This window comes from Pseudoflavonifractor sp. HCP28S3_F10 (genome assembly GCF_052065415.1).
Classification (GTDB): Bacteria; Bacillota; Clostridia; order Oscillospirales; family Oscillospiraceae; genus Pseudoflavonifractor_A.
In genome coordinates, this window is the sequence record NZ_JBQHUB010000022.1 from 1 (window position 1) to 46,654 (window position 46,654).

The window sequence follows — 46,654 nt, forward strand, 5'->3', positions numbered from 1 at the left end:
ACACATCCCGGACTGACCCAGCGGGGGGTCGTTTTTTAACAGAAACCCCCTATTGAACCCGAGCGGGGCGGGGGGGGGGGGCGGGGCCCCCCGCCCTACGGCAATTTACCGATGACACCCATATCACCGCAGCCGCGCCGTGCACCTCTTGGGGCTTTTTCTTTCCCCCATTTCTTTTGGCAAAAGAAATGGGGCCCCCGCCGGGCAGGCGGCCCGTCCGGCGAGGACAGCCCCCGTCCCCGCCCCGCGGGCGGGCAAAGATAATTCAGCAAATGATTTTCTTTGCTACTATGAGTATTTTTGTCCCGCCCGCAGGCGGGAAAACCATTACTCGATATTGGTGTACCGGCAGATATCATCCCGCATGGCGATGACGGCGTTGCGGGCGGCCTCCTGATAGTCCTCGCCGTCCTTGCCCGTCTTTTTCCAGGCGCAGATGATGCCCCGGGAGGAGTTGACGATGGCGCCCCGGCCGCCCTTGTGGAAGGCGTGCTGCACATCCTCGGCGGTGCCGCCCTGGGCGCCGTAGCCGGGCACCAGCAGGAAGGTGTTGGGCATCATGGCCCGGATCTCCTGGAGCTGGCGGGGATGGGTGGCGCCGGTGACGGCGCCGGCCATGGTGTAGCCGTACTTGCCCCGGGTGCCCGTGCCCCACGTCTCGATGAGGTTGGCCATCACGCCGTAGACCGTTCTGCCGCCCTCCACTGCAACGTCCTGAAGCTCGCCGGAGCCGGGATTGGAGGTTTTGACCAGCACGAAGGCGCACTTGTCCTCCTCCCGGCAGGTCTTGAGGAAGGGCTTGACGCTGTCGGAGCCCATGTAGCCGTTGAGGGTGACGCAGTCGGCGTTGAAGCTGGACAGGCGCTTGCCCTCCACCTCGGTGGCGCCCAGCCAACCGTCGCTGTAAGCCTCGGCGGTGGAGCCGATGTCGCCCCGCTTGATGTCGGCAATGACGAAGAGGCCCTTCTCATGGGCGTAGCGGATGGTGCGCTCCAGCACCTCCATGCCCCGCCAGCCCAGCCGCTCGTAGTAGGCGGACTGAGGCTTGACCGCGGGAATCAGGCCGGCCAGGGCGTCCATCAGGCCGCAGTTGAAGCGGTAGATGGCCTCGGCGGCGCCCTCCAGCGTCTCGCCATACTGCTCGTAGCACGCCTTGCGGATGTGGGCGGGCACATAGTCGGGCTTGGGGTCCAGACCCACCACTGTGGGGTTTTTCACCGCGATGATCTTTTCCTGAAGTACATCAAAGGACATGGGGAATTCTCCTTCCAATATGATAGCTTCGGTTTTATGGCAGCGTTCAGGCGTCCTGATACACGATCCTGCCGCCCACGATGGTATATTTGACCTTGCCTTTCAGCTTATGGCCGCCGAAGGGGGTATTGCGGCCCTTGGAGGCAAACTGCTCCGGGTCTACCGTCCACTCCTCGTCCGGGTCGAAAATGACCAGGTCGGCGTCGCCGCCGAGGGCCAGACGGCCCTTGTTGATGCGCAGGATACAGGCCGGGTTGAGGGTCATTTTCCGCAGGATGTCGGACAGGGACATCTCTCCGGTATGGTAGAGATAGGTCAGAGTGACGCCCAGGGCGGTCTCCAGCCCCACCATGCCGCTGGGGGCGCTCTCCAGAGGCCGTGCCTTCTCTTCAGCGGAGTGGGGTGCGTGGTCGGTGGCGATGGCGTCGATGGTGCCGTCCTTCAGGCCCTCGATGATGGCCTCCACATCAGCCCTGGTCCGCAGGGGCGGATTCACCCGGGCCAGGCTGCCCTTTTCCAGGATCTCGTCCTCGGTGAGGGAGAAGTACTGGGGGCAGGTCTCGCAGGTGATATGTACCCCCTTCTTCTTGTACCGCCGCACCAGGGCCACTGACCGGGCAGTGCTGATGTGGCAGATATGGACCGCGCCGCCGGTCTCCTCAGCCAGCATGGCGTCCCGGCAGACCATCAGCTCCTCGGCGATGGCGGGCCGGCCGGGCAGCCGGAGCTGCCGGGAGATACGTCCCTCGTTGACGGCGTAATTTTTCACCATATCCGCGTCCTCGCAGTGGGAGAGGACGGTGAGCTCCTGCCTGCGGGCCAGGATCAGGGCGTCCCGCATCAGGTTGGCGTTCTGGATGGGCATGCCGTCGTCGGAGAGGGCCACCGCCCCGGCCTCCTTCAGGGCCTCGAAACAGGTCAGCTCTTCTCCCTTCTCCCCCACGCTCACCGCGCCGATGGGCCACACATGGACGCCGCAGGCGCCGGCAGCTTTATCTCGCACATAGGCCACCTGCTCCGGACAATCCACCGCCGGCCTGGTGTTGGGCATACAGGCCACGGAGGTGAAGCCGCCGTGGGCGGCCGCCAGCGCGCCGGTCTCAATGGTCTCCTTGTATTCCAGGCCCGGGTCCCGCAGGTGGACATGCATGTCCACCAGACCCGCGCACACTACCATGCCTCTGGCGTCCAGCACCTGAGCCTCGCTGTCCCGGATGTCGCTGCCAATAACGGCTACTTTCCCGTCCTCGATGAGCACGTCCATCACGCCGCCGATGCCGCTGGCCGGGTCCACCAGCCGTCCCTGCTGAATCAGCAGTTTCACGCGAACACTCCTTTCTGTGGATCGTTCTATCTCAAAAAACAAGTTCCTTACATGGAAAAAGGGACCAGGTATTCCACCCCCGCCCCTTTCCCTGGGTCCGCGGCCTTTTGTCCGGCCTGCAACTGCCCAGTCTGAATTTATTATAGCCTGAATCTCATTATTTAGCAACGCATTTTTCTGTCTTTCCGGGAAGAATAGCAGTATCCTGTCCCGGGTGATTCATACCGCGGGCAGCAAGGGAGGAATGTATAATGACACAGCACCCCTTTCTCGGCGGCATGGGACTTGGCATCCTGGCAGGCGCCGCGCTCTCCATGGCCATGGAGCCCAAAAAGCGCGATCTGAAGCGCAAAGCCCGCAAGGCCATGCGCACCGTCGGTGAGCTGGCCGACGATCTCAGCGACACCATGGGCTTCTGATACTGATTTCAAATAAAATGCTTTATTTGAAATCCCGCATGCTGGGCATGCTCGTGCCGCACATGCGTGCGTCGCGGCGTCTCATAAAAACCTGACGCGCTTCGCGCTATCAAAAGCGTTTCAAGCTTTTTAACAGGTTTTAGTATGACCGGGCCGTCTGGACGCGGAAAAGGCGCCCCTGTTTTTCACAGGGGCGCCTTTTGCTGCACTCAGGTGATCTGATCGGCGCTCATTCGTTTCGTTGACATTCCGCGACCCAAAAGCCCTCTGTGGGACGCTCCGTCCACCTCCCGCAGCAGCTCCTCCGGCGTGTCACGGCAGACCAGGGGCTGCTCGGCAGCGCAGGCCGGCGCCCATTTGGGATCCAGGGCGTCCCGCAGGCCGTCCCCCACGAACTGAAGGGCGATCACCGTCGCCACAATACACAGTCCGGGCGGAAGCCACACCCAGGGCTTTCCCGCAAAGACCGCCGGATTGGTGGCGTACTGGATCATATTGCCCCAGGACGCCTGGGGAGTACGGATGCCCACGCCCAGAAAGCTGAGGCTGGACTCTGACAAAATGGCCCGGCCCACGCGCTGGGACAGGGCGGCCCACACGGGAGAGACCACGTTGGGCAGCACGTTCCGCCGCAGGACGGTGGCGGTACTGCCTCCCAGGGCCCGGACCGCCTGGATATACTCCTTCTCCCGTACCGACAGGGTATTGCCGTACACCAGCCGGGCCACGGAGGTCCAGCCCAGCAGTCCGATGACCAGGATGATGTTCCACACCGAGGCACCTACCACCGCCACCATGCACAGCACCAGCACGATGCTGGGGAAGCTCTGGAACACGTCGGCGCACCGCATGATGCAGAACTCCCACGCTCCCCGCCGGTATCCGGCGATGAGTCCCAGGGGCACGCCCACCGCCACGCTGATGGCGGCGGCTGCAAAGCCTACCAGCATGGAGATCCGTCCGCCGCAGATCAGCCGGGCAAACAGGTCACGGCCCACGTCGTCGGTCCCCAGCCAGTGCCGTGCCGAGGGCGCGGCCCAGAAGCCGGCCGCCCGGTCGGTCACATTGGGCTCCAGCCCCATCAGCGGGGGCAGAAGGAGCACCAGAAGCAGCTCCGCCAGCAGGATATACAGGCCCAGCATGGCCCGGCGGTCCCGGCGGAAGCGGGCGAATACCCCGCTTGCGTTATATCCGTTCATACCGCGCCCCTCCCATACCGCACCCGGGGATCGGCCAGTCCATAGACCAGATCCAGCAGCAGGTTGGTGCACAGCACGGTCAGGGCGATGACCACCGTCACTCCCATGACCAGGTTGAAGTCCCGGCTCATGATAGCGGAGAACATCAGGCTGCCCATCCCCGGCCAGCCAAAGACCCGCTCCACCACCACTGAGCCGCCGATGATGTGGGGGATGTGGCTGAGGATGGTGGTCAGGATGGGGATAAGGGCCCCCCGGAGCATGTGACGGGTCATGACGGCCCGGTCCTTCAGTCCCTTGGCCCAGGCGGTACGCATATAGTCCTCGCCCAGGACCTCCAGGCAGGCGCTGCGGGTCTGCTTCACCAGGCTGCCCATGTTACTCACGCAGATCACGCCGGCGGGCAGGATCAGGTGGCGGAGCAGATCAGGCAGGGTACCGCTGCTGCCGGTGGTGTACATCCGCGAGGAGGGCAGCAGGCCCAGGCCCACGGAAAACAGGTACACCGCCATCAGGCTCAGCAGGAAGCCGGGAACACCGGCGCTGACCATGGAGGAGAGAGTGGCCAGCCTGTCCCACCCTGAGCGGGGCTTCCAGGCCGCCAGCACTCCCAGAGGCACCGCAAGGGCCACTGCCAGCACCACCCCGGTGCCGGTAAGGATGATGGAGGGCATCACCCGCTGGGCGATCGTATCCGCCACCGGACGGCCAGTCTGATAGGACTTGCCCAGATCCCCCCGGAGCAGACCGCTCAGCCAGCGGGCGTAGCGCACCGGCAGGGGCTGGTCCAGACCCAGCCTGGCCTCCACGGCGGCCCGGTCCGCATCGACGGAACCGCCTCCCTCGCCCATCAGGTCGGCGATGGTGCCCGGTCCCAGGTCGAGGAACAAAAACACAAGAAGCGTGATGCCGAAAAACACGGGGATCACGGTAAAAAGCCGGGTACGAATATAGCGAATCAAATCAATTCCTCCTGCACTTCCGGCTCCCGGCGGGAGCATGGGCCGCTCAGGGCCCTACGGAGGTCTCTATACTTGGTTTGGACGGGTCCGGGGCAGCCGCTCCGTCCCTATTCCTTATTCCTTGACCCACTCCCACACGTTCTCGTTGGAGAAGCTGGCGGAGGGGTAGTCGATGCCGCTCACCGTGGGAGATTCCACGTGAAGGGCGGTGCCGAACCACAGCGGGATAAAGGGCCGCTCACTGGCCAGCAGGTCCTCCAGAGCCTGGACGGCCTCCTTCCGGGCGGCGGCGTCGGTCTCATTGGCCACAGTTCCGATCAGCTCCTCATAGGGGGCCAGATCGGCTACATGGAAGATATTGTTCCCCTCGGAGAAGCGGGTGGCGGTGAACCACAGGGGCAGGGCGCTGGGGGTATGGCTGGCAATGCCCATGTCATAGGTGCCGTCGGCCATGCCGGAGAACATAGTGGCCGAATCCACCGTGTCGATGGTCACGTTAATCCCCACCTCCTGAAGCTGCTGCTGCATCAGTGCGGCCAGGCCGGCCCGGTTGGAAGTACAGGCCAGACGGTAGCCCGTGCCGTCATATCCGGCCTCGGCCAGAAGAGCCTTTGCCCCCTCGGGGTCATAGGAGGTGTTGTAGTCTCCGGCATAAAAGGCGCAGGTGGGCAGGACAGAGGTGCCGGTGACCACGCCGTTTCCGCCGGTGGACTGCTGGCACAGCAGCTCCTTGTCCAGCGCCAGCTCCATGGCCCGGCGCACCCTGGCGTCCGGGATGGTCTCGCTGTTGAGCATCAGCTCATAGAACGTGTTGGGCACAGTACCCTTTTGCACCGTCAGGCCGGCGCTCTCGGCGGCGGGGGCGTTCTCCGCCGACACGCTGCCGCCGATGGCGTAGTAGTCCAGATCCCCGGCGATAAGGGCGGTGAGCAGGCTGGACTTGTCCATCACAGTGATGACCAGGGTGTCAAACCCCGGCGCGCCCAGCTGGTAGGCGGCATTCGCCGTCAAGGTGAGGGTGCTGCCCGTCACCTCGGACTGGAACACACAGGGCCCGGAGCCCACCGGGGCGGCCCACAGTTCCTGCTCCATCACCTCCGCCGGGGCCACGCCCTCCAGCAGGTGGGTGGGCAGGACATAAAACTCCCGGTTCTTGTCCAGCAGGAAATCCTCCGGCGTAGTGGGGGATTTGAAGGTCAGCTTCAGGGTATGCCCGTCCACCGCCTGAGCGCCCAGGGTCTCCCCTGCTGCCTGGGCTCCGGAGGCGTCGGTCCCGGCCAGGCAGGAGAACACCGAGCGGCCCACGGCGGGGCAGTCGGGATCGGTCATCAGGGCGATGGTGTCCGCCCAGTGCTGCGCCGTGACAGGCGTGCCGTCGTGGAACGCAGCCTTCTCATTGAGATGGAACACCACGGACAATCCGCCGTCGGCGCTCTCCCAGGAGTCGGCGGCCCGGGGAGTCACCGTTCCGTCGGCATGGACATAGGCCAGGCGGTCGTAGATTTTGTCGTAGACCATGCGGGAATAATTGCTGCCCGACGGGCTGTTATAGGGCATCAGGGAATCCCAGGCGTTGGACATGCCGTAGTTCACCACTCTGGGCTCGGCCGCGGGCGCGGCGCTCTCCCCGCCGGGAGCCGCGGAGGGGACAGAGGACGGCGCGGCGGGAGAACCGCCGCAGGCGGAGAGGGGCAGCGCCAGAGCAAGCGCCAGCGCCAGAGAGATCAGTTTTTTCACAGTTTGGGATACCTCCATTGCGTGATATAGCAGACGGGGCCCTTCGTTCCTTCAAAGGCCTCCCGCCCTGTGCAAAGCCGGCAGCGGTCACTCCACCGTCACGGATTTTGCCAGATTCCGGGGCTTATCGATGTCGCAGCCGTGCATCAGGGCCACATAGTAGGCCAGCAGCTGCATGGGCACCACGTCCAGCGAGGGCAGCAGCATGGGGTGGATCTCAGGCACCGTAATGGTATGGTCCACCACCTTGGCCATAGCCTTCTCCAGCGGTGCGGTGGTCAGGCCCAGCACGTCTGCCCCCCGGCTCTTCACCTCCACCACGTTGCTCATGGTCTTTTCAAACAGCGTTCCATAGGTGGCAAGTGCGATGACCAGGGTGCCCGGCTCGATGAGGGAGATGGTGCCATGCTTGAGCTCGCCGGCAGCGTATGCCTCCGAGTGGAGGTAGGAGATCTCCTTCAGCTTGAGGGAAGCCTCCAGCCCCACGGCGTAGTCGATGTTGCGCCCGATAAAAAATACCGATGGGTGGTTGAAGTAGATGGAGGCCAGATACTGGATGCGCTCCCGCTGCTCCAGCACCTGCTCCAGCTTGTCGGGCAGCCGCTGCAGCTCCTCCAGCACGGCGGCGTATTCCTCCGCCGGGATGGTCTCCATCCGCCGGGCAAAGCACAGTCCGATGAGGTAGATCACCACCAGCTGGGTGGAATAGGCCTTGGTGGTGGCCACGGCGATCTCCGGACCGGCCCAGGTGTAGAGCACGTCGTCCGACTCCCGGGCGATGGTGGAGCCCACCACATTGACGATGGAGAGCACCCGTGCCCCCAGGCGTTTGGCCTCCCGCATGGCGGCCAGGGTATCAATGGTCTCGCCGGACTGGCTGATGACCAGGGCCAGGGTGCGTTTGGTGACGATAGGGTCGCAGTAGCGGAACTCCGACGCCAGGGCCACCTCCACCGGCTTGCGCAGCAGCTTTTCCAGGGTGTACTTGGCCGCCATGCCCACATGGTAGGAGGAGCCGCAGGCAATGATGTAGATCTTGTCCAGATCCTGCAGGTAGTCCGCCGGATAGTCCAGCCCGTCCAGCACTACCTCTCCGTTCTGGATGCGGGGAGAAATGGTGTCCCGCACCGCCTTGGGCTGCTCCATGATCTCCTTGAGCATGAAATGCTCATATCCGCCCTTCTCGGCGGCCGAAATCTCCCAGTCCACATGGCGGTGCTCCTTCTGCACCGGGCGGAGATAGGCGTCGTACACCCACACATGATCGGCGGTCAGCTCGGCAATCTCGCCGTCATCCAGATAACACACGTCCCGGGTGTACTTGATGACCGCCGTCACATCGGAGGCCATCACGTGGAAGCCGTCGCCGAAGCCCAGGATCAGCGGACTGTCCTTCCGGGCGGCGATGAGGCGGTCGGGGCAGTCGGCACACAGGATGCCCAGGGCGTAGGCGCCCTGGATGCGGTGGAGCACCTTGGTCACCGCGTCCAGAATATTGCCGTCATAATAGTACTCCAGCAGCTGCGCCACTACCTCGGTATCGGTCTCCGAGGCAAAACGCACGCCGGTGGACTGGAGAAATTCCTTGATCTCGGCGTAGTTCTCGATGATACCGTTGTGCACCACTGCAATGCGTCCGTTCTCGCTCACATGTGGATGGGAATTCACGTCCGAAGGCTCTCCATGCGTGGCCCACCGGGTGTGGCCCAGCCCGATGGTACCCCGGACGCCGCCCCGTGCCTCCACCTGGCCGGCCAGGACCTGAATGCGTCCCTTGGTCTTGACCACCTGCAATCCGTCCTCCGGATGGTAGACCGCCACGCCAGCCGAGTCATAGCCCCGGTATTCCAGGCGGCGCAGGCCATCCAGCAGAATGGGGGCCGCCTCTTCCCTTCCAACAAAACCGACGATACCGCACATATTGGTCTCTCCTATAAAAAGTATATGTGTTTATTTTAACACACTGTAAAGTTCAATTTTTATTCCTGCGCTTTACACGCTATTATATCACATCTTTTCACAAGGTAAAGTGTTTCCTTCATATTTCCGCTCTTTTTTCCCGTTCTCGGGGCATTTCTCTCGAAAAACCAGCATTATATACAGAAATATTACCGTTTATCTTCTTTTTATTTCCGCTTTTGCCTGATCGTTTTCTCCTCTCCTTCCGGCAGGCTCTCCCGCGGGCAGTCCTCCACCAGGATGATATCCTCGCCGAACCGCCGGATGCAGTCCCAGGGAAAGAGCCGGTCCTCCTCCCGTCCCAGCAGTCCAAAAAAACGCAGCCGCCCCGGTACCACCAGGGCAAGGAGCCTTCCGCTCTCCAGATCGATCTTCACGTCTCCCACATATCCATAGCGCTTCCCGTCGGTGATGCTGATCACTTCCTTGCAGCGCAGATCGGCCACCCGCTCTTCCATTGGCGCCCCTCCTCTCATTGCCTGTACTTCAGACTATCCTATGTGACCGCCGGCCAGTCCTATCACCCCAAACGGCAGAGGACCGGACCGGCGGTATCCCGCCGGTCCGGTCCCTGTGTTCCACCGTTCAGAGAATGACACCGTCTCCCTCGTCCCAGAGGACGGCTGCCGGGGGCAGCCGCTCCTCCTCCCGAATCAGGGTGCGGCTGACCAATCTGCGCATCCGCATCCGGTCATCACAGGCAAAGGGGATGTGGTCCACCACCAGCCGCCGGGGACAGATGGCCTCCCGTATGGTCTCCCGGCCGTCGGGCCGGGTGAGGAAGAGGGGATTGACCACTGCCGTATCCACAGGGCATCCCCGGAGCACCGTGCGGAAATAGTCCGCGTCGCACGCCGCGTCCCCCAGAAAGAGCACGGTACGCGCTCCAAGCTGAAAAAGAAAGCAGTAGTACTCCACATCCTCATACCCCTCCCCGATGTGGGCGCAGCGGATGGCGGTGACCCGGGCGTCAGGGGCCAGGGGCCAGCAGGCGGGGCGGTACTCAGGCAGGGAGAGCTCCTGCACCGGGGCGGCAGAGGCCATGAGCCAGGCGCGCAGCTCCCCGATGTCAGGAGAGATACCGGGGCCTTCCTCCCCCGCCGGCAGAAACAGCCTGCGGACCGGCTGCTTCTCCATCAGGCGCAGGGTTTCCCGGCCCGAGAAGTGGTCCAGGTGCAGATGGGTGTAGAACACCCACTCCACGCCGCCCCACATTCCCTTGCCCTCCTGGATGGCGTCCAGCACGCTCCGGGGCACCGGGCTGTAATCGTGGTCCCGGCTGCTGTGCAGTCCGTCCACCAGCAGCTTGTGGTCCCGCCATGAGAGCAGGATACCGGCGTTGGCGGTGAGGGTCAGGCGGATGGGGTCCGGCCCCTCCCACCAGGTCCTGGGGACCGGCCGGGGAACATCCTCCCGCTCAAGGGGCAGATCCCGCTTCTGCCGGATCCCCCCGGTCATCAGCGGTACTCCCGCACCCGGAAGCGGCGGTTTTCCGCATGGCCCGCCCGGACAAAGACCGCGTCATCCCCCATGAGCTGTCCCATTTTTTCCTTCTGGCCGCCCAGCCATACCTGGTCCACGCCGTGGTAGGCCGCCTCGCTCTCCCAGAAGTAGAGGGAGGTGACCTCCCCCTCGTTGTCCAGGCTCACCCAGGTCTCCCCTCCCAGAAAACCGCTGACATGGGACAGGGGCTCGGAGAAGATCTCAGTCTCCAGCTCAATGTACCGCTCCACCTGGCCGGGGGCGATGCGGAACACCAGTTCCTCGATGAACTGGGGCTGATCGTAACATTTTAATTCCATGGCGATGGGCTCCTTTCCTTTTATACCAAGGGCTCCGCCGTGTCCCGCGCGGCGGAGCCCTTGCCGGTCTTTTTATACGAAAACCTGATAAAAAGCTGTACAGCTTTTTATAGCGCAAAGCGCGTCAGGTTTTTATGAGACGCCGTGACGCACGCATGTGCGGCACGAGCGTGCAAAGCACGCGGGATTTCAAATAAAGCATTTTATTTGAAATCAGTATTACTTCTTTTTGCGGGCGGGCATGCTGTGGATGCCCCGGCCCAGGGTCAGGGTCAGGGCCTCTTCAAAGGCCTCGGACAGGGTGGGATGGCCGTGCATGGTGTTGGCGGCCTCCTCCACCGTGAACTCGCCCCGCATGGCGAGGGCGGCCTCGGCCAGCAGGTCGCTGGCGTTGGGGCCCACGATGTGCACGCCCAGGATCTTCTGCTTGTCCCTGGACACGATCACTTTCATCATACCCTCGGCGGCATTCATGGTCAAGGCCTTTCCGTTGCCGGCAAACTGGAATTTGCCCACCTCGTACTCCAGGCCCCGCTCCTTGGCCTGCTCCTCCGACAGGCCGATGCTGGCCACGTCGGGGAAGGTGAAGATGGCGCTGGGGATCAGGTCGTAATCCACCCGGGCGTCCTCACCCGCCATGCGCTCCACGCAGACCTTGCCCTCTTCGGAGGCCACATGGGCCAGCATCACGCCGCCGATCACGTCTCCGATGGCGTAGATGCCGGGGACACTGGTCATATAGTTCTCGTCCACCTTCACGCCCTTGCGGTCGTAGGCGACGCCCAGGCCGTCCAGGTTGAGGCCCTCGATGTCCAGCTCGCGGCCGGTGGAGACCAGCACCTGGTCGCAGGGCAGGCTGCTCTTCTCCCCCGCCTTGTCCACCGTCACCGACAGGGCGGAGCCGCTCTTGCTGATCTCCTCCACCCTGGTGCCCACCATGAAACGGATGCCCTTCTTCTCCAGCAGCTTCTGGAGCCGGTCAGTGATCTCCTTGTCCACAGCGGGGATGATCTTGGGCATGAACTCCACCACGGTGACCTCGGCGCCAAAGGCGCGGTAGATGCCGGCAAACTCGATACCGATGACGCCGCCGCCGATGATGACGATCTTCCCGGGCACGTGGTCCATCTCCAGCGCCTCCTTGCTGGTGATGACGCCGGGATTGTCGATGCCCTTGATGGGAGGCTTGGAGGACTTGGAGCCGGAGGCGATGAGGATCTTGCCGGTCTCCAGCACCTTGCCGTTCACCTCCACCTTGCCGGGAGCTATGATCTTAGCCGCGCCCCGGACCAGCTCCACCTTGTTGGCCTTGAGCAGACCCTCCACGCCGCCGGACAGGGTCTTGACGATCTTGTCCTTCCGGGCCTGGACCTTCTCCATATCGATGCTGTAGCCCTTCACATCCACGCCGAACTCGGCGGCCCGGGCGATCTCGTCCACCACCTCGGCATTTTTATACAGGGCCTTGGTGGGGATGCAGCCGTAGTTGAGACAGGTACCGCCGCAGGCGTCCTTCTCCACGATGGCGGTCTTCATGCCCAGCTGGGCGGCGCGGATGGCGGCCACATAGCCGCCGGGGCCCGCGCCGATCACTACTAAATCGTACATAGTATCCTTCTCCTTACTGATATCAAATTCAATTGGGCCGGACGAGACCCCCGCAGTCAGCCTTCCTGCGAGGGGAGGCGGCACGGCAAAGCCGTGACGAAGGGGTCTCCCCCAGGCCTGCCGTGCGCCGCTCCGGCCGGCTCAGTACTGATAACCCGACAGGTCCGTGGTGTTTTTGACCCCGTAGCGGATCTTCTGCCGGGTAAACAGGAAATTGCTCTTATGCACTCCCAGGGAGATGAGGTCGGCGTGGGGATGGTCCAGATAGCCGTAGGCCACAAAGGAGCCGGGCGTGGTGGTGCCCCCCACAAAGACCATGGAGTAGTCGATAAAGTATTCGTCCAGCAGCTCCTCCTTCAGCATGGCGGCGCAGTAGGACGGAGACTCCACACAGAGCTTCTCCACCCCCAATTTTTTCAGCACGTACATCAGGAGGCGGGAGTCGGGCGTCTTCCCCTCACCGGTAATGATAACGGGCACCACGCCGAAATCCTGATACAGTGCGGGCAGCTCAGCCGCGTCCACCTCTTCCCGGCTGCGGAACGGGCCGAAGAACTCATGCCTGAGGGGGGAGTTGGCCTTGATGTACTCCATGCCGTCGGGGCCGGTGGCGATGACCATTTTCAGCTCCTCCGCCGGGTCCACATGGAAGGAGTAGTGGTCAAAGGGGATGTCGGTGGCGTCAAAGGACACCACCACACCGGCGGGCTGATACCGCTTGCCCAGATACTCCCGCCGCTGCCCGGTCAGGTCCTGGTCATAGACGTGGCAGGTGATGCCGGGCTCCTTGGCCAGGGTGTTGGCTCCCACGATGATGGCGTCGGCGTAGGAGCGCAGCACGTTGAGCACCCAGAAGTCCCCCAGGGAGCCGTCTGGATCCAGGAAATTGTTTTTTGCCACCAGGGGGCCGGCGGGATTGTCCTGGTAGGCCATCTTGCCGTCGGATGAGAGCACGATGGACGAGAAGGTATAGGGCCGGTCCGCCGGGGCCTTGGGAAAATAGAGGTCGGTATAATACTCGCTCACATCGGGCATAACTGCGGTCTCCGCGGAGGCAGCCTTCAGTCCGGCCAGATGCTTCTCATCCCGGAACACCATGTTTATTTTCAGGTTCTCTTTGGGGGTACGGAAAAAGTTCAGCTTGTTCATCCTGTTCTCCTCTCAGTTTTACCCAATATGAAGCGGGGGCATCTTCTGTCCCCACTGGACGTTGCCCAGGCCGGAGCGCTCCACCAGGCGGGCGCCCAGCCGCTGGGCCTCCCGGAGGATCTTCTCCTCATCCACGGTGGTCATATGGCCGTTCTCCAGCACCACCTTGCCGTCCACCAGCACAGTGTGGATATTGCTGGGGCTGCTGGAATAGACCAGGGCGCTGACCGGATCGTGGACCGGATTGGAGAAGGGGCTGATGGGATCGAAGATGACCAGGTCGGCCTTCTTGCCCGGCTCGATGGAGCCCAGGCTGTCCTCCCGGCCCAGAGCCTTCGCGCCGCCCAGGGTGGCCAGCTCCACCACGGCGGAGGCGGGCATGAGGGAGGGATCCCGGTGATACACCTTCTGCATCAGGCTGGCGGCCTTGATGGTCTCCAGCATGTTCTGGGTGTCATTGCTGGCCGAGCCGTCGCAGGCCAGGCTGACGGTGATGCCCTTCTCCAGCATCTCGGGGATGCGGGCCACGCCGGAGGCCAGGACCATATTGGAGTTGGGATTGTGGGAGACCTTCACACCGTACTTTTTAAAGGTCTCCAGGTCCTCATCCCGCATGTACACGCAGTGGACGGCGATGAAGTCGGGCCCCAGGACACCCAGCTTCTCCAGGTGGGGGATGGTGTCCTCCTGGTACATCTGCTGGGAGAAGGCGTCATCATCGGGAGTCTCCACCAGATGCATGGTGATGGGCATATGGAGCTCGTCGGCGGTACGCCGCATCTCCCGGAAGCCGTCGTCGGTGTGGTCCCAGATGATGCCGGGGGCCATGCAGACGCCGATGCGGGAGTGGTCCCGGTATTTCTTTTCCAGCCGCCGCACGTCATCGAAGAAATCCTGCTCGGTCTCCACCATGGGGCAGGCGATCTCCGGCGGGAAGGTGCTGACATTGGAATAGGCCCGGCCCAGGATGCCCCGGATGCCGATATCCTCAAACGCCTGGGTCACGCAGTCATCCAGCCCCTTGATGGGATGGGCGTACATAAAGTCCAGGATGGTGGTGGTGCCGGAGCGGATGGCCTCGATGCAGCCGTTGAGGGCGGCGTAATAGATCGTCTCCTCGTCGTAATTGTGCAGAGCCACCCGGACAGAGCTGTTGAGCCAGTCCAGCAGGAATTTGTCCCGCCCCAGGCCCTTGAGCATGGTCTGGAACAGGTGGGAATGGGTGCTGATAAAGCCGGGGAACACATACTTGCCCGCCGCGTCGATGACCCGGCCAGCCTGGTATTCCTTCAGAAGGGAGCTGTCTCCCACCGCCAGGATCTTGTCGCCCTCCACCGCGATGCAGGCGCCGGGCAGCACTTCCCGTTTGCCGTTCATGGTGATAAGGTAGGCATTTTTGATGATGGTGTCGATCTTTTTCATAGCCACGGTCCTTTCTGTTCCGGCGGCGCCCGACGGGGCACGCCGCTTTGACTTGGATTAGAGGAACAGGGCCCTGGAACAGACGGCGGCCAACCGGGATGGTTGGCCGCCGTCGTTTCGGTTCCGCGGGCGTTTCCGCCCACTTCAATATCATGTCGCCGGGACCCGGTATGGGTGCGCGCTTTCAGTATCCCTTACAGCCACTTGAAGTCCTGCAGGCCGGTGACGACCTCCTGCAGGAAGCGGGCGGCGGGGGCGCCGTTGATGACACGGTGGTCATGGGTCAGGCTCAGGTTCATGACGGAGCCGGGATAGAAGCCGCCGTCCTTCACCAGTACCTTCTCCACGATGCCGCCCACGCCCAGGATGGCGCTCTCGGGCGCGTTGAGCACGGGAGTGAAATAGGTGATGCCGAACATACCCAGGTTGGAGATGGTGATGGTGGCGTTGCCCAGCTCATCGCTGCTGAGCTTGCCGGCCTTGGCCCGCTCGGTCAGGTCGGAGAGCTCCAGGCAGATGGTGCGCAGGTCCTTCAGGTTGGCGTCCCGGATGACGGGAACGATCAGACCGCCGGGCACGTCCACGGCGCAGCCCACGCTGATGCGGGCGGTGGTCTTGATGTGGTTGGCGTCGGCCATGGACATGCGCATGTCGGGATGGTTCTCCAGCGCCTGGGCCACGGACTTGATGAGCATGGCGGTGTAGCTGAGCTTCACGCCGGCGTTCTTGTACTTGCCCTTGATGGACTTGTAGGTCTTGACCAGGCCCGTCACGTCGGCCTCGGTGGTGATGGTGGCCTGGGCGGAGCCCTGGAGGGAGTTCATCATGCCCTTGCACACGGCAGCCTGCATGGGGGTCATCTTGGTGATGACGTCGCCCTCGGCGCAGGGGATGGTGTTGTAGACCTGAGCGGGGGCAGCAACAGGCGCGGCGGCGGGTGCCGGAGCGGCCGCAGGGGCAGGAGCGGCGGCAGGAGCCGGAGCAGCAGTGGCAGGAGCCGCAGCAGGAGCAGGTGCGGGAGCGGCGGTCTCGGCAATGGGCTTGCCGTACTTCTTCAGGTCGTCAATGGTGATCATGCCCAGCAGGCCGGTGCCCTTGATGTGGGCATAGGCCAGGCCCTTCTCCTCGGCGATCTTCTTGGCCCGGGGCGTGATCTTCACGTCAGCGGGAACGGCGGCGGCCACGGGGGCCGCAGCAGGAGCAGCCTCAGCGGCGGGAGCGGCCTGGGCGGCAGGAGCAGCGGCGGGAGCGTCGCTCTCGATGGGCTCGTCCATGCTGTCTGCGATGAGGCAGATGGTCTCGCCGCAGGGGATCTCGTCATCCACCTGGGCGATGATCTTGCGGATCATGCCGTCGCAGGGGGCCTCGCCGGTGTTGGTGATCTTATCGGTGCTGACCTCCACCAGGGCGTCGCCCTTCTTCACGGCGTCGCCCTCGCTGACCAGCCACTCGCCGATGATGCCGGTCTCCATGGAGAGGCCGAACTTCGGCATACCGTATTTCGTGATCATTTTCGCATCCTCCTCCGCTTAATATTCCATGACCTCGCGGATGGCCTTGACCAGGTCCTCCTGCTGGGGCATCACATAGTCCTCCAGACCGGGAGAGAAGGGCATGGGGGAATCTAGGCCGGTGACGCGCTTGATGGGACCGCGCAGGTACTCGAACACGTCCTCGTTGATCATGGCGGAGATCTCAGCGGCCCAGCCGCCCACCTTCACGCCCTCCTGGGCGATGACCAGGCGGCCGGTCTTGGCCACGGACTTCTGGATGGTGTCCTTGTCATAGGGGAACACGGTGCGCAGATCGATGATCTCGCAGGAGACGCCCTCCTTGGCCAGCTCCTCGGCAGCCTTGTGGGCCTTGGCCAGCATGGTCTGGGTGGCCACGATGGTCACATCGCTGCCCTCCCGCTCGATCTCAGCCTCGTACAGGGGCAGCTCGTACATCTCCTCGGGTACTTCGCCCTTCACATTGTACAGGGCCTTGTGCTCCAGGAAGAGCACGGGGTTGTCGCTCTTGATGGCGGAAATGAGCAGGCCCTTGGCCTCATAGGGGGTGGTGGGACACACGATGACTAGGCCGGGGGTATTCAGGAACCAGGACTCCACGCAGGCGGAGTGATGGTAGGCGCAGCGGATGCCGCCGCCCTGGGGAGCGCGGACGGTGATGCCGCAGTGGGCCTTGCCCTGGTACATGAAGTTGAGCTTGGCGGCGTTGTTGGTGATCTGGTCAAAGCCCACGCCCAGGAAGTCGGCGAACATGATCTCGGGCACGGGCTTCAGGCCGCAGACGGCGGCGCCGCAGGACAGGCCCAGGATGGCGGACTCGGAGAGCGCGGTGTCCTTGATGCGCTCGGGCCACTTGGCCCAAATGCCCTTGGTGATGCCGAAGTCGCCGCCCATCTTGGCCACGTCCTCGCCCAGGATGAATACCCGCTCATCCTGCTCCATGATCTGATGCAGGGCCTCGTTGATGGCCATGCCGTAAGAAAGCTTCTTGCCTCTGCTCATCTCGTCTCCACCTCTCTGTCAGCATAAGTATAGGTCGTAGCGGTCTCCACGCCGGGATAGGGGCTCTCCAGGGAGAACTTCAGCATATCCTGCACGTGGGCCTCTTCCTCGTCCTCGATCTTCCTGATCTCGTCCTCACTGATGCCCCGCTCCAGCATGGTGGCGCGGCACAGCTTCACGGGATCCCGGTCCTTCCAGGCCTGGACCTCGTCGTCAGGACGGTAGGCGGCGGGGTCGCCGGCGAAGTGGCCCTGCCAGCGGTAGGTGTCGAACTCCAGCAGCGTGGGGCCCTCGCCCTTGCGGGCACGCTCCACGGCGGCCTCGGTGGCCTCCACCACGGCCTCGATATCGTTGCCGTCCACGTAGAAGCTGGGCGCCTCGTAGCCCTCGCCCCAGGTCTTCAGGCGCTTCTGGGGATGGGCCTCGGTATATTTGGTGGAAATAGCGTACTGGTTGTTCACCAGGCAGTAGATGATGGGCAGCTTCCAGGTGGCGGACATGTTCATGCTCTCGTGGCAGGTGCCCTCGCCCAGAGTGCCGTCGCCCATGAATACGGCGGTGACCGCGTCGGTGTGATGATACACGGCGCTGAAGGCGGTACCAAGGCAAGTGACCATGGTGGAACCCTGGATGCCGTTGAAGCCCATGTTTCCGCAGTCCAGGTCGTTGACGTGCATGGAGCCGCCGCGGCCGTGGTTGATGCCGGTGGCCTTGCCGAAGATCTCGGCCATGACCAGCTTGGGGTCGGTGCCGCACAGGCAGATGGCGCCGTGGCCCCGGTGATCGGGGAATTTGTAGTCGGTCTTGCGCAGGCAGTCCACCACGCCGGCCTGGCAGGCCTCCTGGCCGATGGACAGGTGCACGAAGCCGGGCACGGTGCCGTTGGCGGCATAGGTCTCAATGACCTCCTCGAAGCGGCGGATCATGACCATGTCACGATACAGTTTCAACAGTCTTTCGTTTGAAAGCATCTCGGTTCCTCCTATATTGTAGTCTGGTGGTATTGCTATATGTAGTACTATTAATACGTGAAAAAAATATAATCCCGTTCCGGATTCTCTGCTTAGTGCAGGAAGCTGCGCTCCAGCGCCTCGTAGTTGATCTCGCCGGCGCAGTAGGCACGGCCGGTATTGATGTTGTGGATCTGGATCTTGCCCACCGAGTGGACGTCGTGATCCACATAGAAGAAGTCGCATCCGGCCTCCTTGAACACATCCTCAAACAGATCGCCGTAGTTGGGAGAGGAGGTCTTTCCTGCCAGCTGATGGATCACCTTGGCAATGTCCTTGTCCTCGGCATCCACCCACACCTCGATCTCGCTGCCGTAGATCAGCGCGTCGTTGATGCGGCCCATGGTCTTGAGCTCATCCTTCACCACGGGGGCGATGGGGGCCTTGCCGCGGATCATGACGATCTGAGCGGGGTCGAAATGCTTCTCAAACATCTTGTGGCAGGTCTGCTCCAGCATCCGGGCGGAGACCTGGATGGAAGCGGCCACACAGGTGCTGTCCGACATGAGGATGTAAGTGTCCTCCGGCTTCACATGGCAGGCATTGGCCACTTCCATGGCAATCTTGTCATCGGGATACTTCACGTCCTGGATGCAGAGGACCGCCTTGTCGTAGTCGTCCTTGTAGTCGGTCATCTCAAAATACCAGTCGGAGGCCACATGGGCGATGCCCCGGGCCGGACCGGAACCGATGGTGGCAAACTCGCCCTCGCCCAGCTTCCACCCGGCGATCTGAGAGCCCAGGCAGGCGATGAGGGGCTGCTCGATGAACATGTTGACAGCCGCAAAGCTGTACTGGTCATTGAGCTTGAAGTCGCTGAGCGTCACCACACCCAGGTCGCCGATGCAGGCTCGGGTGAAGAGGATACCGGCCTGCCAGCTGCCCCGGCAGTTCAGGCCCATGTCGATGACCGTGGCGCCGCAGTCCAGCTTAATGACCTTGCAGCCCAACGCGTCGGCATTCTCCAGGATCTCCTCCACCACTTTCATGGCGCGCTTGTTGGTACTGACCATCTGGATACCTTCTTTCTGTTTCATATTTTGTTATATTTAAGGAAGGGGAAAAATCACGCTTTCTTGCCAAAGACATCAATGGCGGCGCCCATGATGGGAGCGGCGTCGTCCGAGGCCAGGAAGCAGACCACCTTGGAGACCTCGTCCACCTGGAGCATCTCGTCCAGCTTGATGGTGACGGCGGGGTCGCTGTCGATGCGCTCGCGGGTCTTTTCGGTGTTGGTCATGCCCAGATAGATGGCGTTGACATTGATGCCGTACTGCTTGACCTCCTCCGAGAGGATCTGGGTCAGGCTGACGATCCCGCCCTTGGAGGCAGCGTAGGCGCCGAAGCCGGGGAAGAAGAGCTTGGCTCCGGAGGAGCTCATGTTGATGATCTTGCCGTACTTCCGCTCGATCATGCCGGGCAGTACCGCCTTGATGCAGTAGAAGGTGCCGTTCAGGTTGCTGTCGATGTGGCGCTTCCAGTCCTCCACCGTGGTCTCCAGCACCGAGTTGGACTTATAGTAGGCGGCGTTGTTCACCAGGATGTCCACCTTGCCCTCCCGGGCCAGGATATCCCGGAAACAGGCCTCCACCTGGGCCTGCTCGCTCACATCGCAGCCCATGGCCACGGCCTTGCCGCCGGCGGCGCGGATCTCCTCAGCCACCTTCTCCACCTTGGACAGGGTGCGGCCCAGCAGATAGACGCTGGCGCCCTGCCTGGCGAAGTCCTTGGCGAAGCCGGCCCCAAGGCCCTGTCCCGCGCCGGTGATCACAGCTACTTTCCCTTCAAATGTCATATTATCAGCTCCATTCATTGTTTTGGGGCGTCTCTGAAAAACAGCGGGCAATGGCCGGTCCGCCGCTTTTCAGAGACGCCTCTCTCATACGGGGAGGCGTCTCTCTGCTGCTTACTTGCTCAAAGAGGCAAGGATGACTTCCTTACGCAGGGGCAGGTCATGGTAGTCCTGCTCCAGAGCGTTGGACACCGCGTTGGCGATGGCCGCTGGCGAAGGCACCACAGAGCATTCGCCGATGCTCTTGCCGCCGTAGGGGCCGGTAGGCTCCGGTTTGCCCACAAAGGCTACTCGGATGGGGGGCATCTCAGGGGCTGTGAAGATATGGTACTGACGGAAGGTGCTATTCGTGACCTTACCCTTGGCATCCAGATTGATGCTCTCACAAAGGGCGTAGCCCAGGCCCATCTGGATAGCGCCCTCCACCTGTCCCTCCAAGTTCATAGGGTTAAGGGGCGTGCCCACATCATGGACTGCCACATAATCCAGAGGCTTGACTTCACCGGTCTGAGTGTCTACCCGGACCTTGACAAAGTGAGCGCCGAAAGACACCGCCATACCGTTGCTGGTATGGTTCACCGCGGCCACCAGATCCCGATGGGACTTATGGCGGGCATGGCTCGCCAATTCCGCCATGGTGGCGGAGCGGTCGGGGTAGTTCAGGCTCCAGGCCCGGCCATCCCGCAGTTCGATGCGGTCAATATCCTCCGGCAGAAGGTCGGCAGCCTCCTCCAGCAGCATCCTCTTCATAGCATTACCCGCTTTGACGGCGGCTGCTCCACACACATAAGTGCCCCGGCTGGAGAAGTTGCCCCAGTCGTAAAGAGTATTGTCTGTGTCGGCTTGGACGAAAGTCACATCTTCCATGGGGATGGTCAGAATTTCACTGATGAGCTGAGCCTGAAGCGTAACTACGCCGTTGCCCATGTCGCAGCTTCCGCTGGACATCACCAGCGTGCCGTCATCGTTCATCTTGAGGATCACGCCGCTGATGTCGGTATGTACGCCGAACACGCCGTTGCCATGGGCGGCCACCGCCATGCCCACACCCACACGGTAGCGGCCATTCTCCTTGCGGGAGGCCTCCTGCTCTGCCAGAGCGCCCTTCCAGTCGAACATCTCAGCACCCATGGAGACACACTCTTTCGCGTAGAGGTCGCCCAGAGGGGTCCCGTTACGTTCGTCTTTGTCGTGGACACCCTTCAGGTTCTTGAGCAGCATCTCCGTCATATCCAGCCCCAGTTCCTTGGCGATCTTGTTGATTTGCCGCTGCTGGGCAAAAAAGAGTTGAGGAGAACCAAACCCACGCATGGCACCGGTAGGGATGGTGTTGGTGTAGACTTCGGTGGCCTTAAAACGCAGGTTAGGAGTATTGGTCATACGGAAGAGTTTTCCGCCCATGGCCCAGGCGATAGCCGAGGTTCCGCCGGCATAGCCGCCGGTATTGATGACCGCGTGGACATCCTGCGCCACAATGGTGCCGTCCCGCTTCACGCCTGTTCTGATGTACATCACCATGGGGTGGCGGCTGTGGGCGACCGGAATATCCTCCCGGCGGGTAAGTACGATCCGCACCGGGCGGCCAGCCTTCATGGCCAGCGCCGCCGCCACATGTTCGATCAGGATGTCGATCTTACCGCCGAAGCCGCCCCCCACCGGGTCGGCCACCACCCGCACCCTACTCATTTTCAGATTAAAAATGCGGCACAGGTTCATCCGGACGCTCCATGCGTCCTGGGTGGGGGACCAGACGGTCAGCTTGCCGTTGGCGTCATAGCTGGCCAGTGCGGCATGGGTCTCAATGTAGGCCTGGTGGATACCGGGCAGAGTGTACCGGTCCTCAAAGACCAGGTCAGCCTCTTTCATGCCCTCGTCTACATCGCCCTGATTCAGGTTGACCACCTCAGCGATATTGCCCCCCTCATGGATGGGATAGGCCTCCTCCTTCATGGCCTCCTCCGGATCCAGATAAAAGGGCAGCTCTTCATACTCCACTTCAATGAGCCGGACCGCTTTTTCCGCGATGGCCAGAGTATCCGCTGCGACGGCGGCCACCCGGTCCCCCACATGACGGACAACAGGGCTAAATATCCGCTCATTCTTGCTCTCATCAATGGTTTCACCGCAGCAGTTGAACAGGGTATCCGGGGTATTTAGATATGTGACTACCGCCCGGACTCCAGGCAGAGCCTCAGCCTTGGAGGTATCAATGGATTTAATCCGAGCGTGGGCCACCGGGCTGAAAAGGATTTTGCCATGAAGCATGCGGGGCAGCTTCATATCCGCCACATACCGGAGCTGACCGGTGGTTTTGACCACCGCGTCCCGGATAGGCAGCCGTTTCCCGATCATACCATCCTGTGATTCATAGTTCATTGGTTATCGGTTCCTTTCCTGATTCCACATGCACACCGTGGAACTGACGTATTATTTTGCAGGGGCTCAGGCGTTGTGCATCCGCTCGCCGGCCAGCCGGATGGCGTCGACGATCTTCACATAGCCGGTGCAGCGGCACAGGTTATTGGAGATGGCGGCGCGGATCTCTTCCTCAGAAGGATCGGGGTTTTTGTCCAGAAGGGCCTTGGCAGACATAATCATGCCGGGGGTGCAGTAACCGCACTGGACGGCGCCGGCATCAATAAAGGCCTGCTGGATGGGATGGAGCTCCGGGCCGTTGGACAGCCCCTCGATGGTCTCGATCTCCTTGCCCACAGCCTTGGGGGCCAGCACCAGGCAGGAGTTGACTGCCTCACCGTCAATGATGACCTTGCAGGCGCCGCAGTCGCCGGTATTGCAGCCGCACTTGGCGCCGGTCAGGTCCAGGACCTCGCGCAGGACATAGAGCAGGGTCCAGTTTTTTTCGACCTGAACGCTCCTGACTTCGCCGTTGATCTTCAGCTCGATGGTTTCCATGATTCCGTTCTCCTTCATGAATAGAGTTTAGGTTAAGCTAGCTCTATTATACACGATTACCAATGAAATGTCACGCAGTCCTTATATCTCTTTTGCCGATAGGTGCTCTAAAAATTGAGCGCTGTTTTCGTTCATTCTGCACGTTTATCGTACTTGTACGTACCTTTTTTCTTTTTCGTTGTCCCGGCGCCTGTTTTTTGTCCGGGATCGCCGGGATTTTTATAGTTGTATTTAGTATCACCAATTTATTTTGATCTCGTTTTTTATTTGCTGTACCGCGGCCTTTTTTTCAAGCTCCTTCCGTACTGGTATTATTATACGTTCTCTGATCATATATGTCAATTTTAAATCTGGTTTTCTCTCAATTTCGTATATTATATCTATATAAATCCTTTTATTTTTTTATTTATGTACCATATCAGGGGTGGAAAACGGTAATTTTTCTTCTTTTTCTTTCTTTTTTGTCTTTAGTACTACTAAATCTGCTCATCTGAAATAAACTGAACCGTTTTGCACTGCTTCCCACTCATAACCTCCTTGTCTGCTTTTATTTACTGTCTATTCAGTCATGTCTATTGTAGTACTTAAAACGGGTCATATACTGTCTTTTTGCTCTCCTTTCCCCGGCGTATCGTTTCTAGTTCTCTCTGATTCGTTCATTCAACCGCCTGTCCCGCGGCCTTTCCCCGGTTTCCCGCATCTTTTTGAAGTTCCTTTATTTTTTCTTCTGTTTGGCATTGCATTATGGCGTTTATGGCGCTATACTAGTAGTACATTGCCCTTATAATCTATTTTGTTGGACGTGGTACTTATTATGGATGACAGCCTGAATATTCTCCGCGTAGATAATAAGCAGCTCTCTTACAAGACCAAAATGGCGTTGATCGATCTGATCCGCACCTCCACAGAGGATGGAAGACCCTTTAAACTGCCTAATGAGGATGAGCTTTCCCACCGTCTGGGTGTGAGCCGCAATGTACTGCGGGACGCGCTGGCCTCGCTGGAGGAGATGGGCATCGTCACCCGCCGGCGGGGCAAGGGCACCATTGCCAATCCCAGCATCGCCAATGCCACCTGCCGGCTGGACACCGCCCCTGAGCTCTTCCAGTCCATGGAGGCTGACGGTCTCTCTCCCCGTCTGGAATCTCTCAATCTGGGCTTTGTGTTCAAAAATGACCCTGTTTTTGGTCCTGACTCCAATTCCTATCTCAATACCGAGAAGCTCTGTTGGCTGGGCGACGTGGTGGCTGCCTACTGCATCGACCACATTGCAGGCCGCTTTGCCGAGCTGGCCCGGGATTCCATTTTTGCTCTGCAAAAGCTGAGCCATTATCAGTTTCTGGAACAGTACTGCGGCACTACCATGGCCTACACCATGTCCCATATCGATGCCATCATCCCCGACGCCCATGTGGCCGAGCTGATGCGCCTCAAGCCCGGTGAACCGGTCCTTTTCATGGACGATCAGGTGTATAATTATGATCATGAGATCGTGGGTCACTCTATGATCTATTTCCGCAGCGGACTTCTGGATCTCAAGTTTTTACGCAAAAATTGGTAATTCTTCCATACCGTTTTGGCTCTTCTCCGGAGGAGGTGCTCGTCCCTGCTGGACCCAGCACCTCCTCTGTTTTTCTTTTCCCTCTTCTTTTGATATTCATTTCTTTTATAATTTTTGTTTTCTCTTCAATAATTCATCACTTTCCCCTTAAAAAATATCTCATATTAAGACTGAGCTTCTGCGGAATCTACAGTCGATTTTATGCAAGGTAAAAGAATTATATTGACTTTTTACTGACTGCTTTGTATAATTCATTTAAGTTGCATGTAGTACAAAGAACTTAGCTTCCTATTTCTTGCTTTCTGCACTGCACCGCTTCCGTTTTCGTGGCCGCCGGCATACCTTTGTCTGCCTCTGTCTGCTTACGGAAGAACACATCGCGTTCCCATCGGCAAGCCAAAACCATCCGAAAGGAGCCAGAACATGAATGTAGTAGAAATGCATGGCATTTACAAGTACTTCGGGGATTTCTGCGCCAACAAGAACATTGAGTTCACCCTGAAGCAAGGTGAGATCCATGCGCTGCTGGGCGAAAACGGCGCCGGCAAGTCCACCCTGATGAACATTCTGTACGGTCTTTATGGGCATGACGCGGGTCAGATCCTGATCAACGGCAAGGAAGTCCACATGGACAGCCCCAGCGTCGCGATCCAGAACGGGATCGGCATGGTGCATCAGCACTTCATGCTCATTCCCCAGCTCACCGTCACGCAGAACATCTTCCTGGGTATGGATAAGGAGACCGGTCTTGTCCACAAGATCAAGGAACTGGATAAGAAGGTACTGGACCTTAACGACCGTTATGGCTTCAATGTCAATCCCCAGTCTCTGATCTGGCAGATCCCTGTCGGCGTCCAGCAGAAGGTGGAGATCCTGAAGGTCCTGATGCGCAAGGCCAAGATCCTCATTCTGGACGAGCCCACCGCTGTTCTGACTCCCAACGAGGTGGAGGAGCTGTTCCAGTCCATCCGCATGCTGGCTGACAGCGGCTACTCCATTATTCTGATCACTCATAAGATGAGCGAAGTCATGACCTACGCCGACCGGGTCACCGTCATGCGCCTGGGCGAGGTTATCGGCAGCGTTAACGTAAAGGAGACCACCGAGAAGGAGCTGGCCCACATGATGGTAGGCCGCGACGTCAACCTGGACCGGCAGATCACGCCCCAGGAGGCCGGCGCTCCCCTGCTGGAGATCAAGGACCTCCACGTCAACAACGACAAGGGCCTGGGCGCCGTCAACGGCGTCACTTTCTCGGTCCGTGCCGGTGAGATCGTCGGTATCGCCGGCGTGGACGGCAACGGCCAGCTGGAGCTGGGCGAGGCTATCGTGGGCGGCCGCAAGATTGAGAGCGGCGACGTGTGCATCGAGGGCCAGTCGGTGGCCAAGAGCACCATCCGCCAGCATCTGGACGCGGGCCTGGCCCATATCCCGGACGACCGTCTTGCCAAAGGTCTGGTTCTCCAGTTCCCTGTGAAACAGAACCTGATCATGGGCAGCCAGCGCAAGGCCCCTTACGCCCACGGCCTGATGGCCAACAGCAAGGCCATCAATGAGCACGCCGCCGTTATGGTCAAGGAGTTCGATATCCGTCCCCATGACCCTGAATATCTGGCCGGCGGCCTGTCTGGCGGCAACCAGCAGAAGGTCATTCTGGCCCGTGAGGTGGACCGGGACCCCAAGGTCATGCTGGCTATCCAGCCCACCCGCGGCCTGGACATCGGCGCCATCGAGTTCGTCCGTTCCAAGCTGGTGGAGGAGCGCTCCAAGGGCAAGGCCGTTCTGCTCATCTCCACCGATCTGGATGAGATCCGCTCCCTCAGCGACCGTATCCTGGTCATTCACGGCGGAAGATTTATGGGCGAGGTGTCGGCTGATGTTGACATCAGCACGCTCGGCCTGATGATGGCCGGCAAGAGCCAGGCTGAGATCAACGCGGAGCAAGCCGCTGTAGAAGGAGGCGCTCAGTAATGAACGAAAAAGTCAAAGGGCTGGTCCAGTCCTTCTGGAAGCCCCTGGTAGCCATTCTGCTGTCCATCTTGTGCAGCTGGGTGCTGCTGACGGCATTCGGCTATCCGGCCAATGAGGCCTTTATCTCCCTGTGGAACGCCACGTTCCAGAACCTGCGCGTATTCGGCAACACCCTGAACAAGGCCTGTCCCCTGCTCTTCACCGGCATCGCCGTGGCCATCGGCAACCGGGGCAGCGTCTTCAACATCGGTGCGGAAGGTCAGTTCATCATGGGCTGTACCGCTGCCACCTGGGTGGGCATCACCTTCACCGGCATGCCCGGCCCCCTGCTGATGGTCCTGATGGTCCTGGCCGGTGCTCTGGCCGGCGGCGCCTGGGCTTTCATTCCCGGCCTGCTCAAGACCAAGTTTTCCATCTCCGAAGTCATCACCACCATCATGTTCAACTACATTGCCCTCCAGCTGGTGGGCTTCCTGGTCCGCAATCCCATGCGCGACCGCAGCCAGGCCGAGCCTCAGTCCTATGCCATCGCCGAGCAGGGCTTCATGCCCTACCTGATCGAGAAGACCAAGCTGCATCCCGGCTTCTTCGTGGGCTGCATCGTGGCTGTCATCGTCTACATCCTGCTCTTCAAGACCTACTTTGGCTATGAGGTCCGCGCCGTAGGCTACAACCGCACTGCGGCCAAGTACGGCGGCATCAATGTCAACCGCACTATGATCCTCACCATGCTCATCTCCGGCGCTCTGGCCGGTATAGGCGGCGCGTTTGAAGTGGCCGGCTCCGCCCACTACCTCTACGAGAAGATCTCCAATGGCTACGGCTTTACTGCCATCGCCGTTTCTATCCTGGCCGCCAACAACCCCATCGGCGTCATCTTCAGCTCCCTGCTCTTCGGCTTCCTGGCCTCCGGCTCCACCGCCATGCAGCGCAGCATCGGCGTATCTGCCTCCTTTGCTGACATTGTCCAGGGCATCATCATCATCTTTGTGGCTGTTGCTGCCGTCAGCCAGGTCAAAAAGAGCAAGAAGCCCATCAAGAAACCCGACAGCAAAAAGCCTGTATTAAAGGAGGCGAAGCAGTAATGGATCAGCTCTCTTTCTTCCTCGCTGCCACGGTCCGTATGGCCATTCCGCTTCTGATCGCTGCTCTTGGCCTGGTGGTCTCCGAGCGTGCCGGCCTGATGAACATCGGCGTGGAGGGCACCATGCTCTCCGGCGCATTCGCGGCCTTCGCCGTTGCCATCGGCACCGGTAGCTACTGGCTGGGCCTGCTGGCCGGCATGGCCGCCGGCGCCCTGATGGCCCTCATTTTTGCCGTGGCCTCCATCCATTTCCGTGCCCCTCAGATCGTCATCGGCTGCGCCATCAACATGCTGGGCTCCGGCTTTACCGCCGTGCTCTTCCGCAAGATGTTCTTTGACGCCTCCTCCGGCGGCACTCAGGCCACTCCCTTCCCTTCCATCAGCATCCCTGTCCTCTCCAAGATTCCCGTTCTGGGCCCAACCCTGTTCAACCATAATATCATCGTTTACATCGGTTTCCTGCTGGTGCCCGCCGTCTGGTTCCTGATGAACCGCACCTCCGTCGGCACCCGCATCATCGCCGTGGGCGAGCATCCCAAGGCGGCCGACTCCCTGGGCATCAATGTCTTTGCTACCCGCTATGCCGCCACCATTTTCAGCGGCGTGCTCATGGGCATGGCCGGTGCCTACCTTGCCATTGCTCAGTCCAACACCTTCCAGGTCGATATGACCGGCGGCAAGGGCTACATTGCCATGGCCGTGGTGGTGCTGGGCAAGTGGAGAGCCATTGGCTGTCTGGCCGGCGCCCTCATCTTTGGCGGCGCCAACGCCCTGCAGATGACCCTGCAGAACTCCGGCCTGGGCATCCCCTCCAACCTGATTCTTATGGTCCCCTATGTGGTCACTGTCCTGGCCGTGCTGGCTGCCTGCAAGCGCAAGGCGATCGACGCCAGCGCCAAGGGCGTGCCCTACATCAAGTCCTGAGCCGTCTGTCTCAAAACAGTATTCCCGCCCGGTGTGTACGCCGGGCGGGAATTTTTTATTTGAATTGCTTCTCTGCGGCGATGAGCGCGGTGCAGCACATTCTGTTCCCTCCCGGAGAGACCTTCTTATTCCGTCAAACCGCCAAGGAACTTTTTTGTACTACTATCTACATATTGTATGAAGAAAAGGGTCGAAGGAGGAACAAAACCGGACAAAATTCAATTCCTTCCGGTACGTACTTTTAGTATTTTTAGGTATTATACACTAATTTCAAATATCTTTACAAATTAAATTGACATATTTAACGATAGCATCTATAATGGTACTATCGAATTACCAATGAAGGATAAGGTTTGTATCTTTCCTTTTTTTATTTTTCATTTTCATCTAGTAGTACATATTATTATATTACATATTACATTCCTATGTATCTTCATCTTGTCCCAGTCCGTTAAAAGCCCCAACGGGTTTTTAAAATTAATAAAACGGAGGAATGAACATGAAAAAGCTGATTCCCTTGATCCTGGCCGGTGCCATGCTCCTGGGCGCTGCCGCCTGCGGCGGCGGTTCCAGCGCTCCCGCCAACTCCAAAGCTCCTGAGGCTTCCGCCCCCGCTGCCCAGGCCTCCGACGTGAAGATCGGCATTCTCATCCCCGGCTCCCCCACTGACGGCGGCTTCTCCCAGCAGGGCGCCGAGGCCGGCAAGAAGCTGGCCTCCACCTACGGTTATACCGTCTCCACCGTTGAGGCCGGCACTGCCGACACCATCAAGTCCGAGGCTGAGACCATGGCGGCTGACGGCTACAAGATCGTCTTCGGTCACGGCGGCCAGTGCTCCGCTCCTTTCGCCGAGATCTGCGAGGACTACCCCGACACCTGGTTCGTCACCTTCGGCGGCACCGAGATCCGTGACAACCTCTTCCCCGTGTGCATGTGCGCTGAGGAAGGCACCTACATTCTGGGTGTGGCCGCCGGCATGATGACCAAGAGCAACAACATCGCCTACACCCTGGGCGGTGACTACCCCGCCTACACCAAGACCACCATGGGCTTCGTTCTGGGTGCCAAGAGCGTGAACCCCTCCCTCAAGGTCCAGGAGGCCGTCCTCAGCTCTCCCGACTCCAACGAGTGCTATGAGACCACCATGAACCAGATCAACAGCGGCGCCGATTTCATCCTCTCCAACTCCAACGAGGGCCAGGCCGGCGCTATGAAGGCGGTCACCGAGTCTGACGGCGTGTACACCTTCGGCTGCCTGGGCAACTTCTTCGACATGGCCCCCGGCAAGGTCCTGGGCAACATCATCGGCGATTACTCCATCGGCTATGACAACGCCACCAAGGCCATCATGGACAGCACTGCCAAGGCTGAGATCATGTATCTGACCATCGCCAACGGCTGTATCACCGTGGACTGGAACCCCGATGTGGAAATGCCCGATGATGTGAAGGCCGCCGTGGAGCAGACCATGGAGGACATCAAGTCCGGCAAGATCGACGTTCCCAACGAGTATGAGCAGGATCAGGCTGCCGAGCTGCTGGCCTCCTACAAGTAAGACTTCCGCATTATCTCCTCATCGAATCTGCGGGGAGGGCCGGCGCATTCGCGCCGGCCCTTTTTCATTTCTTCCCTTTCCCTGTCTCGCGCACACATTCTGTCAAAAAGGAGATGATCATTTGAAGTCAAGCATCCTTTTCATCGGCGGCGGCATCATGTCTGCCGCGGCGGCGGCTGCTCTGGCCCGGGCCGGCCATCCGGTGACTGTGCTGGAAAAAGGAGAACCGGCCTGCGGCGCGTCGGGCGCCAATCTGGGACAGCTCTCCCTCTTTGACCGCACCGAGCCCTGGCACTACGCTCTGGCCATGGAGAGTTTCGGGATATTCTCCGGTCTGGCCGACGAGCTGGAATACGCCCCCTCCGGCGGTGTGGTGGTGCTGCAGAACGAGGAGCAATACCGCGGCGCCATCCCGGTGGCGGAGGCCCTCCGCGCCCTGGGGGAGCCGGCCCAGCTTATCCTGGGTCCGGAGGTACGGCGGGTGGAGCCCTGTCTGGACCATACCAGGATCTACGGCGTGCTCTACTGCCCCAATGAGGGAAAGCTCAACCCCCTGCGCACCACCCTGTATTACTGCCGCCAGGCCCAGGCCGCCGGCGTCCGCTTCTTCCCGCACACCGCCGTCACCGGATTTGAGACCCGGGGCGGCACGGTGACCGCCGTCCGCACCGACCGGGGTGAGTTCCATGCCGACGTGGTGATCGCGGCGGCCGGGGCCTGGACGGGAGAACTCTGCGCGAAGCTGGGCCTGAGCCTGCCCATGGGCTTCCACCGGGCCACCGCCTTTGTATCCCAGCCCGTCCCGCCCTGCATCAACGGTCCCATCGTGGGCGGCGAGCTCTTTCTGGCCCACCGGGACATGTCGCTCCGGCGTCATATCGGTCTGGGCGGCGTGCAGACCGCCCAGGGCAGCGTCATCATCGCCCAGGCCACCGAGACCGCCCCGCTGGGGAGCCGCTCGGTGAGCCTGCCCGGCCTCTGCCTCACTGCCCGCACCTTCCTGGACCACTTTCCCACCCTGGGAGAGCTGCAGATCGTCCGGGCCTGGGCCTGCGTGACCCCCTATACCCACGACGGGCTGCCCCTCTTCGGCTTTACCCGGGAGTATCCCAATCTCTTTGTCCTCTCCGGCTTCAAGGGGGCCTTCTCCGTGGCCCCCGCCGTGGCCCGTATCCTGGTCCGTGCGCTGGACGAGGGCTATGTATGGGAGAACGATTCCTTTTCCCCCAGCCGCGCCCCGCATGAACCCACAAAGGAGTGATGTATATGCAGCGTATCCGGCAGCACCCCATTCTCCCCATCGAAGAGCGGGAGACCGTTCACATCACGGTGGACGGCCGGCCTGTAGAGGCCCGGGCGGGGGACACCATTGCCGCCGCCCTTCTGGCCGCGGGCATCCGGGTCTTTCGCCGCACCCACCGGTTTCACGAGCCCCGGGGGATCTTCTGCGGCATCGGCCAGTGTACCGACTGCGTCATGGAGGTGGACGGCCGTCCCAATGTGCGCACCTGCGTTACCCGGGTCCGGGAGGGTATGATCATACGGACACAGGAGGGAAACGGCCATGAAGACCTATGACGTGATCGTGGTGGGCGCCGGTCCCGCCGGACTGGGCGCCGCCATTCAGGCCGGGCAGGCCGGGGCCAGCGTTCTCCTGCTGGATGAGAACGACCGTCCCGGCGGCCAGCTCTTCAAGCAGATCCACAAATTCTTCGGCTCCCGGGAGCACTGTGCCGGCACACGGGGTTATGACATCGGCCTGCGCCTTCTGCGCCAGGCAGAGGAGGCCGGGGTGGAGACCGCCCTGGGGCACCGGGTCTGGGGCATTTTCCCCGACGGCAGCGTCACCGCCGCCACGGAGACGGAGAGCGTCCGCTGCCGCGGGCGGTTTCTGGTGCTGGCCACCGGCGCGTCGGAGAACGCCCTCTCCTTCCCCGGCTGCACCCTGCCCGGGGTAATGACCGCCGGCGCCGCACAGACCTTCGCCAACATCCACCACGTGCTGCCCGGCCGGGACATCGTGATGGTGGGCTCGGGCAATGTGGGCCTCATCGTCACCTATCAGCTCCTCCAGGCGGGAGCCAATGTGAAGGCCATTCTGGAGGCCGCGCCTCACATCTCCGGCTATGCCGTCCACGCCGGTAAGGTCCGCCGGGCGGGCGTGCCCATCCTGCTGGGCCACACCGTCACCCGGGCCATGGGGGAAGAAACGCTGGCAGGAATTGAGATCGCCCAGGTGGATGAACACTTCCGGCCCGTTCCCGGCACGGAGCAGACCATCTCCTGCGACACGCTGTGCCTCGCCGTGGGCCTCTCCCCCCGGCTGGAGCTGGCCCAGACCGCCGGATGCCGCATGGTATGGTCGGGACCGCTGGGTGGCCTGCTGCCTGTCCACAGCCCCGAACTGGAGACCAGTGTGGAACACATTCTGGTGGCCGGTGATCTGGCCGGTATTGAGGAGGCCAGCACCGCCCTGGACGAGGGACGGCTGGCCGGCCTCCGGGCCGCCTTCCGCCTGGGACTGCTGGAGGCCGGGGACTATGAGGACAGGAGCGCCGTCATCCGGCAGCGGCTGGACTGCCTGCGGCAAGGGCCCTTTGGCGAAGGCCGCCGCAGAGCCAAGGAGGAGGTTTGGAGCCGTGTCTGAACAACATGAAATCGTCTGCCGCTGCGAGGAAGTCACCCGGGAGGAGATCATGGAGGCCATCCGCCAGGGCGACGGCTCGCTGGACGCCATCAAAAGGCGCACCCGGGCGGGAATGGGCTTCTGCCAGGGCCGCACCTGCCGTCGGCTCATCGCCCGCATCCTCAGCGCTTACTACCAGCTGCCCGCCGACCGCTTTCTCCCCGGCAGCGTCCGCATCCCCATCACCCCCATTTCCCTCCGCCTGCTGGCCGGGACCGCGGACGGAGAGATCGACCCGGAGGAGGAACAGCCGTGAGACGCATTTTCATCGATTGCCGGGAGCGTATCCCCTGCGACCCCTGCCAGCACGCCTGCCCCACCGGTGCCATCCATATCGGCAGGGATATCACCGCTCTTCCCCAGATCCGTCCCGAGCTGTGTGCGGGCTGCCTCCGGTGTGTCGCCGCCTGTCCCGGCCAGGCCTGCTTTCTCATCGACCCCGACTACGGCCATGGGGAGGCTACGGTGGATTTCCCCTATGAATATCTCCCCCTCCCCCCTGCCGGCGCGGCTGCCGAGGCCAGGAACAATCTGGGTGAGACCGTCTGTACCGGCCGGGTAGTCCAGGTGCTCTCCCCGCCGGGCGGAGACCACACCCATATCGTCCGTCTGGCCGTCCCCGCAGACAAAGCAGTCCAGGTGCGGGGCATAAAGCCCTGGCGGGGCTGAGCTCCAAACATACAAAAACGCCCCGGCCGCTGTGCGGCGGGGCGTTTGTACGCGCCGACCCGTAAGCAGGCGCGTACAACGGGAGCCGCATCCGTTCCGGATGCGGCTCCCGTTCTTTTTCTGAGATGTGTCCGGATCACCGGAGCGCTTCTTCTTACCGGTGGAGCACCGCGTTCATTTCCTGATAGGCGGGCTTCTCCAGTTCCGCGGAAAGAAGCTCATAGACGTCCGTATGGGTCCCTGCGCCGCAGCCGTCGATGAAAAAGTACCCGTCCCGCCGGAACACAGTGTGCCCCTCCGAACGCAGATGTTTTTCCAGCTGCTCCAGCCGCAGGAATACCGCGTCCACCTCGGCGGCAAACCGGTCGTCAATGGCAGAGTAGGCGGCGCAGAATTCGGTGTTGTTTACGATGCCGCTGTAGACGGCGGGATCATTCTCCTTCGCGTAAAGCAGATACTGCAGGATAAAGTACTTGAATTCGGTATAGGCGTAGTATTCGCTGGACAGCAGCTGAACATACTCGACCCATTGATCCGCGGTTTCGGCTTTGGCCGCATAATAATCGTACAGGCAGACGCCGACATGTGTTCCCCAGCAGTAGGCAGCCAGCTCATTAAGGAGCCCATAGGGGCCGCTCACCTGACTGGCCAGGTTTGTCTCAGGTGTACCCACATAGCTGTAGCGGAAGGTACGCAGATCCTCCGGAATAGATCCGGCCATTTCCAGAGAATTGAACACATCCGTCTCAGTGACGACAATATGGCTTTCATCACCAAGATAAATGGCTTCCCTGTTCCAACCGCCGTTATAGATGGAAAACGCATGGCACTGCTCATGCACGGCGGTATCCAGCCGATCCGTGATCGCAGATGTGCCGCCCCACCACATCAGGATATTGTCACCGCGGAGTGCGGACTCACGCAGCAGATAGGCTCCGTCCGGATCGCAGGCGTCCAGGATCGCGAATACATTGTCCTCCGTCACCGGTGCGTCCAGGCCGGGTACGCCGGAGAAGTCGCCGGCGGAAGGCGGCACCACGGAATCGGGCTCCTTTTCGGGACCGTTTGGGTTCAGCAGTGTAATGCTCAACCGCAGCTCCGGCTGGAACATCCGGCTCATGATGGCCGCCACCTCGCAGCGCATGATGCTGCTCTGGGGACGGAAGGTGCCTTTGGCGTCACTGCCGGTAAGAATGCCCGACCGGTAAAAGGCATAAATCTGCTCGCTGTATTTGTCAGAGGAGGGCACATCGGGGATGGCGCCGGCCTCAACGGTGTTCTTGCTGTCATAGGAGTCCATAACATTATAGAAGATCTTCACAAACTGCGCACGGGTGATCGGTTCAAACCGGTCGTTCCAGTACTCGCTTGTGTAGATCAGGCCATTTCTGTCTGCATAGGTGGCATAGCTCTCATACCAGACGAAGGGGTCGCTCTGCAGGGTGACCTTTCCGTCGTGCACCATCTGGTGCATCCGCGCGGCCAGTGTAACGGCCTCAATAATGGTCAGCGTACCGTTGGGGGAAAAGCTCGTCTTGGAGGTGCCGGCCACCAATCCCTTTTGGTAGGCGAGAGACACACTGTTATAGTACCAGGCGTTCTTCGGAACATCCGTAAACGGGATCTCGCCCGCAGCGGAAGCCCGTGGGACCGGAACAGCAGCAAGAATCAGGACCGCAGACAGAAGGATGCTGACAAGACGCTTCAAGACGGATAACGGCATAAGAAACACTCCTTATATAGAATAGCCGGTATGGAATATTCTGATACGGGAAACACGATATCTGTCTATATAAAACATGGTATCATAATAAACACGCCTTTGCAATGCAAAAACACGCGATACACAGTCTTTTATGCTGTATATCGCGTGTTTTTGTTGATCGGTCAGGCCTTCAGGTTGGCCTTGAGCTGCTCGGTGCGGTCGGTGCGCTCCCAAGTCAGGTCCAGGTCGGTGCGGCCGAAGTGGCCGTAGGCGGCCAGCCTGCGGTAAATGGGACGGCGCAGGTCCAGATCCCGGATGATGGCGGTGGGACGCAGGTCGAAGGTCTTTTCCACCGCGTCCTCCAGGGCCAGGTCGGAGACCGTTCCGGTGCCGAAGGTATCCACCCGGATGGACACCGGCTCGGCCACGCCGATGGCGTAGGCCAGCTGCACCTGGCAGCGGCTGGCCAGACCGGCAGCCACCACGTTCTTGGCCACATACCGGGCGGCGTAGGCGGCGGAGCGGTCCACCTTGGTGGGATCCTTGCCGGAGAAAGCGCCGCCGCCGTGGGGGGCGCTGCCGCCGTAGGTATCCACGATGATCTTGCGCCCGGTGAGGCCGGAATCTCCCTGGGGGCCGCCGATCACGAAGCGGCCGGTGGGGTTGACATAGATCTTGGTGGCCTCGTCCATGAGGCCCTCGGGGATGGTGGGCTTGATGACCAGCTCGATCATGTCCTTCCGGATCTGCTCCAGGCTGGCCTCGGGGCCGTGCTGGGTGGAGACCACCACCGCGTCGATACGAATGGGCTTGTCGTTCTCGTCGTACTCCACGGTGACCTGGGTCTTGCCGTCGGGCCGCAGGTAGTCCACCAGGCCCTCCTTGCGCACGGCGGTGAGGCGCATGGCCATCTTGTGGGCCAGGGAGATGGGCAGAGGCATGAGCTCGGGGGTCTCGTCGCAGGCATAGCCGAACATCATGCCCTGGTCGCCGGCGCCGTTGGTCAGATCCTCGGCCTCGCCGCCCTCCTTGGCCTCCAGGGACTTGTCCACGCCCAGCGCGATGTCAGCGGACTGCTCGTCGATGGAGGTGAGCACGGCGCAGGTGTCGCAGTCGAAGCCGTACTTGGCCCGGTCGTAGCCGATCTCCCGGACCACCTGGCGGGCAATCCGGGGGATGTCCACATAGCAGTGGGTGGTGATCTCGCCCATCACGTTCACCAGTCCGGTGGTGACAGTGGTCTCGCAGGCCACCCGGCCCATGGGGTCCTGCTCCAGAATGGCGTCCAGCACCGCGTCGGAGATCTGGTCGCAGATCTTATCGGGATGTCCCTCGGTAACGGACTCCGAGGTAAAAAGTCTCTTTGCCATTATGATAACTTCCTTTCTCTTTGCCTTTGCGAGAACGGGAACATAGAAAATGCGCTCCGCTGTCCCGGCGGAGCGCATGGATTTGAACGTTTCCATCCTCATCTTTCGATTTACACCGCCGGATTTGGCACCTTTCCCCTCTCCGCATGGGAGACCGGGCAGGTTGCCGGGTTTCATAGGGCCGTTCCCTCCGCCACTCTCGATAAGGCTATTCAATTGACGGGATATATTTTAATCGCTCCCTGCGGGAAAGTCAATATGCAAAACCACCAGTTTACAGGCTATATCAGGCTTTCCAGCCGTTCAGGTAGTCCCGCTGCCCGTCAGTAAGGCTGTCGATGGACAAGCCCATGGCGTGGAGCTTCACACGGCCGATCTCGTCGTCGATGGAGTCGGGCACGCGGTAGACCTTCTTCTCCAGCCCGTCCCGGTGCTTGACCAGCCACTCCAGGGCCAGGGCCTGCACCGAGAAGGACATGTCCATGATCTCGGCGGGATGGCCGTTGCCGGCGGCCAGGTTGACCAGGCGGCCCTCGCCGATGACATTGAGGACCCGGCCGTCGGGCAGGGTGTAGCCCACGATGGAGTCCCGGCGGAGCTCCTGGCGCACCGCCATTCTGGCCAGGGAGGCCACATCCACCTCGCAGTCGAAGTGGCCGGCGTTGGTGAGGATGGCATTGTGCTTCATCTGCTCAAAATGCCGGGGCGTGATCACGTCCTTGCAGCCGGTGACCGTGACGAACACGTCGCCCAGAGGGGCGGCCTGATCCATTGTCATCACCCGGAAGCCGTTCATGGTGGCGTCCAGCGCCTTGAAGGGGTCCACCTCGGTGACGATGACGTTGGCGCCCATGCCGTGGGCCCGCATGGCCACGCCCTTGCCGCACCATCCGTAGCCCGCCACCACCACGGTCTTGCCCGCCACCACCAGGTTGGTGGTGTGCATGATGGCGTCCCACACGCTCTGGCCGGTGCCGTACTTGTTGTCATAGTAGTGCTTGGCCTTGGCGTCGTTCACCGCCATCATGGGACAGGGCAGGATACCCTCCCGCTCCCGGGCGCGCAGGCGCAGGATGCCGGTGGTGGTCTCCTCGCAGCCGCCGATGAGGTTTTCTCCCAGGTGGGCGCACTTGCCCCCCAGCAGGTGGATCAGGTCGCCGCCGTCGTCCACCACCAGGTGGGGCTTGAACTTCAGCGTCTCAATGAGATGGGCCTCGTACTCCTCCGCCGTGGCGCCGTGGATACCGAAGGTCTCCACCCCCATGCTGGCCAGTCCGGCGGCCACGTCGTCCTGGGTGGACAGGGGGTTGGAGCCGGTGAGCCGCACTTCCGCCCCACCCTTTTGCAGAACACAGCCCAGGTTGGCCGTCTTTGCCTCCAGATGGACCGACACGGCGATGCGCAGCCCGGCGAAGGGACGCTCCTTCTCAAAGCGGGCCTCGATGCCTCCCAGGGCGGGCATGAAGTCCCGCACCCACTGGATCTTCCGGCGGCCGGACTCGGCCAGGGACATATCCTTTACAATGCTCATGGATGACCTCCTATGTATGGTGCGGGGACTGCGGCCCGCTTTTTGTCTGTCTGTTGCATTATATCAGACCTTTTGCCAAAAGAAAACCCCGGGGGCCGCAAATACGGCCCCCGGGACGGGTATCATGCTGCAATCAGCCCAGGAAGAACTGGCTGATGGTGATGACCAGGCCGGAGAACACGATGGACACGGTGGACACCAGCTTGATGAGGATGTTCAGGGAGGGACCGGAGGTGTCCTTGAAGGGGTCGCCCACGGTATCGCCGATGACGGCGGCCTTGTGGCAGTCGGAGCCCTTGCCGCCGTGTTTGCCGGACTCGATATACTTCTTGGCGTTATCCCAGGCGCCGCCGGCGTTGGACATGAACACAGCCACGGCGAAGCCGGTGACGGTCACGCCGCCCAGCAGGCCCACCACGGCCTCCACGCCCAGGATGCAGCCGGTGACGATGGGCACCACGATGGCCAGCAGAGAGGGCGTGACCATCTCACGCAGGGCGCCCCGGGTACACAGGTCCACACAGGAGGCATAGTCGGGGTCGGCCTTTCCGTCCATGATACCGGCGATCTCCCGGAACTGGCGGCGGACCTCCACCACGATGGACTGGGCCGCCCGCTGCACGCCGCTCATGGTCAGGGCGGCGAAGATGAAGGTAAGCATGGCGCCCACGAAGATGCCCACCAGCACAGCGGGATTGGTGAGGGACAGGTCCACCACGCCGCCGATCTTGGCCTTGACCACGTCCACATAGGACACCAGCAGGGCCAGGGCGGTGAGGGCGGCCGAGCCGATGGCAAAGCCCTTGCCGGTGGCGGCGGTGGTGTTGCCCAGGGAATCCAGAGCGTCGGTGCGGTTGCGGACCTCCTCGCCCAGGCCGCTCATCTCGGCGATGCCGCCGGCGTTGTCGGCCACAGGGCCGTAAGCGTCGGTGGCCAGGGTAATGCCCAGGGTGGACAGCATGCCCACGGCGGCGATGCCGATGCCGTACAGGCCCATGCTGAATCGCTCGGCGTAGTCGGCGGAGGCGGTGGACAGGGAGCCGCCGGCGGCCACGAAGGAAACGATGATGGCCACGCCCACGATGATGATGGGAGCGGCGGTGGACTTCATGCCCAGGGAGATGCCGCCGATGATGGTGGTGGCGGCGCCGGTCTCGGTGGAGTCGGCCAGCTGCTGGGTGGGCTTATAGGTATCGGAGGTGTAGTACTCGGTAAAGTAGCCGATGGCACAGCCGGCCACCAAGCCGGCCAGGATGGCCACGTACACGCCCATGTTGCCCAGGATGAAATAGGTCAGCGGGGCGGCCAGCACAGCGGCCAGGGCGGCGGCGCTGTAGGTACCCTTGCGCAGGGTGCCCAGCAGGTCCCGCTGGGTGGCGCCCTCCTTGGTGCGGATGAGGAAGGTGCCCAGCACGGAGCAGACCACGCCAACCACAGCGATGGCCAGGGGGAGCAGCATGGCATTCCACGCCTTGCCGGCGGCGGCGTAGGCGGAGGCGCCCAGGGCGAAGGTAGCCAGGATGGAGCCCACATAGGACTCGTACAGGTCGGCGCCCATACCGGCCACGTCGCCTACGTTGTCGCCCACGTTGTCGGCGATGGTGGCGGGGTTGCGGGGGTCGTCCTCGGGGATGCCGGCCTCTACCTTGCCCACCAGGTCAGCGCCCACGTCGGCGGCCTTGGTGAAGATACCGCCGCCCACACGGGCAAACAGGGCCATAAAGGAGGCGCCCATGCCGAACATGACCATGGTCTGGGCAATCTTCACCGCGTCATAGTGGGCCACATACTTCAGGATATGGAACCAGACGGACACATCCAGCAGGCCCAGGCCCACCACGGTGAAGCCCATGACCGCGCCGGAGGAAAAGGCCACGCTCAATCCCCGGTTCAGGCTCTCGTGAGCGGCGTGAGCCGTGCGGGCGTTGGAGGCGGTGGCGATCTTCATGCCGATGAAGCCGGCCAGCGCGGAATAGCAGCCGCCGGTGACAAAGGCGAAGGGAATGAACCAGTTATCCAGCTGATGGGTGGCCACCAGCACCAGCAGCGCCGCGAATACCACCACGAATATCTTGGCTACCGTGGTATACTGGCGCTTCAGGTAGGCATTGGCACCCTTGCGGATGGAAGCGGCCAGCTTCTTCATCCGATCGGTGCCCTCAGAGAACTTCAGCACTTTGTTGGTCTGGATCCACGCAAAAACGAGCGCGATCACCGCGCCCAGAATGCCGATCCAGAACAGGTCCTGTGCATTCATGTTTTTCAGCTCCTTTTTCTTGCTTGCTCGGAAACCGGATTAAGCTTCGGCTTCCTCCTCTTTCAGCCCCATTATCTTAGCGCAAATCAAGCTTCAAATGCAAGGACTTCAAACTTTATTATCGTTTGATTTATTTTATTTTACTTTTTATACAAAAAATCCATATTTACTTTTATCTTATTATTGCTATTTTACGAATAAAAACAAAGATTTTCTTCTGCTCTCTATATGTCTTTCCAATAAAAAAACACTGCCCGTGACAGCACGGGCAGTGTTTACGTTTTGATTCAAATCGTCCATTCACTGTGGATCAGTCCTACCAGGAACCACTGTTCCTCATAGGGTGCAAATACCAGTTTCAGAGAGCACCAGTCAAATCCCCCCTGTTTCGGATCCAGGCTGGAAAAATGGTACTCTACAAAGCGGCAGTCCACAAAGACATCCGCCACATTCTCCAGCGCGTTTCCCTGGGCGATCACCTGGTCCACCGCCATCTCCGGCGCTTCCCGGTAGTCGGCATTCCAGACGTAGCGCCGGATATACTCCGGCATGGTCATGCGGATGTGGTCTCCCTTCCCGTCAGTAAATCCCCATAGGAACACCGTCTCCTGCTCCGCTGCCGAAGCGATCTCATCCGGCAGGAAGCACAGGTCGCTCTCCGGATCCACGGTGGAATACGGCGTAAAAGTGACTCCGTTCACCGGATGGACCATGCTGGCCAAAGCGACATAATTCTCGTCTGCCAGGGCGTCGAGTACAGCCCCGGCGCGCTTGAGCAGCAGATCGTCATCCGCTGTATCCATCGGCTCCACCGACAGTCCTGCCTCGTTCAGGCGGGGCTCCAGATCTCCCCGGCTGCTCAGCGCCGCGGTGCCCGACGCTGCCCGCATGGTATTGCGTACCGGTGCGCTTCGGCCGAACAGGAAACTGACGCTGCACAGCATCCCCGCCGCCAGGCAGCACAAAAACAGCACGATAAAAATTGGAACTGCCTTCTTCATGGGAACACCTCGATTCCATAGGCAGAACTCGGCCCTATCTATTTTACTGTAGTCTCTCAGAAAAAACAACTACAAATGGTTACAAAACCGAATTCTATTTGCCGATTTGCACAAACGTCTTGCGTTACCTTCCAAAAAAGAATATAATATGGATAAATCCGGATGGGAATAACACCCGTATTTTCCTCTCATCCTACCGGAGCAAGCCGGCCCCGTCTGCCGCGGGCCGAGAATGAGGTGAATGGGACCATGCATGAACATGAACTGCAGTTTCATATCAAATGTAAACCGGGCGACGTGGGCCGCTACTGCATCCTGCCCGGCGATCCCGGCCGCTGTGAGAAGATCGCGGCCTATTTCGACAACCCGGTAAAGATCCAGTCCAACCGGGAATACACCACCTATACCGGCACCCTGCTGGGCGAGAAGGTCAGCGTCTGCTCTACCGGCATCGGCGGCCCCTCCGCCGTCATCGCCATGGAGGAGCTCCATGCCATCGGCGCGGACACCTTCGTCCGGGTGGGCACCTGCGGCGGCATTGCCCTGAAGGTCAAGAGCGACGATGTGGTCATCGCCACCGGCGCCGTCCGCCATGAGGGCGCCAGCCGGGAGTACGCCCCCATCGAGTTCCCCGCCGTCGCCGACTATGAGGTGCAGGAGGCCCTGGTGGCCGCCGCCAAGGATCTGGGCAAGCCCTGGCACGCCGGCGTGGTCCAGTGCAAGGACTCCTTCTACGGCCAGCACAGCCCCGGCCGGATGCCGGTCTCCTACGAGCTGCTGCACAAGTGGGAGGCGTGGAAGCGGCTGGGTGTCCTGGCCTCCGAGATGGAGTCGGCCGCCCTGTTCTGCTGCGCCGCCGCCCTGGGTGTGCGCTGCGGCTCCTGCTTCCATGTGATCTGGAACCAGGAGCGGGAGGCCGCCGGCCTGGACCAGGCGGAGAGCCACGACCTCTCCGCCGCCATTGAGGTGGGCATCGAGGCTGTCAAAAAGCTGATCGTGGCCGACCGAGCCAAATGATTCCTCCTTCCCCGCCGCGGGTCCGGTACCATGTGCCGGGCCCGTTTTTTGTATCGTTGCGAGCGGAAATTAGGTCGGAATCCGAACCTTTTGTTGACTTTTCACATATCCTGTGTTATACATAGAATACTCTTTGCACTGCATTACATCCCGCCCGGGATGCGAGATCAACAGTACAGACTGAGCAGGCGATGCCCGCCGGGCATGGGGCCGGGCCGCACAGTGGCAGCAGATGGTATCAGATCCGTCTGCGGGACAGTTGTATGTTCCGCGGACGGATTTTTTTATCCTTTTGGGGAACAGATCGTCGCAATGAGGTGCCAGTAAGAGAGATCATCACCGCCGCGCACCGCGGCAGAAACGAGGAGTTCTTTTATGACAGCCAGCCACAAAGAGCAGCCCGCTCCCCGCCCCCCTGTCCATGAGGACGCCATGATCCGCCGGGTCTCCCTGGTGGGTATCGTGGGCAACATTCTTCTCACCGCCTTCAAGCTCTTCGCAGGCATCTACGGCAGGTCGGCGGCCATGGTGTCCGACGCGGTCCACTCCCTCTCCGACGTATTTGCCACCTTCATCGCCTTTCTGGGCGTCAAACTGTCCAAGCGCCCGCCGGACCGGCAGCACCCCTACGGACATGAGCGGCTGGAATGCGTGGCCTCCCTGATCCTGGGCCTGATTCTGCTGGCCACCGGCCTTGGCATCGGAAAAGTAGGACTGACCAACATTTTTTCCAGCGGAAACGCCGGTCTGACCGCCCCCGGCGCCATTGCCCTGGCGGCTGCCGTGGTCTCCATCGTGGTAAAGGAGGCCATGTACTGGTATACCCGCCATTATGCCAAGCTCCTCAACTCCCCCGCTTTTCTGGCCGACGCCTGGCACCACCGGTCGGACGCCTTTTCCTCTGTCGGCTCTCTCATCGGCATCGGCGGCGCCATGCTGGGCTTTCCGGTGCTGGACTCGGTGGCCGGCGTCGTCATCTGCCTGTTCATCCTGAAGGTGGCCTATGATATTCTCAAGGATGCCATCTCCAAAATGCTGGACACCTCCTGCGGAGAGGATTTTGAGCGGCAGGTCACCGACTATGTGGAGGCTCAGGAGGACGTGATCTGCGTGGATATGCTCCATTCCCGCATGTTCGGCAGCCGTGCTTACATCGACCTGGAGATCGAGGTGGACGGCAGCAAGTCCCTGTGGGAGAGCCACGCCATTGCTGAGCGGGTCCACGCTGGTGTGGAGCAGAACTTCCCGGATATCAAGCACATCATGATCCACGTCAATCCGGCCAGCCTGCCCGCCGCGCCGGACTGAGCCCGCCCCGCATCCCGCCATGGACAAAGCGGCCGAAATAGGGTAAACTGGTCTCAACCTTTGAACTGTGAGGTGGCTTCATCCAATGCGCATCCAAAAACGTCTGCCGGCCCTCCTGCTGGCGCTCCTGCTCTCACTGGGCCTGCTCTCCGGCTGCGGCGGCTCCCTCGCCCCGCTTCCCTCGCCGGCGGAGACCGGGCTCACCGCCGTCCAGCCCGCGCAGTCCGCCCTGCCCCTCTCCCCCGCTCCCGTTCCGGAACCGGCGGAGACCCAACCGCCGGAGATCCCAGATCTCCCGGAGGACGGGAGCTACACCTCCCCGGAGGACGTGGCGGAGTATCTGGTGCTCTATGAGCACCTGCCCGACAATTTCATCACCAAAAATCAGGCCAGGGACCTGGGCTGGGACAGCAGCAAGGGCAACCTGTGGGACGTGGCCCCCGGCATGAGCATCGGCGGCGACCGGTTCGGCAACTACGAGGGGCTTCTCCCCGACGCGGACGGCCGCCGGTGGACCGAGTGCGACGTCAACTATGAGGGCGGCTACCGGGGCGTGGAGCGGATCATCTTCTCCAACGACGGCCTGATCTACTATACCGACGACCACTACAAGAGCTTCACCCAGCTCTGGCCCTGAGGAGGATATCAATATGGAAGAGACCCCTATCGTCCGTCTGGAGGCCTGGCGCCTCACCTGCCCTGAGGAGGCCCACCCCTATCTCCGCCAAATGCTGGCCCTGCCCGCGTCCTATGGTGACAACCTGGACGCTCTGTATGATATCCTCACCGAGCGCGGTCCCCTGGGCATCGTGCTCATGGGCAGCGAAACCATGAAACAGACCAGCTGGGGCAAGCGGCTCCTGGGCGTTTTGATCCAGGCCGTCAACGAGAACCCCGGCCTGCACCTGGTCTTCCGGGATTGAGCTGAGATGCTGCCCCGATCCGCGGATGCCTAACAAAAAAGTCCTGAACTCGTCTGAGTTCAGGACTTTTTGCTGCACTTTTATGTTAATGCGTACTGAACAAAGCTATAAGCCTTGAAAGCCAGGGCTTACAAGGCCAATCAGCTTTGTTCAGATGCAGGGTTTTCGGATGAATCCGCCCGAAAACCCTGCACGTTCCGATGAAGCGCTGCGGCGCGTAATCGGAACTACGCATTGTAACAATGCCTGAATTGGATCAAAAGGGCTGAGAATGGTCCTTTTGATCCAATTGTACGGCTGCTGCCGCACGAACAAACCGCAAAGCGGTTTATTCAGCAGACATTATGTTAGAACAGGATCAGGCTCATACAGGTGCCTTGCTGGCCGCGCCCACCGCCATCAGGTAGCGGACCAGGGTATACACCACCAGGACAGTGGCGATGACGGTCTCCACCAGGACCACCGGGGACAGCCACGCAACGGCATAGCCCAGCTTGGTCAGGCAGGCCATGGACTGCTTGGCGGCGATGGCGGTGATGACCATGGGGAAGGTGAATGCCGCGTAGCTGGGATAGAAGGGCAGCTTCAGGAAGCCCGGCAGGCGGATGAGCACGATGATGTACACAAGGGTGGATACCGCCAGCATCCCCCAGATCATAGCCGCGCTTTTGGGCGCCACCGACTGGATATAACCTGCCAGGCACAGGCTGACAGGAGCGGCATAGATGCAGAAGAGGGGCTTGGGCGGGTCCTTCTGCACAGGCAGCTTGACATAGCGGCAGGTCACCAGCACCAGCAGGGCGATCAGGCAAATGAAGCCGAACCAGAAAGCCCATGTGCCGATGCTCCCGGTCATCTCAAAGGCGGGCGCCGTCAGGCTGGCCACAACGATGCCCACATAGACGATAAAGTAGCTGGCAAAGACCTTGGAAAGCTCCAGCTTGACCACAAATTTCGCGGTGAACCAGACGATCAGCGCCACATGCAGTCCGATGCCGGCAAACCAGCAGATCCGGGCCGCGCCCGTGCCGATGAAGGGCTTGGCATAGACAGACAGCAGCATGGCGGCCATGGAAAACGTGCCGGAGACGCTGGCGACCACAGGGTCCTGCATCGCCTGGCAGACCCCTTTCCAGCAGAAGATCACCTTCAGGATCAGGCACAGCCAGAGCACCGCGGCCAGGGCGCCGAACACAAGGCGGACACCCTCGCTGTAGCTCTGCAGCAGGTTGCCCAGAGCCGCCAGGCCCAGCATCACGCCGGCGGCGGGGATGGGCAGGGCTTTGAGGAAGCCTTTCATGGAACCGCCCCCCTTCTTTATGCCGCGTCGGTGTTCTTGATGCCCAGTTCACGGCAGACGATCTCGCCCACCTTCCAGGCACACAGGCCGGTAAAGCGGATGCACTGTTCCTTGTGCTCCCCCTTGCCCATGTCAAATTCCCGGGTCAGGACCCGGCAGCAGATGGCGTTCTTTCCATTGGCCTCCTTGAACCAGTCGTGCAGTTCATGGGTCAGCGCCATGCACTTGTTGACCTTGGGGTCCTTGGGCCCTGTCTGCTCCGTGCGGCCAAAAAACATGCCCAGCGCCAGGACGCCGCCGTTGAGGGCGCCGCAGGCGCAGCCGGAGCGCCCGATGCCCACCGCCATTCCGGAGGCCATGGCGATGACCTCTTCCGGAACATCCAGGTCAAAATTCGTGCGGATGGCAGACATCAGGGCTTCACAGCAGAAATATCCTCCCGGAAATTGTCCTCCGCATCCTTCTGGATCTTCTTCAAACTGACCTCTTTTGCACGGATCTCCATACATTTTCCCCTCTCTCTCAAAAATTCCGAGTAATTCCCTCGGATAATCTTATTTTAAAATGAGCCCATGCCCCCGTCAATATTTTTGTAGTAAATTTGCATAGTTTTATTTGAAAGGTTGATTGTAAAATCAAGTTGGACACTTGAGTAAAAAATCCATAGTGATTTCTCTCCCCGTGGTAGAATGAAGTTACCACACAACTTCTACAGAGGGAGGGCAATCA

The 46,654-nt window shown here is 60.9% G+C and carries 41 protein-coding genes and 2 riboswitches; of the genes, 15 read left to right on the forward strand and 26 right to left on the reverse strand.

Going from position 1 to position 46,654, the window contains the following annotated elements; translation table 11 throughout:
* Positions 1-327: 327 nt before the first annotated feature.
* The gene (gene pyrF, locus ACTNBZ_RS09895; protein ID WP_441209505.1) at positions 328-1,254 is read right to left on the reverse strand and encodes an orotidine-5'-phosphate decarboxylase; all 927 of its coding nucleotides are present in this window, start codon (positions 1,252-1,254) and stop codon (positions 328-330) included.
* A gap of 46 nt (positions 1,255-1,300) precedes the next feature.
* A complete protein-coding gene (locus tag ACTNBZ_RS09900) occupies positions 1,301-2,578 on the reverse strand; it encodes a dihydroorotase (RefSeq protein WP_441209507.1) in 1,278 nt (425 codons plus the stop codon).
* Between the two features lie 251 nt (positions 2,579-2,829).
* Between ACTNBZ_RS09900 and ACTNBZ_RS09905 the strand changes: the two genes are divergently transcribed.
* On the forward strand, positions 2,830-2,997 hold the full coding sequence (locus ACTNBZ_RS09905) for a hypothetical protein (RefSeq protein WP_441209509.1): 168 nt from the start codon (positions 2,830-2,832) through the stop codon (positions 2,995-2,997).
* Positions 2,998-3,206: 209 nt separating this feature from the next.
* On the opposite strand, the gene ACTNBZ_RS09910 is transcribed toward ACTNBZ_RS09905, so the two are convergent.
* The 17 genes from ACTNBZ_RS09910 to ACTNBZ_RS09990 all read right to left on the reverse strand — a co-directional run bounded on the left by ACTNBZ_RS09910 (position 3,207) and on the right by ACTNBZ_RS09990 (position 23,063).
* Positions 3,207-4,196: an ABC transporter permease gene (locus ACTNBZ_RS09910; protein ID WP_441209511.1), complete on the reverse strand. Its 990-nt coding sequence runs from the start codon at positions 4,194-4,196 to the stop codon at positions 3,207-3,209.
* The gene (locus tag ACTNBZ_RS09915; RefSeq protein WP_441209513.1) at positions 4,193-5,158 is read right to left on the reverse strand and encodes an ABC transporter permease; all 966 of its coding nucleotides are present in this window, start codon (positions 5,156-5,158) and stop codon (positions 4,193-4,195) included. The genes ACTNBZ_RS09910 and ACTNBZ_RS09915 overlap by 4 nt, the downstream gene beginning before the upstream one ends.
* Before the next feature lie 114 nt (positions 5,159-5,272).
* Positions 5,273-6,895 (reverse strand): ABC transporter substrate-binding protein, encoded by a 1,623-nt coding sequence (locus ACTNBZ_RS09920; RefSeq protein WP_441209515.1) that lies wholly within the window; start codon positions 6,893-6,895, stop codon positions 5,273-5,275.
* Positions 6,896-6,982: 87 nt separating this feature from the next.
* Positions 6,983-8,815 (reverse strand): glutamine--fructose-6-phosphate transaminase (isomerizing), encoded by a 1,833-nt coding sequence (gene glmS / locus ACTNBZ_RS09925; protein WP_441209517.1) that lies wholly within the window; start codon positions 8,813-8,815, stop codon positions 6,983-6,985.
* A gap of 206 nt (positions 8,816-9,021) precedes the next feature.
* The gene (locus ACTNBZ_RS09930) at positions 9,022-9,312 is read right to left on the reverse strand and encodes a YlmC/YmxH family sporulation protein (RefSeq protein WP_441209519.1); all 291 of its coding nucleotides are present in this window, start codon (positions 9,310-9,312) and stop codon (positions 9,022-9,024) included.
* 127 nt (positions 9,313-9,439) lie between these two features.
* Positions 9,440-10,312, reverse strand: coding sequence for an MBL fold metallo-hydrolase (locus tag ACTNBZ_RS09935; protein WP_441209521.1), 873 nt, complete (start codon positions 10,310-10,312; stop codon positions 9,440-9,442).
* Complete coding sequence (locus ACTNBZ_RS09940) at positions 10,312-10,656, reverse strand: antibiotic biosynthesis monooxygenase (RefSeq protein ID WP_441209523.1); 345 nt, start codon at positions 10,654-10,656, stop codon at positions 10,312-10,314. The genes ACTNBZ_RS09935 and ACTNBZ_RS09940 overlap by 1 nt, the downstream gene beginning before the upstream one ends.
* 219 nt (positions 10,657-10,875) lie before the next feature.
* Positions 10,876-12,264 (reverse strand): dihydrolipoyl dehydrogenase, encoded by a 1,389-nt coding sequence (gene lpdA / locus ACTNBZ_RS09945; protein ID WP_441209525.1) that lies wholly within the window; start codon positions 12,262-12,264, stop codon positions 10,876-10,878.
* A 141-nt stretch (positions 12,265-12,405) separates the two neighbouring features.
* Positions 12,406-13,413: a dihydrofolate reductase family protein gene (locus ACTNBZ_RS09950; RefSeq protein ID WP_441209527.1), complete on the reverse strand. Its 1,008-nt coding sequence runs from the start codon at positions 13,411-13,413 to the stop codon at positions 12,406-12,408.
* An 18-nt stretch (positions 13,414-13,431) separates the two neighbouring features.
* Positions 13,432-14,835 (reverse strand): amidohydrolase family protein, encoded by a 1,404-nt coding sequence (locus ACTNBZ_RS09955; protein ID WP_441209529.1) that lies wholly within the window; start codon positions 14,833-14,835, stop codon positions 13,432-13,434.
* A 194-nt stretch (positions 14,836-15,029) separates the two neighbouring features.
* Positions 15,030-16,346 carry a dihydrolipoamide acetyltransferase family protein gene (locus ACTNBZ_RS09960; protein WP_441209531.1) on the reverse strand — a complete coding sequence of 439 codons (1,317 nt, stop codon included), beginning with the start codon at positions 16,344-16,346 and terminating at the stop codon, positions 15,030-15,032.
* Positions 16,347-16,364: 18 nt separating this feature from the next.
* Complete coding sequence (locus ACTNBZ_RS09965) at positions 16,365-17,348, reverse strand: alpha-ketoacid dehydrogenase subunit beta (RefSeq protein WP_441209533.1); 984 nt, start codon at positions 17,346-17,348, stop codon at positions 16,365-16,367.
* Positions 17,345-18,319, reverse strand: coding sequence for a thiamine pyrophosphate-dependent dehydrogenase E1 component subunit alpha (locus ACTNBZ_RS09970; RefSeq protein ID WP_441209535.1), 975 nt, complete (start codon positions 18,317-18,319; stop codon positions 17,345-17,347). The genes ACTNBZ_RS09965 and ACTNBZ_RS09970 overlap by 4 nt, the downstream gene beginning before the upstream one ends.
* A 92-nt stretch (positions 18,320-18,411) precedes the next feature.
* The gene (mch, locus tag ACTNBZ_RS09975) at positions 18,412-19,371 is read right to left on the reverse strand and encodes a methenyltetrahydromethanopterin cyclohydrolase (protein ID WP_441209537.1); all 960 of its coding nucleotides are present in this window, start codon (positions 19,369-19,371) and stop codon (positions 18,412-18,414) included.
* A 53-nt stretch (positions 19,372-19,424) separates the two neighbouring features.
* Positions 19,425-20,153 carry an SDR family NAD(P)-dependent oxidoreductase gene (locus tag ACTNBZ_RS09980; RefSeq protein WP_441209539.1) on the reverse strand — a complete coding sequence of 243 codons (729 nt, stop codon included), beginning with the start codon at positions 20,151-20,153 and terminating at the stop codon, positions 19,425-19,427.
* A 111-nt stretch (positions 20,154-20,264) separates the two neighbouring features.
* Positions 20,265-22,526 (reverse strand): xanthine dehydrogenase family protein molybdopterin-binding subunit, encoded by a 2,262-nt coding sequence (locus ACTNBZ_RS09985; protein ID WP_441209541.1) that lies wholly within the window; start codon positions 22,524-22,526, stop codon positions 20,265-20,267.
* A 66-nt stretch (positions 22,527-22,592) separates the two neighbouring features.
* On the reverse strand, positions 22,593-23,063 hold the full coding sequence (locus tag ACTNBZ_RS09990) for a (2Fe-2S)-binding protein (protein ID WP_441209543.1): 471 nt from the start codon (positions 23,061-23,063) through the stop codon (positions 22,593-22,595).
* 814 nt (positions 23,064-23,877) lie between these two features.
* On the opposite strand from ACTNBZ_RS09990, the gene ACTNBZ_RS09995 reads away from it, so the two are divergent.
* The 10 genes from ACTNBZ_RS09995 (at position 23,878) to ACTNBZ_RS10040 (ending at position 33,513) form a co-directional block, all read left to right on the forward strand.
* Positions 23,878-24,624 carry a GntR family transcriptional regulator gene (locus ACTNBZ_RS09995; protein ID WP_441209545.1) on the forward strand — a complete coding sequence of 249 codons (747 nt, stop codon included), beginning with the start codon at positions 23,878-23,880 and terminating at the stop codon, positions 24,622-24,624.
* 423 nt (positions 24,625-25,047) lie between these two features.
* A complete protein-coding gene (locus ACTNBZ_RS10000) occupies positions 25,048-26,595 on the forward strand; it encodes an ABC transporter ATP-binding protein (RefSeq protein WP_441209547.1) in 1,548 nt (515 codons plus the stop codon).
* A complete protein-coding gene (locus ACTNBZ_RS10005) occupies positions 26,595-27,680 on the forward strand; it encodes an ABC transporter permease (protein ID WP_441209549.1) in 1,086 nt (361 codons plus the stop codon). Before ACTNBZ_RS10000 ends, ACTNBZ_RS10005 begins: the two co-directional genes overlap by 1 nt.
* Positions 27,680-28,603, forward strand: coding sequence for an ABC transporter permease (locus tag ACTNBZ_RS10010; protein WP_441209551.1), 924 nt, complete (start codon positions 27,680-27,682; stop codon positions 28,601-28,603). Before ACTNBZ_RS10005 ends, ACTNBZ_RS10010 begins: the two co-directional genes overlap by 1 nt.
* 499 nt (positions 28,604-29,102) lie before the next feature.
* Complete coding sequence (locus ACTNBZ_RS10015; RefSeq protein ID WP_441209553.1) at positions 29,103-30,158, forward strand: BMP family lipoprotein; 1,056 nt, start codon at positions 29,103-29,105, stop codon at positions 30,156-30,158.
* Positions 30,159-30,279: 121 nt separating this feature from the next.
* Positions 30,280-31,419 (forward strand): NAD(P)/FAD-dependent oxidoreductase, encoded by a 1,140-nt coding sequence (locus ACTNBZ_RS10020; protein ID WP_441209555.1) that lies wholly within the window; start codon positions 30,280-30,282, stop codon positions 31,417-31,419.
* Between the two features lie 5 nt (positions 31,420-31,424).
* The gene (locus ACTNBZ_RS10025; RefSeq protein WP_441209557.1) at positions 31,425-31,736 is read left to right on the forward strand and encodes a (2Fe-2S)-binding protein; all 312 of its coding nucleotides are present in this window, start codon (positions 31,425-31,427) and stop codon (positions 31,734-31,736) included.
* The gene (locus ACTNBZ_RS10030) at positions 31,723-32,805 is read left to right on the forward strand and encodes an NAD(P)/FAD-dependent oxidoreductase (protein ID WP_441209559.1); all 1,083 of its coding nucleotides are present in this window, start codon (positions 31,723-31,725) and stop codon (positions 32,803-32,805) included. The genes ACTNBZ_RS10025 and ACTNBZ_RS10030 overlap by 14 nt, the downstream gene beginning before the upstream one ends.
* Positions 32,798-33,100, forward strand: a complete 303-nt coding sequence (locus ACTNBZ_RS10035) for a (2Fe-2S)-binding protein (protein ID WP_441209561.1) — start codon at positions 32,798-32,800, stop codon at positions 33,098-33,100. Before ACTNBZ_RS10030 ends, ACTNBZ_RS10035 begins: the two co-directional genes overlap by 8 nt.
* Complete coding sequence (locus ACTNBZ_RS10040; RefSeq protein WP_441209563.1) at positions 33,097-33,513, forward strand: 4Fe-4S dicluster domain-containing protein; 417 nt, start codon at positions 33,097-33,099, stop codon at positions 33,511-33,513. Before ACTNBZ_RS10035 ends, ACTNBZ_RS10040 begins: the two co-directional genes overlap by 4 nt.
* A 154-nt stretch (positions 33,514-33,667) precedes the next feature.
* On the opposite strand, the gene ACTNBZ_RS10045 is transcribed toward ACTNBZ_RS10040, so the two are convergent.
* The 5 genes from ACTNBZ_RS10045 to ACTNBZ_RS10065 form a co-directional block, all read right to left on the reverse strand.
* Positions 33,668-35,236: an S-layer homology domain-containing protein gene (locus tag ACTNBZ_RS10045; RefSeq protein ID WP_441209565.1), complete on the reverse strand. Its 1,569-nt coding sequence runs from the start codon at positions 35,234-35,236 to the stop codon at positions 33,668-33,670.
* A 164-nt stretch (positions 35,237-35,400) separates the two neighbouring features.
* Positions 35,401-36,588 carry a methionine adenosyltransferase gene (gene metK / locus ACTNBZ_RS10050; protein ID WP_441209567.1) on the reverse strand — a complete coding sequence of 396 codons (1,188 nt, stop codon included), beginning with the start codon at positions 36,586-36,588 and terminating at the stop codon, positions 35,401-35,403.
* A gap of 95 nt (positions 36,589-36,683) precedes the next feature.
* Positions 36,684-36,797, reverse strand: a riboswitch (SAM riboswitch).
* A 77-nt stretch (positions 36,798-36,874) separates the two neighbouring features.
* Entirely contained in the window at positions 36,875-38,119 is a 1,245-nt protein-coding gene (locus tag ACTNBZ_RS10055; RefSeq protein ID WP_441209569.1) for an adenosylhomocysteinase, read from the reverse strand.
* 133 nt (positions 38,120-38,252) lie between these two features.
* On the reverse strand, positions 38,253-40,376 hold the full coding sequence (locus ACTNBZ_RS10060; protein WP_441209571.1) for a sodium-translocating pyrophosphatase: 2,124 nt from the start codon (positions 40,374-40,376) through the stop codon (positions 38,253-38,255).
* Positions 40,377-40,663: 287 nt separating this feature from the next.
* Positions 40,664-41,377, reverse strand: coding sequence for a hypothetical protein (locus tag ACTNBZ_RS10065; RefSeq protein WP_441209573.1), 714 nt, complete (start codon positions 41,375-41,377; stop codon positions 40,664-40,666).
* Positions 41,378-41,626: 249 nt separating this feature from the next.
* On the opposite strand from ACTNBZ_RS10065, the gene udp reads away from it, so the two are divergent.
* The 4 genes from udp (at position 41,627) to ACTNBZ_RS10085 (ending at position 44,625) form a co-directional block, all read left to right on the forward strand.
* Positions 41,627-42,394 carry a uridine phosphorylase gene (udp, locus tag ACTNBZ_RS10070; protein ID WP_441209575.1) on the forward strand — a complete coding sequence of 256 codons (768 nt, stop codon included), beginning with the start codon at positions 41,627-41,629 and terminating at the stop codon, positions 42,392-42,394.
* A gap of 170 nt (positions 42,395-42,564) precedes the next feature.
* Positions 42,565-42,655: riboswitch (NiCo riboswitch) on the forward strand.
* A gap of 114 nt (positions 42,656-42,769) precedes the next feature.
* Positions 42,770-43,702: a cation diffusion facilitator family transporter gene (locus ACTNBZ_RS10075; RefSeq protein ID WP_441209577.1), complete on the forward strand. Its 933-nt coding sequence runs from the start codon at positions 42,770-42,772 to the stop codon at positions 43,700-43,702.
* A gap of 85 nt (positions 43,703-43,787) precedes the next feature.
* Positions 43,788-44,339: a ribonuclease domain-containing protein gene (locus ACTNBZ_RS10080; protein ID WP_441209579.1), complete on the forward strand. Its 552-nt coding sequence runs from the start codon at positions 43,788-43,790 to the stop codon at positions 44,337-44,339.
* Between the two features lie 13 nt (positions 44,340-44,352).
* Complete coding sequence (locus ACTNBZ_RS10085; protein ID WP_441209581.1) at positions 44,353-44,625, forward strand: barstar family protein; 273 nt, start codon at positions 44,353-44,355, stop codon at positions 44,623-44,625.
* Between the two features lie 364 nt (positions 44,626-44,989).
* Here ACTNBZ_RS10085 and ACTNBZ_RS10090 read toward each other — a convergent pair whose 3' ends face one another.
* Entirely contained in the window at positions 44,990-45,925 is a 936-nt protein-coding gene (locus ACTNBZ_RS10090; protein WP_441209583.1) for a TDT family transporter, read from the reverse strand.
* Between the two features lie 17 nt (positions 45,926-45,942).
* Positions 45,943-46,338, reverse strand: coding sequence for a C-GCAxxG-C-C family protein (locus ACTNBZ_RS10095; RefSeq protein ID WP_441209585.1), 396 nt, complete (start codon positions 46,336-46,338; stop codon positions 45,943-45,945).
* Positions 46,339-46,654: the final 316 nt, after the last annotated feature.

Excerpts from the sequence above, each read along its gene's own strand:
- ACTNBZ_RS10005 (WP_441209549.1), top strand. The coding sequence starts at position 26,595 with ATGAACGAAAAAGTCAAAGGGCTGGTCCAGTCCTTCTGGAAGCCCCTG.
- ACTNBZ_RS10095 (WP_441209585.1), bottom strand. The coding sequence starts at position 46,338 with ATGTCTGCCATCCGCACGAATTTTGACCTGGATGTTCCGGAAGAGGTC.
- ACTNBZ_RS09985 (WP_441209541.1), bottom strand. The coding sequence starts at position 22,526 with ATGAACTATGAATCACAGGATGGTATGATCGGGAAACGGCTGCCTATC.
- ACTNBZ_RS09910 (WP_441209511.1), bottom strand. The coding sequence starts at position 4,196 with ATGAACGGATATAACGCAAGCGGGGTATTCGCCCGCTTCCGCCGGGAC.
- ACTNBZ_RS10025 (WP_441209557.1), top strand. The coding sequence starts at position 31,425 with ATGCAGCGTATCCGGCAGCACCCCATTCTCCCCATCGAAGAGCGGGAG.
- ACTNBZ_RS10010 (WP_441209551.1), top strand. The coding sequence starts at position 27,680 with ATGGATCAGCTCTCTTTCTTCCTCGCTGCCACGGTCCGTATGGCCATT.
- ACTNBZ_RS10075 (WP_441209577.1), top strand. The coding sequence starts at position 42,770 with ATGACAGCCAGCCACAAAGAGCAGCCCGCTCCCCGCCCCCCTGTCCAT.
- ACTNBZ_RS10015 (WP_441209553.1), top strand. The coding sequence starts at position 29,103 with ATGAAAAAGCTGATTCCCTTGATCCTGGCCGGTGCCATGCTCCTGGGC.
- ACTNBZ_RS09935 (WP_441209521.1), bottom strand. The coding sequence starts at position 10,312 with ATGACCGGGGGGATCCGGCAGAAGCGGGATCTGCCCCTTGAGCGGGAG.
- ACTNBZ_RS10045 (WP_441209565.1), bottom strand. The coding sequence starts at position 35,236 with ATGCCGTTATCCGTCTTGAAGCGTCTTGTCAGCATCCTTCTGTCTGCG.
- ACTNBZ_RS10065 (WP_441209573.1), bottom strand. The coding sequence starts at position 41,377 with ATGAAGAAGGCAGTTCCAATTTTTATCGTGCTGTTTTTGTGCTGCCTG.
- ACTNBZ_RS09970 (WP_441209535.1), bottom strand. The coding sequence starts at position 18,319 with ATGCTTTCAAACGAAAGACTGTTGAAACTGTATCGTGACATGGTCATG.
- ACTNBZ_RS09960 (WP_441209531.1), bottom strand. The coding sequence starts at position 16,346 with ATGATCACGAAATACGGTATGCCGAAGTTCGGCCTCTCCATGGAGACC.
- ACTNBZ_RS09940 (WP_441209523.1), bottom strand. The coding sequence starts at position 10,656 with ATGGAATTAAAATGTTACGATCAGCCCCAGTTCATCGAGGAACTGGTG.
- ACTNBZ_RS09990 (WP_441209543.1), bottom strand. The coding sequence starts at position 23,063 with ATGGAAACCATCGAGCTGAAGATCAACGGCGAAGTCAGGAGCGTTCAG.
- ACTNBZ_RS09950 (WP_441209527.1), bottom strand. The coding sequence starts at position 13,413 with ATGAACAAGCTGAACTTTTTCCGTACCCCCAAAGAGAACCTGAAAATA.
- ACTNBZ_RS10000 (WP_441209547.1), top strand. The coding sequence starts at position 25,048 with ATGAATGTAGTAGAAATGCATGGCATTTACAAGTACTTCGGGGATTTC.
- metK (WP_441209567.1), bottom strand. The coding sequence starts at position 36,588 with ATGGCAAAGAGACTTTTTACCTCGGAGTCCGTTACCGAGGGACATCCC.
- ACTNBZ_RS10030 (WP_441209559.1), top strand. The coding sequence starts at position 31,723 with ATGAAGACCTATGACGTGATCGTGGTGGGCGCCGGTCCCGCCGGACTG.
- ACTNBZ_RS09995 (WP_441209545.1), top strand. The coding sequence starts at position 23,878 with ATGGATGACAGCCTGAATATTCTCCGCGTAGATAATAAGCAGCTCTCT.
- ACTNBZ_RS09905 (WP_441209509.1), top strand. The coding sequence starts at position 2,830 with ATGACACAGCACCCCTTTCTCGGCGGCATGGGACTTGGCATCCTGGCA.
- ACTNBZ_RS10060 (WP_441209571.1), bottom strand. The coding sequence starts at position 40,376 with ATGAATGCACAGGACCTGTTCTGGATCGGCATTCTGGGCGCGGTGATC.
- pyrF (WP_441209505.1), bottom strand. The coding sequence starts at position 1,254 with ATGTCCTTTGATGTACTTCAGGAAAAGATCATCGCGGTGAAAAACCCC.
- glmS (WP_441209517.1), bottom strand. The coding sequence starts at position 8,815 with ATGTGCGGTATCGTCGGTTTTGTTGGAAGGGAAGAGGCGGCCCCCATT.
- ACTNBZ_RS09965 (WP_441209533.1), bottom strand. The coding sequence starts at position 17,348 with ATGAGCAGAGGCAAGAAGCTTTCTTACGGCATGGCCATCAACGAGGCC.
- ACTNBZ_RS09980 (WP_441209539.1), bottom strand. The coding sequence starts at position 20,153 with ATGACATTTGAAGGGAAAGTAGCTGTGATCACCGGCGCGGGACAGGGC.
- ACTNBZ_RS09930 (WP_441209519.1), bottom strand. The coding sequence starts at position 9,312 with ATGGAAGAGCGGGTGGCCGATCTGCGCTGCAAGGAAGTGATCAGCATC.
- ACTNBZ_RS10090 (WP_441209583.1), bottom strand. The coding sequence starts at position 45,925 with ATGAAAGGCTTCCTCAAAGCCCTGCCCATCCCCGCCGCCGGCGTGATG.
- ACTNBZ_RS10055 (WP_441209569.1), bottom strand. The coding sequence starts at position 38,119 with ATGAGCATTGTAAAGGATATGTCCCTGGCCGAGTCCGGCCGCCGGAAG.
- udp (WP_441209575.1), top strand. The coding sequence starts at position 41,627 with ATGCATGAACATGAACTGCAGTTTCATATCAAATGTAAACCGGGCGAC.
- ACTNBZ_RS10080 (WP_441209579.1), top strand. The coding sequence starts at position 43,788 with ATGCGCATCCAAAAACGTCTGCCGGCCCTCCTGCTGGCGCTCCTGCTC.
- lpdA (WP_441209525.1), bottom strand. The coding sequence starts at position 12,264 with ATGTACGATTTAGTAGTGATCGGCGCGGGCCCCGGCGGCTATGTGGCC.
- ACTNBZ_RS10085 (WP_441209581.1), top strand. The coding sequence starts at position 44,353 with ATGGAAGAGACCCCTATCGTCCGTCTGGAGGCCTGGCGCCTCACCTGC.
- ACTNBZ_RS09955 (WP_441209529.1), bottom strand. The coding sequence starts at position 14,835 with ATGAAAAAGATCGACACCATCATCAAAAATGCCTACCTTATCACCATG.
- mch (WP_441209537.1), bottom strand. The coding sequence starts at position 19,371 with ATGGTCAGTACCAACAAGCGCGCCATGAAAGTGGTGGAGGAGATCCTG.